The organism is Haloferax sp. KTX1 (genome assembly GCF_902410085.1).
Lineage (GTDB): Archaea > Halobacteriota > Halobacteria > Halobacteriales > Haloferacaceae > Haloferax > Haloferax massiliensis.
On sequence record NZ_CABPRH010000004.1, the window covers coordinates 215,935 to 271,052 of the forward strand.

The window sequence follows — 55,118 nt, forward strand, 5'->3', positions numbered from 1 at the left end:
CGCGCCAGACCTCGTCGTCCGGGTCGGTGCTGTTGCCGACGAAGATGCGACTGTAGACGGTGACGCCGGAACTATCGGCGTCCTGTTGGTTCGTTATCGTGCTGGTCACGTCGCGACACGTCTGGCCGCAGTTCTCGATGTTGTCGACGACGACACCGAACGGCGGCACCGATTCGCTCTCGGCCGCGTCGCCGCCGCTGTTGCTGTCGCTGCTGTCGCTGTCGCTGCTGTCGCTCCCGCCGCTGTCACCGCCGTCGTCGTCGGGCGGTGCGGTCGTCTTCGTGGGGAACGGTTCGTCTGACTCGGCGTCGTCGTCGGAGAACGGTCCGACTCCGGTCACGAACGCGGCCGAGACGCCGGCCGTGAGGAGGACCAGAACTGTCGCGGCGACGAGGAGTGTTCGTCTCATATGAGTTGGTAATTCGGGTTGAACGGGTGGCGTTCAGCGCAGTTGTCGGCTACCTTCCGGTTGCACTTAGTTACGCACCCGAAAAGTCGTCGGCGCGGTCGCTTAGCGAGTCCCCAAGCGAGCCGTCGAGCGCCCCGCTCAGGAAGTCGCTAACGATGCGGTGGACGTCCGAGACGAACTCCGGAACCGGGCCCGGGAGCTCGCCCGGCGGCCCCTGCTGGCCGGCCTCGGACGCGGGGGACGATTCGCGCGCGTTCTCGGACGGTGCGGCGGCGGCGACGCCAGCGGTCGCGACGAGGACCGCGAGCGCGACGCCGACGAGAGTGAGTCGGGTCATGGTGAATCGCTCCGGTCGCCACTCGCGGGGCGACGCTCATGAAAAGCGGACACCGTGGCGGGCGTTTTGCGTCGGTTTCGCCGAGTTTCGACGCGGTTCACACCGAATTGTCGCCGGTTCGGAGCCGTTACTGGTTCAACGCTTCGCGCATGGCGGCGAACCCGGCTTCGGGGTCCACGTCCGCGCCCTGCGCCTCCAGCGCCTCGCCGAGGGCGGTCAGGAGGAACGAGACGTTCTCCGGCCGCGCCGAGTGGCCCATACAGCCGACGCGGAAGATGTCGCCCGCGAGCGCGCCGAGGCCGCCGGCGATTTCGAGGTCGTAGTGTTCGAGGACGTAGTCGATTGCCGCGCCCGCGTCGACGCCGTCGGGGACGAGCACCGCGTTGAGGCTGGGGAGCCAGTAGTCGTCTTCGGGGTTGAGCCCGAGGCCCATCGCCTCGACGCCGGCTTTCAGCGCGCCCGCGACCCGGCGGTGGCGCGCCCACCGCGCTTCGATGCCCTCCTCGGCGACCAGCCGGAGCGCCTCGCGGATGGCGTAGACGTTGGTGATGGGGGCGGTGTGGTGATACGAGCGGTCGTCGCCCCAGTAGCCCTCCAACAGCGACAGGTCGAGGTACCACGAGCGGGTCGGCTCCTCGCGCGAGAGCACCTTGTCCATCGCGCGGTCGTTGAGCGTCAGCGGGCTCGCGCCCGGCGGGCACGACAGGCACTTCTGCGGGCCGGAGTAGGCCGCGTCGATGCCCCAGTCGTCGACTTCGAATTCGACCCCGCCGAGCGAGGTGACGGTGTCGGCGACGACGAGCGCGTCGTGGTCGTGGGCGATGCTCGTCAGCTCGGGGACGTCCGGCTGTTTCACGCCCGTCGAGGTCTCGGCGTGGACGAACCCGAACACGTCCGGCTGGTGCTCGTCGAAGGCGTCCTGCACGTCCGCGGGGTCGAGCGGCTCGCCCCACGGCGCGTCCACGTGGACGACCTCGCCGCCGGCGCGCTCGGCCATCGACTCCATGCGGCCGCCGAAGTAGCCGTTCGTCGGGACGAGCATCGTGTCACCCGGTTCGACGAGGTTGCCGATGGCCGCCTCCATCGACGCCGATCCGGTCCCCGAGACCGGAATCGTCCACTTGTTGTCGGTGCGGAACGTGTAACGCATGAGCTCCTGCACCTCGTTCATGATGTCGATAAACGACGGGTCGAGGTGACCGACGAGCGGCGTTGACATCGCGCGGAGCACGCGCGGGTGGACGTCGCTCGGGCCGGGGCCCATCAGCGTGCGATTCGGCGGGGTGAGTTCGCCGACATCGGGTGCATCGGACATGGTCTGACTGCAAGTGCCACGCAAACCGGCAAAAGGGATGTGATTGCGGAACGCTGTGAACTGGGCCGGAACCCGACCCGTGGGGGACCGATTCCTCGGTCGAGTGCTCCGAGTAGCCCGCTCAGCCCGACAGCGCCTGCGCGACCTTCTCTATCGGGTGCGGCGGTCGCCGCGCCGCCTCGTCCCTGTCTTCGAGTTGCGTCCGACACGACGCGCCGGGGGCGACCACCTCGTCGCCGGGGCTGTCGTCGACCTGTTCGAACAGGATGTCTCCCATAGCCTTCGAGAGGTCGTAGTGCTCGGCCTCGTAGCCGAAGCTCCCGGCCATGCCGCAACAGCTCGAATCGAGCGGGTCGACCTCGTAGCCGACCCGCCGGAGGACGCCCACCGCGTGGTGGTCCTTGTTCAGCGCCTTCTGGTTGCAGTGGCCGTGGTAGGTGAGCGAGCCGAATGAGCCGAGCGCGCCGCCGTCGGCGACCGCGGAGGCGACGGGTCCGGCCGCGTCGTCGCCGTCGGCCGACCCCCCGCGAACCGGGAGGTTCTCGTCCAGTCGGTGGGTGTCGAGGAACTCCATGACGCCGTAGGCGGCCGCGGCGACCGGGGCGACCGCGTCGTCCGGGAGGAGGTCGGCGTACTCGTCTTGGAACATCACCGCGTCCGAGGGCTCGACGAAGACGACGGACCAGCCGGTTTCGACCGACGGGCGGAGCGTCTCGACGTTGTGGCCCGCGCGCTTCCGCGCGAGGTCGAGGAAGCCGCCGGAGTAGGCGGCGCGGCCGCTCGGCTCGACGCCCTCCGCGAGTCGGACGTGGACGCCGGCGGCCTCCAGCACCCGCACCGCCGCCTTCCCGATTTCGGGCGTGACGTAGTTCGTGTAGGTGTCGGGAAACAGGAGGACGCGGTGGTCCGCCTCGCTCGCCGGCACGCGGGGCCGTCGCCCGTCCATCCACGATTCGAGCGTGTCGCGGGTGAACGAGGGGAGCGACCGGTCGGGGGCGACGCCCGCGAGTCGCTCCATCGCGGCCCGCGCGCCCGGGAGCTCGGCCGCCCAGTTCGAGACGGGCGCGAGGGCGCTCCCGACGCCGGCCAGCCGGTCGATGTTGGCGAACAGGCGCTCGCGGAGCGACGCGCCTTCCTCGGCGTGGTGGGCGTGTTTCACCTCGGCTTTGAGCTTCGCCAAATCGACGCCGGTCGGACAGTCGTTCTGACAGCCCTTACAGCCGACACAGAGCCCGAGGACCTCCTCTTGGAAGCGGTCGGAGTGAATCTCGTCCTCGGAGAGGTCGCCGCTGATGGCCGCGCGCAGCATGTTGGCCCGCCCGCGGGTCGTCTCGGCCTCGTCCTTCGAGGCGCGGTAGGTCGGACACATCGTCTCCGAGCCGGTCTGCCGGCAGGTGCCGCAGCCGTTACAGAGTTCGACGAGGTGCGAGAAGCCGCCCTCGTCGGCGAAATCGAGGGTCGTCGCGGGTTCGAGAGACTGGTAGGCCGCGCCGTACCGGAGGTTCTCGCGCATGTCGGCGCCGACGCCGCGGTCGCCGTCCGGGCCGCGGTCGTCGGCGTCGTCGCGGTAGACGACGTTGCCGGGGTTCATGCGCCAGTCGGGGTCGAACGCCGTCTTCAGCTCCTTGAACGCGCCCCAGAGTTCGGGGCCGTACATCTTCGGGTTCCACTCGGTTCGGGCCATGCCGTCGCCGTGCTCGCCCGAGAAGGCCCCGCGGTGGTCCAACACGAGGTCGGTCACGTCCTCGGTGATGGCGCGCATCGTCTCGATGCCCGCGCCGTCTTTCAGATTCAGAATCGGGCGGATGTGGAGCGTCCCCGCGCCGGCGTGGGCGAAGTACGCGGCCGACGTGCCGTGGGCTTCCAGCACGTCCTCGAACGACTGGACGTACTCCGCCAACTCCTCGGGGGGGACGCTCGCGTCCTCGATGAACGGGTAGGGCTTCGGGTCGCCCGGCAGCGACATGAGAAGCGGTATCGCCGCCTTGCGGAGCTTCCAGAGGTCCGCCTGCGCCGCGGGCGTGTACGCCTCGATGGCCTCGAACGCGCCGCCGCCGTCGCTGGCGTCACCCGCCGCCGACTCGGCGTCGCCGTCTCGCAGGAAGTGGTCGTTCGCCTCGCGAATCACCGCCTCGAAGTCGTCGTGCAGTTCGGAGTCGAACTCCAGCATCAGCGTCGCCGCCGTCCCGTCGGGAATCTCCTCGACGTACTGGGCGTACTCGCTGGACTCGGCGGCCATCCGCAACACCTCGTCGTCCATGAGTTCGACCGCGCTGGCGTCGAAGTCCAGCGCGTCGGGGACCGCCGCCATCGCCTCCACGAGGTCGTCGTAGGCGTAGAGGACGAGCGCCGTCTCCTCGGGGACCGTCACGAGCGACACGGTGGCCTCGACGACGACGCCGAGGGTGCCCTCCGCGCCGACGAACAGCTTCGAGAGGTTGACCATCGTCTCGCCGTCGGCGGTCTCGGAGACGACCTTGTGGAGGTTGTAGCCCGACACCGACCGCTTGAGGCTCGGATACCGCCGCTCGATTTCCTCCTCGTGGTCCTCGACGAGGCCGAGGACGGTCCGGTAGAGGGCGGCCTCGCCGTCGTCCTTCCCGACGATGCGGTCCCACTCGTCGCTCCCGACGACCACGTCGCGGGTGTGGACGACCGACCCGTCCGCGAGCACGACCCGCAGCTCCTCGGTGTAGGCGTCGGTGATGCCGTAGCGGACCGAGTGCGCGCCCGTGGAGTTGTTGCCGATGCCGCCGCCGACGGTCGCGCGGTTCGACGAGGCGGGGTCCGGCGCGAACTTCAGGCCGTGGTCGGCGAGGCGGTCGTCGAGGTCGTCCTGCACCACGCCGGGTTGGACCCGCGCCCGCCGCGCGTCGGGGTCCACGCAGACGATTTCGTCCATGTACTTCGAGCAGTCGATGACGATGCAGCCGGGGCCGACGGTCTGTCCCGCCAGCGACGACCCCGCCCCGCGCGGGAGCACGGGCACGTCGTGTTCGGCCGCCGTCCGCACCGCGGCGCGCACGTCGTCTTCGTCGCGGGGGACGACCACCCCCGCCGGGCGCGCCCGGTAAATCGACCCGTCGGTGGCGTACAGCACCTGCGCGTACTCGTCGAACCGCACCTCGCCGGAGACGACCGCCCGGAGGTCGGCGGCGAGGTCGGCGTGTTCGGCCACGTCGACCACGTCGTAGTCGCGCGACTCCTGGAACCGCCGGAAGTCGCCCCGTTTCTCGCCGTTCGTTTCCGCCGTGGTTCGTGTCACCCGCGGAGGGCCGTCGCCAGACATCATCACGTATAATCGTGCAAGATAGCAAAAACCTGTGTGTGGCTCGCCACGTTTGCCCGAAGCGGTAGCCACTCGCGGGCGGCCCGAACCGTTGCCCGCGGTCGAACGGGGGCAGACCCGGCTGAGAACCCGGCTACTGCGGCGGGTTCCGGGGGTAGTTCCCGACGCCGGTCCGCAGTTCGCCGTCGGCGGTAACCCAGCCCTGTCGGTCGGCCGGGAGGTCGTAGGCGGCGACGTGGTCGACGTACTCGTTGTAGTTCCAACCGCCGACCCACCACGAGTTCGCGCCGCGGAGTTCGACGCTCACCGAGACGTTCGTCGTCGCGGGGCCGTCGTACTGGACGAACAGCATCGACTCGTAGTCGTAACACCGGGTGTCGTCGCCCTCGCTCGGCCAGTCACAGGGGACGAGCCGGGCGTTTTCGCGGGGTTCGAACAGGGGTTCGGTCCCCTCGGGCGCGAGCGTGTCGATAGAGCGGTTCACACTCACGTCGGCGAACAGGTCCATCGCGTCGTGTTCGACGCGGAGCGTGTCGGAGTCGTTCCGACTGTACTCGCTCGCCGGAATCGGCTCCCAGCGGACCAGTCGGTCGTTCTCGACGACCGCCCTGTAGTAGGTCGGGTCGGCGGGAATCTCGTCGGCGCGGAGGCGGAGCATCGGCCCGTACTCCGTCTCGACCACGTCGTACCCCCAGCCCGCCGGAAGCAGGTACTCGCGGGACTCGACGGCGTCGCCGACGGCCGAGGAGCCGTCGCTGACGGGCAGCGGCACGAGGACCGTCACGTTCGAAATCGGCTCGTCGGCCGACACGCGAACGCTGTAGTCGTACTGGCTCCCGTAGGAGTCGAGAAACGAGAGCCGACCGAACGCCCAGAGCCCGCCGGCCGCGGCCGCGACCACGACGAGCGCGGCGACGACGACGATGCCGAGTGTGCGAAGCTTCATGGAGTCCTCCGAGCGGGTCGGTCCGCCCGCTCAGACCGCCGCCCCTCCCGCGGCGGTGCCCGCGGTCGAGTCCACGTACTCGGCGAAGTCGGCGGCGAACGACTCCACTTCGTCCCAGTCGGTGTACTCGTAGTCCCGCGAGGCGTCCGTGTCGCCGGTCGCGCCCTTGGCGATGCGCTTCATCACCATCCGGGTGAGAAAGCCGTACTCGGAGTACCGAAGCGCGCCCCCGAACGCGGCCATTCGCTCGGGGTTCCAGCCGCTTTCCTCGACGAACTCGTCGATGTACGTCGCGACCTCGGCGCGGGCGTCTTCGCCGTCGAGCGCCGATGACAGCGACACCTGAAAGAAGCCGTTGGGCCGCGCCTCGATGGCCTCGCGGTGCTCGCGGACGAACGCGTACACCGGCTTCGAGTGCGCGCCCATGTGAATCGACGACCCGACGAGCACCGCGTCGGCGTCGGCGAGCGCCTCGCCGGCGGCGTCGTCGGCGACCGACTCGGTCCGCACGTCGTGCCCCCGGGCCGCCAGCGCCGCCGCGATTCGGTCGGCTATCTTCTCGGTCTGTCCCTCTCTGCTCCCGTATGCGACGAGTATCGTCCCCATCCCACTCACCGCGTATCTGTTGGTTCGCCCACAGCATAACCGAACGCGACGCCTCTCAGCGTCCGAGAACTCGGCCCGAACGACCCGCGAGCGGGAACTATTTTGTCCACCGTGCCATCACCCTAGAATACAACTCATGAATACTCCGATGGGAACCTATCTTGTGACGCAGTCTGACCGCTCGGGCGCGCGGTCGACGCCGGACGTGGTGCGGGCCGCCGTCGACGGCGGCGTCGACGTCGTTCAGCTCCGCGAGAAGCACGCGAGCGCCCGCGAGCGCTACGAGATCGGCCACGAGGTTCGCTCCGTGACGGCCGACGCGGGCGTCCCGCTCGTCGTCAACGACCGGGTCGACATCGCGGCCGCCATCGACGCCGACGGCGTCCACCTCGGGGACGACGACGTGCCCGTCTCGGTCGCGCGCGAACAGCTCGGCGACGACGCCATCGTCGGCCGCTCGGTCTCGACCGTCGCGGGCGCGAGAGCCGCCGAGGCGGCCGGCGCGGACTACCTCGGCGTCGGCGCGGTGTTCGCCACCGACACGAAGGACACCGACCCCGAGCAGTCCGAAATCGGGACCGAGCGGGTGTCGGCCATCGCGGACGCCGTCTCGATTCCGTTCGTCGGCATCGGCGGCGTCACGCCCGACAACGCCGCCGACGTGGTCGCCGCCGGGGCCGACGGCGTCGCCGTCGTCTCGGCCATCACCGCCGCGGACGACCCCGCCGACGCGACCCGCCGCCTCGCCGCCTCGGTCGTCGCCGGGAGTGACCGCCGATGAGCGGACGAGACGGCCCGGACGGCGCGGGTGGACCGGGCGGTTCGGGCGGCGCGGACGGTTCGGACGACGCGCCCGGTACGGGCGGCGTGCCCGACGTGGCGCTGGACGAGGCGCTCGCCGCCGTCGCGGGCGAGCAACCGCTCATCAACTCGGTCACGAACGACGTGACCGTCAACGACGTGGCGAACGTCACGCTCTACTGGGGCGGTCTGCCGGTCATGTCCGACGACGAGCGCGAGGTGGGCGACATGGTCGAAATCGCCGACGGCTGTCTGCTCAACATGGGGACCGTCAGCGAGTCCGGCGAGGAGACGATGCTGACCGCCGGTCGCGCCGCCAACGAGCGCGGCGTGCCCCTCGTCGTCGACCCCGTCGGCGTCGGCGCGACCCCGACGAGAGACCGGGTCGCGGACCGCCTCGTCACCGACCTCGACGTGGACGTGCTCAACGGCAACTACGGGGAGATCTCCGCGCTCGTCGGCGACGACGCCGAAGTTCGCGGAGTCGAATCTGTCGGCGAGTACGCCGAAATCGCCGCCGCGGCCGTCGAGTGCGCCCGGAAGACCGGCGCGGTCGTCGTCGCCTCCGGCGAGACCGACATCGTCGCCACCGAGGAGGCCGCCTTCGAGGTCGACGCCGGCCACTCGATGATGGGCGCGGTCGTCGGCACCGGCTGTATGCTCGGCGTGACGCTCGCGGTGTTCGCGGCCGCCGTCGACGACCCGCTTTCCGCGGCGCTCTCCGGGACCGCGGCCTACGGACTCGCGGGCGAACTCGCCGCCGAGGGCGCGTTCGGCGACTACCGCGGCCCGGCCAGCTACAAAATCGCCTTCCTCGACGCGGTCGCCGGGCTCGCGGACGCCTCGACGCCGGACATCGCCGACCGAATCGACCGCATCGAGGTGCGGTAGATGCCGGAGACCGCGCCCGACCCGCAGACGCCGCCGTACGCCCTCACCATCGCCTCCAGCGACTCCGGCGGCGGTGCGGGCATCCAGGCCGACCTGAAGACGATGACCCGCCTCGGCGTCTACGGCGGGTCGGTCGTCGTGGCCGCGACGGCCCAGAACACCCGCGGCGTCGAGGGGTCGCACGTCCTCCCCGCCGAGTCGATTCGCGCCCAGTACGAGGCCGTCGCCGACGACTTCGACATCGCCGCCGTGAAACTCGGGATGCTGGCGACGGCCGAGGCCGTCGAGACGGTCGCCGACTGCCTCGCCGACTGCGACGCTCCGGTCGTCCTCGACCCCGTGATGGTCGCCACCTCCGGCGACCGACTGCTGGCCGAGGACGCCGTCGACGCCTACGACGCGCTGTTCGCGCGGGCGACGCTCGCCACGCCGAACGCCGACGAGGCCGAGGCGCTGACGGGCGTGTTCCCCGACTCCCCGACGGCCGTCTCCGAGGCCGCCGACTGGTTCTTCGACCGCGGCGCTGACGCCGTGCTCCTGAAGGGCGGCCACGTCGCGCCCGACGGCGACACCGTGGTCGACACGCTCGTCACGCCGACCGAGACGACGACGTTCGTCAACCCCCGCATCGACGCGACGGCGACCCACGGCTCGGGCTGTACGCTTTCGAGCGCCGTGGCCGCCCGCCTCGCCCGCGGCGACGACCTCGCCGACGCGGTCCACCACGGCATCGAGTTCACGCGCGCGACCCTCGCCGAACCCGCCGACGTGGGCGAGGGCGCGGGGAGCGTGAACCACCTCGTCGGCGTCGGCGACGGCTGGACGCCCGACGGGTCGTAAGCGACGACCGGCGACTCGCGGTCGGACTCTCCGACGACCGCCACGCCCCTTTTTCCAGACACGTGTCGTATGACGAACATGGTAGAGACACCAGCATCGAACGCGCTCCGCGCCCGAATCGAGGCCGGCGGCGTCGCGCTCGGCGTCCTCGACAACACCTACAGCCCGACGCTCGTGGAGTTCTACGGCGAACTCGGTCTCGACTTCGTCTGGCTCGACCTCGAACACGGCGGGCCCAGCCCGCTCGACTCGGGCGCGATGGAAGACCTCCTCCGCGCGGCGGAGCGAACCGGCATCGAGCCGCTGGTTCGACTCCCGACGACGGACACCGAGTTCGTCCGGAAGGCCCTCGACCTCGGCGTCAGGAACGTCTTCCTCCCGCGCGTGGAGTCGGCCGACGAGGTCCGCGAGGCGGTCCGGTCGGCCCGCTTTACCTACGGCGACGGCCCCGGCGACCGCGGCCTCGCGTCGCCGCGCGCCCGCCGGTGGGGACTCGCCGACGACTACGTCGAGAGCGAGGACCGCGAGACGCTCGTCGGCGTGACCATCGAGACCGCCGAGTCGCTCGCGGACCTCGACGCGATTCTCGACGTGCCCGAACTGGGCTTCGTCTTCATCGGGCCGTTCGACCTCTCGGTGGCGCTCGGCCACCCCGGCGAGATAGACCACCCGGACGTGCAGGAGGCCGCCGAGCGAATCCGCTCGGCCGCGGTCGAGGCCGACGTCGCGGTCGGTGGGCTCGGCTTCGGCATGGACGACGCGAATCAGAAGGCGGAAAACGGCTATCAGCTCATCAATCTCGGCAGTACCACCGGCGCGCTCAAGGGCGTCGTCGACGGCTGGCTCGACGACGCGGCGGTCGACCGCGAAACGTAGCGGCCGCGCCTATTCGACCGCGTCCGACCCCGAGTCGGACAACCGCATCGCCACGCTGTACATCTCGCCCGCGGACTCCGATTCGACCGCGGCGGCGACGCGGTCGGCCTCGACGGCGAGCCGCTTCCCCATCTCGCCGGGGACGTCCGCCGCCAGCGACCGCGCCACCGACGCGTGCGCCTCGACGTGGCTCGCGGACCACGGCACCGGGTCGAGCAGGGTTAGCTCGCGGTCGAAGCGCCAGCCGTATCCCGAAAACAGCGCCGTGAGCGCGTCGGCCGGGTAGAACGTCAGCGCGGGCCGTCCGCGGGCCAACTGGCTCGCGGCGTTTTCGAGCGCGAACAGCTCTCGAATCGCGGCGTCGTCGGGGACCGGTTCGTAGTCGTCGACGACGAGGTGACAGCCGGGCGCGGCGACCCGGGTTAGCTCGCCCGCGACGGCGGCGAGCGACTCGGGACCGATGAGGTTGAACAGCCCGTGGGCGGTGACGATATCGACCGAGTCGTCGGCGAGCGGGAGGCTCCGAACGTCGGCTTCCAGCACCGCGGTCCTCGCTCGGTCCGTCGGCGACGGGGCCACCCGGTCGCGGACGAGTTCCGCGTGTTCCGGGTCGTTCGTGACGGCGTAGACGCGCTTCGCGCCCGCGTCGAGGAGTCCCGCGGTCGCGTTGCCGGTTCCCGCGCCGGCCTCCAGACAGACCGCGTCGCGGACCGGGCGGTCGGCGAGGGCGGCCGTGACGGTCGTTGGAACGTCCATTGGCGGCGGGTGGAATCGAGGCGGGAGTCGTCTCGCCTCGCTAGTGGTGCAGTTGCTCCGGCACCGGGCTCTCGTCGTGTCGGAGGCGCTCGATGAGCGACCGCTGGGCCGTCTCGTCCATGCCGTTGTACCGCGTCGCGGCGTCGAGGACCATCGCCACGAGCTTCGGGTCGCCCGGCGTGACGACGCTCGTGAGACCCTGCGCGGCCGCGAAGTCGAAGCGCTCGGCGATTTCGTTCGGGGTGTCGACCGGTTCGTACCAGTTGGCGAACGGTCGGTCCGCTTCCGGGAGTTCGTCGGTGTCGGGCCAGCGACCGCGGGCGAACGCCTTGATGCCGAGCGTGCCGATACCCGCCTTCTCGGCCGCCTCGAAGACGCCCGCGTAGTCGTGTTCGTCGTCGCCCTTGCCGACGACGACGGGGTTCAGCGGGAACATCAGCGTTTCGAGGTCGTCGATGCGGTCGATGGCGTCGCGGATGAGCCCCGGGTTCCCGTGGCTCGTCAGCCCGATGTGGCCGATTTTCCCCTCGTCTTTCGCCTCGCGGAAGGCCGCGAGCGCGCCGTCGTCGGCCGTGATTTCGTCCAGTTCGGACTCGTATTCGAGGCCGTGGACCTGATAGAGGTCGATGTAGTCGACGCCGAGGCGGTCAAAGGAGCGGTCGAGCTTCCGTTTCGCGCCCTCGTAGCCCCGCTCTTGGGTCTTACAGCCGAGGAAGATGTCCTCGCGGTGCTGGCGGAGCTTCGGGCCCAGTTTGAGCTCCGCGTCGCCGTAGGTCGGAGCCACGTCGAAGTGGTTGACGCCCTTCGAGAGGACGTGTTCGACCATCTGGTTCGCGCCCTCCTGTTCGAGCCAGTTGAGCGCGATAGCGCCGAACGTCGCGATTGTACTCTCGTGGCCGGTGTCGCCGAGTGCGCGGGTTTGCATACGTCGAACGTCATCGCCGACGGACAAAAACGTGCGTCTCCCCCGGGCCGTTTTCCGTGACGCGCTCACCGGGAGGCCGACGGGGCGACGTTCTGATTCAGCCGGAACAGGTTCGTCGGGTCGTACTCGTCTTTCAGGGCGACGAGTCGCTCGTAAGCGGGGCCGAACGTGGTCCGCATCGTCTCGTCTCCGCCTTCGAGGAAGCCGGGGAAGTTCAGGTAGACGGTGCCGTCGGAGAACCGCCGCATGTCGTCGATGCAGTCGCGGACCCACGCGACGTTCTCCGCGTCGGCGTCGGGGTCCTCCCAGTTGCCCTCCACGCCGAGGAGGTACGGCGCGTTCCGACCGGCGAACGCGCTCTCGTCCGCGCCGACGTCGACGATTGCGCCGCCGAGGTGCCAGATATCGACCGTGGAGAGTGGCGACGGCGCGGCGGCCGTCCAGTGGTCGAGCCGTTCGAGAACCTCGTCGGAGAGGCCGTCGAGGTAGAGCGACTTCCAGTAGTAGCGCATGCCGTCGGGGTAGTCCTCGTCGAGGAGGCGCTGGAGTTCGACGTAGGGCGTCACGCCGCTGAAGTCGGCGATTGGGTCGGCGAACTCGCGGAGCGGTGCGAGCGCCTCGGTTCCCTCCTCGGGCGGGCCGGCGTAGCAGCCGAGGATGCCGAGTTTCGGCGTCGCCGCCGCGTCACCGAACAGTTCCTCGTCGGGGAGGACGCCCGAGAAGGTGAGCGCGCTCACCTCGTCGGGGGCGGACCGCGCGTACTCGCGGAAGTCCCGCAGGCGGTCCGGGATATCGGTCGCGGGGTAGAACACCAGACACATCGCCACCTCCGGGCCGACGGGGTGGAGTTCGAACTCGAAGCCGGTGACGACGCCGAAGTTTCCACCCCCGCCGCGGAGCCCCCAGAACAGGTCGGCGTTCTCGTCTCGGCTCGCGGTCACGACTTCGCCGGCGGCGGTGATGAGTTCCACCGACCGGAGGTTGTCGCAACTGAGGCCGTGCTTCCGGCGGAGGTGTCCGAGGCCGCCGCCGAGCGTGAGTCCGGCGACGCCCGTGTCGGAGACGACGCCGCCCGGCGCGGCAAGACCGAACAGTTGCGTCTCGTGGTCGACGTCGGCCCACCGAGCGCCCCCCTCGACCCACGCGGTTCGCTCGTCGGGGTCGACCCGGACGCCCGTCATCTCCGAGAGGTCGATGACGATGCCGTCGTCGCAGACGGCCGTTCCCGCGACGTTGTGGCCGCCGCCGCGAACCGCGACGACGAGGTCGTTCTCCCGCGCGTAGTTCACCGACCGGACCACGTCGGCGACGCCCGCACAGCGGACGATGAGCGACGGTCGCCTGTCTATCATCCCGTTCCACACCGCGCGGGCCTCGTCGTACTCGGCGTCTCCCGGGCGGAGGACTGTTCCGCGAAGGCTCGCGTCGAAGCTGTCGCGTTGCTGGTCGTTGGACATGCGTTGCCATTGGTTCGCACGGCCGTTAGCCTCAACTCCCGAGAGGTGTGTTCCGGCGTGAGTCGCGTTTCACTCCGTGAGACAAGTGGGTCCGATGACGCTATCGAGAGTTCTTATTTCAGACACTGTGTCGAGGTCGTGCTGAACACAGCGCGCGTATCGGTCGGCTCAACCCCCACGATTATGTCCGCTCTGTATTACCACTATCCTATGGAGCGATTTTACGTATTTTACACGTGCTTGGCGGTCTATGGTGCGGCCTTCGCAATCGGGCCAGTCCTCGCTCTCACCGAGGGGAGCGCGGGCCTACCCATCATCTCGGGTGGCATCGCTGGAGTGGGGCTGATACTCGCATCAGTATACGAGATGTCCACCGGGTCTCCATCCGACTTCGAGATCGGCGATTTAGGATTCTGGGCCGTAGTCTTGGGCGCTGTGGGAGTTCTCTCAGTTCAGGTGTCTACGTTACTCTGAGTGTGGATTCGTGACCTCTCTAGATCGATGACGAATACGCACGCTTTTTCAATCGGTTCGTTTGGCTCGCACAGTGTGAAACAGAGAGCGGCGGTTTGCCGAATACAACGCGCGAGTCGGTCACTGGCGCTGACGAAATATATTAGACGTCCGACCAGTACTCGTTCACAGATGCGTTGCAACCGACATCTGACCGCTATCGATGACTGACAGTGACGACGAGTTCGGTGGCGTGTGGTCCGGCGTGAGTACGGTGCTGGTCGCACTGCTCGCTATCGGCGTTCTCGTCTTCACGACAGACCCCATCGATACTGCTGGCGTTGTCGCCGGAATCGCTCTCGCGCTCACCGGTCTTGTACAGGTTCTCGCCCCCCGAATCTCGCCGTGGTTCGAGCGCCTCAGCCATCGCTGGACTGGCCTGTGTTGGATAGTCGTCGGTGGCGGGATAGCGACGCTTGGGCTCGTTGCCTCGTCGACAGCCGGAACGCTCGTTGGAGGGGTCGTCCTCGGGGCACTGTTCGTGTTCTATGGAAGCCTCGGTATGCTCGGTCGATAGTCTCACCGCAATACGTATCACGCCGCACCTGTCAGCAGCCGCGTTACAGCCGTGTCTCGTGACTATGGCTCATAACGTCTCCATGCCAACACCGTCAGGCCACAGACGAACCCGCCGAACGCGCCCCGACTCACCGCACTCACCCACTGTCCGCCGAAGAGCACCGATTCGAGGAGAACGTAGAGGAGAACCCACAGAACCACCGTTACGAGAACGAAGACCCACGGAGTTCCCAGACTAAATTGTCTGATAGTCTTCACATTTGACATTGAGAACCCGCCACGAAGTATGTGTTTTGTCTGCACCGCGCCCACTAATCTACCAAAGAGGGGTCCACCACGCCATTCCAACGAGACGCTGCAGTGAGCCGGTGGAACCCAACCGAGGGGAACCCCGTTGCCGAAGGGGTGCGCCGCCGACCACCGAGCGCCGGGGGATGAAGTTACTACTCGGGCCGACCAACTAGCTAGCGATTCACATGCACAGTTCCGACGGCGGTTCCGGCGGTAGCGACGGGTCGCCGCCGGAGCCGTCGGTTCTGGACGCGATTCTCGAAAACGCGCGGAACCGCCGACGTCTCGGGCGGCAGTTGTCGACCGCGGGTGAACGCATCAAGACGGACGACCTCGTGGACGTCGTCCGCCACGGGCCGCTACTGGAAGCGCTCCTCGACGAACCGCTGGACAGGCGGGGAATCGAGGACCGACTCGGGGTCTCGAAGGCGACGAGCCACCGCTTCACGCGCTGGCTGGACGAGCGGGGACTCGGCGAGCGAACCGACCGCCGGTTCCGGTTGACCGGCCTCGGAGAAGTCGTCGCAGAGGAAGTCCTGCGATTCGAGGCGAACGTCCGAACCGCCCGGCGGTTGACGCCGCTCCTCGACGCCATCTGCGACGACCACGACGAGTTCGTCGTCGAACCGTTCGCGGACGCGACGGTGACCGTCGCCGAGTCGGAAGACCCGTACCGCCCCGTCGAGCGGTTCGTCGAACTCGTCCGCGGGTCGGAGACGTTCCGCGGGTTCAACACCACGCACATGGCCCCGCTCGTCCTCGGCGAGTTCCACCGGCACGTCTTCGACGAGACGGAGACGGAGATTATCTACCGCCCCGAAATCGCGGAGAAACTGTTCGAGACCTATCCGGGGCGCGCACGGGAGGCCATCGAGCGCGGCCACCTCCGGCTTCGGACCCGCGGCGAACTCCCGTACGGACTCGCCATCTTCGACGACCGCGTCGGCATCGGCGGCTACGACGGAACGACGGGGCTGATGGAGGTGTTCGTCGACACCGACGCGCCGATTGCCCGCCAGTGGGCCGAGCGCGTCTACGCGTCGGTCAGGGAGGACTCCGTGTCGCTGGATGCGGAGGCGTGACCGGCGAGGAGGGACGGACGCTCGTCCTGCTGACGCCGCCGCGACCCGGTAACACTCGCGTCAGCGGATACTCAAGTCCTTCCGGCCCGTAGCACCGTCCATGGCAGAACCCACGCCGACACCCGGCATTCACCACGTCACCTGCATCGCGGGCGACCCCCAGCAGAACCTCGACTTCTGGGTCGAGACGCTCGGACTCCGCCTCGCAAAGCGCTCCATCAACCAGGACGACCCCAGCACGTACCACTTCTTCTTCACGGACGCGGAGGGGACGCCCGGTACGAGCATGACGTTCTTCCCGTGGGAGAACCTCTCGCGGGGGAAGGTCGGCACCGGGCAGGTCTCCCGCACCGCGTTCCGCGTGCCCGAGGGGAGCCTCGACTACTGGGAGGATCGATTCGACGAGTACGGCGTCGACTACGACGACCGAGTCGAGCGGTTCGGCGAGACCGTCCTCCCCTTCAGCGACCCCGACGGCCTCCCGGTCGAACTGGTCGAAGTCGAGGTTCCCGACGACGACCCGACCGTCCCGTGGACCGAGTTCGTCCCCGAAGACGTTGCGATTCGCGGCTTCCACTCCGTGACGCTCTGGCTGGCCGACCCTCAGCCCACCGAAGACCTCCTCGAAACGATGGGCTTCGAGCGCGTCGGCACCGAGGAAGCGCAGGGCGACACCCCCGGCGACGAGCGGACGCGGTTCGCCGCGACCGGGAGCGTCGGCAAGTACGTGGACGTGCTGCCGACCATCGAGAGCAGTCGGCAGGGACTCGGTACGGTCCACCACGTCGCCTTCCAGACGCCGACCGACGAGGACCAAGAGGCGATGCGTAAGGCCGTCCAGTCGAAGGGCCTGCGCCCGACCGCCCAGATCAACCGCCACTGGTTCCGGTCGGTCTACTTCCGCGAGTTCGGCGGCGTGCTGTTCGAACTCGCCACGAGCGAGCCGGGCTACACCGCCGACGAGCCCCTCGACGACCTCGGCGGTCGCCTCGTCCTCCCCGGCGAGTTCGAAGGTCGGCGCGAGCAGATAGAGGCCGGCCTGACCGACGTGACGGTCCCGCGGGCCGAGTCGGCCGAAGCCGACGACTGACCCCCGACCCCGAGTTTGTCCGGCACCGCACCCGCCCGTCGGACGCGCTTTTTGCCCCGTGTTAACATCCCGTGAGCGACTGCGACGAGTGTCGCAATCACAAGTACCATCATCGCCCGCGACGCAGTGGTCCGTACTTAGGTGGATGACGTGACGGAAAAACGCGAATACAAGGACGACTATCCGGACAAGACGCTGTACATCCCCGGTCCGACCGAGGTGCGCGAGGACGTCATCGCTGAGATGTGTCAGCCGATGTTCGGCCACCGCATGGACCGCATGACCGACCTCTATACGACCATCGTCGAGGACACGAAGGAGTTCCTCGGCACGGACAACGACGTGATGATTCTCACGGGGTCGGGCACCGAAATCTGGGAGTCCTCGACGCTCAACCTCGTCGACGAGAACATCCTCGTGCCGACCTGTGGGAGCTTCAGCGAGCGCCACGCGAACGTCGCGGAGCGCCTCGGCAAGAACGTCGACCGCATCGAGTACGAGTGGGGACAGGCCATCAAGCCCGAGGACATCCGCGAGGCGCTGGAGTCCAGCGACAAACAGTACGACGTGGTCGCCACCGTGATGAACGAGAGTTCGACCGGCGTCCGCAACCCCATCGAGGAGATCGGCGACGTGGTCGCCGAGTACCCCGACACCTACTTCGTCGTCGACGCGGTGTCCGCCCTCGGCGGCGACTACGTCGATATCGACGAGCACAACATCGACGTCATCTTCGCCTCGTCGCAGAAGGCGTTCGCCATGCCGCCGGGGCTCGCCATCTGCACCGTCAGCGAGGACGCCTACGAGCGCGAACTGTCGAAGGACTCCGCGTCGTGGTACGGCGGCTTCCAGCGCGCCCTCGACTACTACGACCGCAAGGGCCAGACCCACTCCACGCCCGCGATTCCCATCATGCTCGCGTACCGCAAGCAGATGAAGTACATGCTCGAAGAGGGCCACGAGGGCCGCGACAAGCGCCACCGCGAGATGGCCGAGTACACCCGCGAGTGGGCCTACGAGCACTTCGACATGTTCCCCGAGGAGGGCTACGAGTCCCAGACCGTCGCCTGCATCGAGAACACGCAGGGCATCGACGTCGCCGCCACCATCGAGGAGGTCAACGAGAAGTACGACATGGCGTTCTCGAACGGCTACGGCTCCGCGCTCGGCGAGAAGACGTTCCGCATCGGCCACATGGGCGAACACGACGTGGAGTCCATCAAGGCGCTGACCGACGCCATCGAAGACGTGGCGGACCTGTAGGGGAGCCCCCCCGCAGATGCCGCATCTCCAGTTCGACCTCGACTTCGAGGTCACGGCGCGCGAGGCGGACCGGTTCGCGACCGAGATGGCCGAGTTGTACGCCGAGCGGATGGACGCCGACACCGACTACGCCGCCGTCACCGTCCGCGAGGTCGAGGCGATTCACCTCGGTCGGGCGACCGGAGACAAGACCGTCGTGTTGCAGGCCGACATCCGGGCGGGTCGGTCGGCGGACCGGAAACGCGACCTCGCTCTCGCGGTCATCGAGGCCGTCGCCGAGCGGTTCGGCGTGCCGGAGTCGAACCAGAAGGTCGTCTTCACCGAACACGAGGGGAGCCAGATGATGGGCTACGACCGCGTCGGCGACGACTGGTCCGAGTCGGCCTGACCGGGGGCGGTCCGGAGTTCGACCGCGAAGACGGAACCGCAGGGGTCGTTGTCCTCGACCCACACGTCGCCGCCGTACTTCTCGACCAGCGACTGCACGAGGTACAACCCGAGGCCGGTTCCCCGACTCTGCAATCCCTTCTCGTCCTTCGCGAAAATCGACTCTTTCCGCTCGTCGGGCACGCCGCGCCCGTCGTCGGCGACGCGGACGACCACGCGGCCGTCGCCCTCGGTCTCGGAGACGGAGACCTCGATAGTCGGCTCGTCCCCGTCGGTGTGCTGGACGGCGTTCGTCAGGAGGTTCCGGAAGACGGACCCGAGCATGTCGTCGGCGAGCACCGCGACCGTCGGCAACTCGGCGTCGACCGTGACGCTCGCGTTTGGTGCCATCTCTCGCAGCGACGCGAGTTCGGCTCTCAGCACCGGGACCAGCGGGACCGGTTCGGTCTCGACGCCCCGACTGCGCATCATCTCGGCCATGTCCCGCGCCGTCTCCGTCAGTTCGACCGCGTGATTGGCGCGCTTCCGGACGATGTCGACGTACTCCCGCGCCTCGTCGTCGGCGACGCGCTCTCCGAGCAGTTCCGCGTAGGCGGTCACCAACTGCAGGTCGTTGCGCACGTCGTGACGGACGACCTGATTCAGCACCGATAGCTCGTCGCGTTGTGTTTCGAGGAGGCGGTTCTGCTCGCGCAGTTCCGCCTCGTAGCGCTTCCGCGTCGTGATGTCGCGGGCGACGCTCAGGACGACCGTCCGCCCGCGGTAGGTCACGAGGCTCGAACTGATTTCGACGGGAATCTCCCGGCCGTCTCTCGCCCGGTGGACCGTCTCGAACACCTGCGTGCCGTCCGACGGCATCTGCGTGATGAGCGCCGATGCCTCGTCGTCGCTGAGTCCCGCGTCGATGTCGTGGACCGTCATCGAGAGGAGTTCGTCCCGCGAGTAGCCGAGCAGTTCCACCGCGGTCTCGTTCACCGCGAGGATGTGGCTGTCGATATCGATGACCCAGACGGTGTCGTTCATGCTGTCGATGAGCTCTTGGTACTCCTCGCGGGCGCGCCTCAGTTTCCGCTCTCGCTCTCGTCGGTCGGTGATGTCCCTCGATACGGCGATGACGCCGACGACTTCACCGGCCACCCGAAACGGCGCGAAGCGGTAGCTCAGCGTCCGCGACTCGCCGTCCGGGGTGACGAGTTCGGTCTCGCCTTCGAGCGAGTCGACCGCCCCGTCCAAGAGCCGCTGATACGGGTCGTCCGGGCGTTCCTCGCGGACCGTCTCGACGAGCAGGCTCCGCTCGCCTTCGAGTTCGGCGGGCGTCAACCCGTAGAAGTCGGCCAGGTAGTCGCTCGCGAGGAGGAATCGCCCTTCGCGGTCGTACAGGCACGCGCCCTCCAGCATCTGTTCGAAGACGCGCTCGTAGACGAGCGACTGGGCGACCCGCCCCGGAGCGGGCGGTGTGACCACCCGCTCGACCCGGGCGGCCACCTCGTCGTACCCCTCGCGGTCCCGCACTCGGACGTAGTCGGTGACGCCGGCGTCGAGGGCGTCGCTCGCCGTCAGCCCGCGTCCCCCGTCGGCGACGACGAAAAACGGCAGGTCGAGAGCGCGTCTCCGAACCGCGGCGAGGAAGTCGAGCGTGTCCATCTCCCCCGCGTCGGTCGACGCGAGGACACAGTCGAAGTCAGAGTCCGAACCGGCGTCGGCGTCCCCGAGTCGTTCCAGCGCCGCGGTGGCGGTGCGAACCTCCTCGACGTCGACCCGCGCTCCTCGCCGTCGGGCGGCTTCGACGGTCGCCGCCGCGACGCTCGAATCGGCGACGACGAGGAGCCGGACCGTTCCACCACCATCATGCATTACCTAGGACACTCACGACCGTCTGATAAAAGGTCGCGCGCCGACTCCCGCGACGCGAGATATTCTCCGGTTGTACTACTCAGTAGCAACACTTTTGTGACGACCGCCGAGACCACGACGGCATGAACGGACCGAGACTCGACGTATCGGCGGTGATGAGCGGCGACTGGCGGGGATATCTCTCGGAGATGGGGCCGTCGTGGGTCGCGGGCGCGGTCGCGGCGGGACCGGCGACGATGGCGACCGTGCTCACGGCGGGGGCGACGTTCGGCTACGCGATGCTGTGGGTCGTGCTGCTCTCGGCGGTGCTCGGGGCGTCGGCGCAGTACCTCTCGATGCGGCTCGGCCTGCTCACGGAGGACGGCATCGTCTCCGTCGTGGAACGCGAGTTGGGCGACGGCTGGGCGTGGGTGCTCGTCGCCGACGGCGTGCTGGCGGCGGGGCTGGCCCAGTTGGTCATCATGCAGGGTCTCGCGAACGTGAGCGCGACGATAACCGGCGTCGACGCCCGCGTCTGGGGCGTCGTGTGGGCCGTCGTCCTCGCCGCCGGCCTCGCCGGGCGCGGCTACCGCTTCGTCGAACTCCTCGCGAAGGGACTCGTCGCGGCCGTCGTCGCCGCGTTCCTCGCGTCGCTGGTTTTGGTTCCCATCGACCCGGCGGCCGCGGCCGGCGGGCTCGTCCCGCGAATCCCCGCCGGCGTCGACGGCGCGCTCGTCGCGGCCGGCATCCTCGGCGGCGCGGTCCACATCACGCTCATCACGATGCACTCGTACACGATGCGCGCCCGCGGCTGGACGACCCGCGACTACGGGCTGGCGACGTTCGACGTGGGCGCGTCCATGCTCGTCGCCTTCGGCGTCTACAGCCTCGCCATCTTCCTCGTCGCCGCGAGCGTCCTCCACAGCCCCGAGGTGGCCGCGAGCGACCTCTCGGCGGTGGCGGCCGCGCAGGCGCTCGGCCCGATAGCGGGCGCGAACGCGAAGTGGCTGTTCCTGCTCGGCCTCCTCGGCGCGGCCGTCTCCACGCTCGGCGGCAACACCGTCGTCCCGCCGTTCCTCGTCGCCGACAAACTCGGCTGGGGAACGGACCTCTCGGACGGCCGATACCGCGCGCTCCTCGCCGGCGTGGCGCTGTTCTCCGGCGTCGGCGCGTTCCTCGGTGGGGCCTTTTTCCCGCTTCTCGTGTTGGTGCTGGCGTTCGGCCTCGTCGGCACGCCGTTCGCAATCGCCGTCGTGCTCGTCTTACTCAACGGCGACGCGGTCGCGGAGCCGAACTCGACGCTGGCGAACCTCGGCGGCGTCGTCCTGTTCGCGGTCACGACGGTCCTCGCCGCGAACTTCGTCCGCTCGCGGGCGCTTTCCGACCTCGGCGACCCGCTTTCGATCTTCGTCGTCGCCTTCGCGGTGGCGATGGGAGCCGCGACGCTCGGCCTGTTCGGTAAGTTCGTCCGCGAGGCGGTCGCGCGACCGGCCGCGGCCTGACGGGCGGTCGTCGCGGCCTACTCGCTGTAGCGGCCCGACGCCCGGTCGTACTTGGAGACCATCGCGACGACGGCGGTCCCGAGCCCGCCCGTCGCGGCCCAGAACTGCCACGGGAGCGACCCCGAGGACCCGCCGCTCGGGACGTAGGGGTACGACAGCGACCCCGCCTCGACGATGTCCGCCGACCCGGGCATGAGACCGGACCCCGGTTCGTTCGGAATCGCGCCCTCCTCGGCCGGGCCGCCGGGCTCGCCGCAGACGACCCGACCGACCATCCCGAGCTGTTTGTGCGGGCTACAGAAGTAGTCGTAGGTGCCCTCGACCTCGAAGGTGTACGAAAAGCTCGCACCAGATTCCTCAAGGAGGCCGCTGTCGAAACCGGACGCGTCCGCCGGGATGCGCCCCTCGGCCTGATTCGACTCGGCGTAGGCCGTCACGGAGTGGTCCCCGCTTTCGATGACCCACTCGACGGTGTCGCCGGGGTCGACGTGCAGTCCGACGGGGTCGAAATAGTACTCCCCGTCTTCTGTCACCATCCGAATAGTATGGGTGGCCGAGCCGCCGCCGCCCGAACCGCCGCCGGCGTCTGTACCCCCGTCGGAACCGGCGGTCGAATTCCCGCCCGACGCCCCGGTGACGCCCGTCGACGCCCCGAGAACGGCGATTCCACCCGCAATATTTTTCATGAACGTTCGTCTGTTCATAATGGATTTCAAGTTTGAATTACCGCTGATACGGCCGACTACGTGACCGTTCGTCTACTATCTTGTAGTTCTGTTGGTTCTCGAACATCCCGAAACAGAAAAACAGATAACCGCTCGTCTGAACGCTTACGTGGCATCGCCGCTCCCGCGAACCCGCGGTCGCCGCCGCGGCCGCGGGAGCGCTAATCCGGCATCAACGATTACGTAAAACTACTGGTACATTCATGAAATTCGTGGTGAACCCGACCCGACGTTCGGCGGTGAGAACCGATGCGACGTGAGACCGCAGTCATCCTGCTTCTCATCGCGGTCGTACTGCTCCCGATGTGGTACGTCGCGCTGACGAGCGGGACCGAAGGCGGCGGTATCGGCGTCGGCACCGGCGCGGAGCCGGTCGCCGTCAACACCTCGTCCGACCTCCAGCCCGCGAGCGGCTACCTCCCCGGGCCGGTCGAAGTCGGCGTCAATCAGGCCGGCGTCGTCGCGTGGGTCGCGCTCCTCGGGACGGTCGGCGTGATGGTCGGGACGAAGCGGTTCCTCGACCGCATCAGCCACCTCGGCGACTCCGTCGTCGCCGACGGCGGCCGCGCGACCGTCTCCGTCCCACCGTACATGGAGACGGAGTCCCGGCGCATCCTCGACTACGTCCCGGCCGTGTCGTCGCGGACCGGACTGCTCGTCGTGGCGCTCCTCTCGTGGGTGGACGTGTCGTTCGCCGCCCTCCTCACGCTGGAGGGGCTCGGCCCGGCGCGGACGCAGTTCCTCGGCACCTACGCCGGGATGCTGTTCCTCTCGCTCGCGCTGACCGTCCTCGCGTACACGGCGTACTTCGTCCCGAGCATCACCGTCGCAGAGACCAGAGACCACTGACCATCCGCACAGACCATGCGCAAACGCACCAACGACACCGACACAGACCGCTCGGACATCCCGCAGACAGACGACGAACTGACGCGGCGAAACATGGCGAAGCTCCTCGCCGGCATCGGCGGCGCGGCCGCCATCGGAAGCTTCGGTATCGGCTACGCCGCGGGCCTCCCCGGCAGTCTCGACACCGGGAGCGAGACGCTCTACGTCGAGGGCACGCGCCTCGTCGACAGGGACGGCAACCCCCTGACCGCCGCCGACGCGCTCTCGACCGATGAGTTCGACAAGATGGACGTCTTCCCGGAGAAGGAAGGCGGCGGGGCGCTCGTCACGAAGCGCGCGACCACGCTCCTGCTTCGGTTCCCCGAAGACGAGTACGAGTCGCCGACGAACATCGAGGGGACGGCCAAGGGCTACGTGGCCTACTCGAAGGTCTGCACCCACGAGGGCTGTCTCGTCGCGGGCGAACAGGACTCGGAGCTCCGGTGTCCCTGTCACGGAAGCCTCTACGACCCCACGAAGGGTGCGTCCGTGACCGGCGGCCCGGCCTCGCGGGCGCTCCCGCAGCTCCCCCTCGGCATCGCCGACGACGAGGACGGGACGCTCCTGCTCGCGACGGGACCGTTCGAGGGGCCGATCGGGACGGAGGAGTGAGATGACGGGGACAGCACCAGACGACGACTCCGGCGACGACCGGCGCGACGTTCGGTCGGACGGCGGCGAGGCGGGCGGCGACCTGCCGGGGACCGACCTGACCGTCCGGACCCACGAGGCGTACCCGAGAAACGCCCTGTTCGACTGGCTGGACCAGCGGCTCGAACTGGACCACACGCTCCTCGGCAAGGCGTTCCCGGAGGACAACTACGGCTCGTTCCTCCTCGGCGAAATCGCGCTTTTCACCTTCGTCATCCTCGGCCTGACGGGGACGTTCCTCGGCCTCCTGTACAACCCCGCGGTCAACGCCGTCACCTACGAGGGCAACGCGCTCCAGTACGCCGGCACGGAGGTTCCCGCGGCGTTCGCGAGCGTCCTGCACATCACCTACGACACGACCTTCGGGATGTTCGCGCGCATGATGCACCACTGGGCGGCGTACATCTTCATCGCCGCCATCGCCCTGCACATGTTCCGCGTCTTCTTCACGGGCGCGTACCGCAACCCCCACGAGCCGAACTGGTTCATCGGGAGCACGCTGCTGCTTTTCGCCCTCGTGGAGGGCTTTTTCGGCTACGCGCTCCCCTACGACAACTTCAGCAAGACCGCGACGACCATCGGCTTCCAGATGACCGGCACGATTCCGGTCGTCGGGTCGTTCCTGCAGTCGCTCGTCTTCGGCGGGGCGTTCCCGGCCGGGGCCGACCAGGTCATCCCGCGGATGTTCTTCCTCCACGTCTTTCTCATCCCGGCCGCGCTGGTCGGCGCTATCGCCCTCCACATGGCCGTGTTGATGCGGCAGAAACACACCGAACACGCGCCGAGCTCCCGCGGCGAGGGCCGCCCCGACGACGATGACGACAGCGTCGTCGTCGGAATGCCGCTTTTCCCCCAGCAGTTCCTCGTCTCGACCATCGTCTTCCTCCTGACGGCCGCGACCGTCGCCTTCCTCGCCGGCTTCTTCCCGGTCCAGCGCATCGCCGCCATCGGCCCGGCGACGCCCACGTCGACGCCCTCGCACGTCGGCCCGGACTGGTTCTTCATGTGGGTGTTCGGCTCGCTGAAGATGATGCCCTCGTGGCTCGGCGAGTGGGGCCGGTTCGCCGGCGGCGTCGTCGTCCCCTCGCTCATCATCGGCGTGATGATGATCTGGCCGCTCCTCGACAACCCCGAGCACCCGGTTCACTTCACCGCCGACCCGCTGGACCGACCGCTCCAGACGGCCCTCGGCGTCGCGGCCGTCATGCTCATCATCGTCCTCTCTATCGACGGGATGCGGGCCACCGTCGCCGCCGTGTTGGGCGTCTCCGACGCCGTCCTCTACCCGTGGCTCGTCGCGCTGACCGTGGGGATGCCGCTTTTCGACTTCGCCGTCGTCTACTGGCTCCTCAAACGCCGTAAACGCCGCAAGAGCCGGACCGGAACCGCCGGCTGACCGCACAGACCCCCGACCCACCGAACCCGACTTCGACTATGAACGTTCCACTCTCGCCCCGCGCGTTCCGCCTCGTCGACGGCGGCTCGAAACTCGTCGGCCTCGTGGCGATAGCCGCCGCGCTCAACGGGGCCGCGGCCCCGCACTCGCTCATCGTCGGCGTCGCTGGCTTCGTCGTCGGCGTCGGGACCGCGTTCCTCTCGCCCCGCGAGGTGACGTCACGTGACGACCGCGGCGACGACTCCACCCCGGCGACCGACCCCGCCGACGGCCGTCCCCGACGGCCGCTCACGAGCCTCGCAACGCGCCTGTGGCGGAGTCGGCTGGCCCGACTGGGCGGCGCGCTCTGGCTCTCGGCGTTCGCCGTCGCGGCCGCCGGCGTCGCCCTCCGAGCCGCCGGCTCGTACCGCCTCGCGGCGACGCTGTTCGGACTCTCCGGCCCCCTCGGGCTGGTCGGCATCCTCGGCATCGTCACCGGCGGTGGCCGGCTCGCGCTCGCCTCGCGTCGGGAGTGACCGCGCCGCCGAGTCCGACGCTCGCTGGCGAATCACGCGACTTATTTTCGACCCCGACAAGCGACAGAGACGCGACCGTGTCCTCCGATACACCCGACGGCGACGGTCCCGACGACCGCACACCCGCACCCAGACCCGACAGCGACACTCTCGACAGCGACATCCCCGACGACGAACGCGAGGCGCTGTTGACCATCGGTCACGGCGCGGTCGTCGCCTCCGGCGGGCAGTCGCTCCAGCGGGCGCTGACGACGGCGACCGAGTACGTCCTCGCACGGGGGTTCGGTCCCGTCGTCTACGGCGTCTACGCGTTCGCGTGGCGAATCACCCAGTTGCTGTTCCGCCTCGTCAACTTCGGGTCGGTCGGGACGCTCCAGCGGTACCTCTCGGCGTACGACGACGATCCCGCCCGGCAGGGCCGGGTCGTGGGGCTGGCGTATCTGACGACGCTCGCCGTCGGCCTCGGACTCGCAGGGGGATTGGTGCTCACGAGCGACCGGCTCAACGACGCGACGGTGTCGCACCCCGAGTTCCCGCCGACGATACACCTGTTCGCGGCGCTCGTCGTCCTCGTCGGACTGGTGCGGATTCACGCCGGCGTCCTCAGGGCGGTGCAGTCGGCCCGCGGCGAGGCGCTTTTCAATCGCGTCCTCCGGCCGGCGGTCAAGCTAGTGGGTGCCGTCGGCGCGATGGCGCTCGGGTACTCGCTGGTCGGCGTCGCCGCCGCGTTCGTCGCCGGCATGGCCGGACTCGTGGTGCTGGGCGCGCCGTTGGTCGTCTCGGCGAGCGGTATCCGCCCCTCCGTCGGCGGCCTCCGTTCCGAGGTCCGTCGGTTCTACAACCACTCGGCCCCCATCGCGCTGAGCAGCCTCGGCAAGGTGTTTCAGAACCGCGTGGACGTGATGCTCGTGGGGTTTCTCCTGACCGCGAAGGCGGCGGGCGTCTACAACGTCGTGCTCGTGTTGGTGACGCTGGCGTGGATTCCGCTCCTCTCGTTCAATATGCTCCTGCCGCCGGTCGCGTCGGGGCTCTACGCCGACGACGAGATGGAGACGCTCAACGCGGTGTACACGGCCGTGACGCGGCTTATCGTCACCTGCGTCGTTCCGATTCTCGCCGTGCTCGCGGTGTACGGGCGGTCGATTCTCTCCGCGTTCGGCCCGAACTTCGCGGCGGGGTACGTCCCGCTCGTGGTCTACCTCGGCGGCGTCTTGGTCGGCAGCGCCGTCGGCGCGACGGGGTGGCTGCTCATGATGACCGACCACCAGTACGCCCGGATGGCGCTCGACTGGCTCTTGGCCATCCTGAACACGCTCCTCACGTTCGCGTTCGTCCGGGCGTTCGGCCTCGCCGGCGCGGCGCTCGGGACGGCCGTCGCCATCGCCGTCCAGAACTCGGTTCAGGTCGTCCTCCTGCGGCGCTTCGAGGGGCTGTGGCCCTTCGACGCGACGTTTCTCAAACCCCTCGGCGCGGGCGTCGCCGCGGCCGGCGTCATGCTCCTCGTCCGCGAGACGCTGGCCGGGGGCGGCGTCCTCGTCGTCGTCGCCGGTGCGACGCTGGGTGCGGTGACGTACGTGGGCGCGCTCGTCGCACTCGGCGTCAACGACCGCGACAGACTCGTGGTGACGGCGCTGGCCGCCCGGTACCGCCGGGCGACACTCGCGGCCCTCGGCGAGCGGCGTCCCGGAACGCCCGGGGACCGATAGCGGTCGCTCTCGGGAGTTCGGAGTCGCCACGCTCGCGAGTGAGAGAGATACGACCCCCGAAGAAGCCTCTCGCCGAGAGTGTGTGTCGCCCAGAACACTATGAATCGACAAACTACTAGTAGAGACTTCACTAAGTACAGCAGTACACTGATTACATCAGCACACTAACCTCACAGTATGCCGGTAAGTATCGACGAGTTCGAGTCCGGGGATCTCCCACAAGGACCGAGCGTTCCGGAACAGGTGGTCGTCTATCTACACACCCACCGTGACCAAGCGTTCACTCGCTCGGAGATTGCGAGTGCGATTGGAGAGAGTCCGAATACTGTCGGGACCGCCCTTTCACGATTGAAGCGGCGTGAGCTGGTTCGGCACAAGGGGGAGTACTGGGCGATAACGAACGACAGAGATAGAGTCGAGTCTGCATACGACCTACACATCGTTAGTGAGCGACTCGACGGTGACGACGGTGGCATCGATGCGAACGAGTGGGATACGGCTGCACCGGACACACCGCATCCGAGTGAGCGGAACGCGGGCGAGGACGAGACGTAGATGCAACCGGAGCGTGCCGACGTGGTTCGAAGTTCAGATCCGTTCAAACTGGGTGACGACCGGCAGCGACCATGGCTCATCGTGAGCAACGACTCCCACCCGTTCGACGGCGAACAGTACATTTCTGTTGCCATCTCGACGAAAGAGTACGACGATTCGATTCCACTCACAGAGGACATCTGGGAAGTCGGTGGCGTTCCTCGGCAGTCGTTTGTCTCTCCGTGGGCGGTTCATTCACCACGAAGCGAGGACTTCGTCGCGTGGCAAGGATGCGTGACGAATGCATTCGTCGACAGCGTAGTCGAAGTAGTGGAGACGTATCTCAGAGAAGTCTGAGTTGTCGCCCAGAACACTAACGGCCGGTCTCATCCCGAGGCGGCGTGCCGCGTCGACCGGGAAACCCTCGTGCCGGGCGGTCCGTCTTTCGGGCGCGGACGTTCCGAAGTACGCCGGCGTCAGCCGGCCAGTAGCTGTTGCGCACCCGGGTTCGCCGTGCTGTCATCGCTCCCGAAGCGGGAACACTCGGCCGGGGACTTGAGGTACGCACCCGACCTTAGCGCGCCGGGGGTAAAACGAGTTCCGACCGGCGGGCGTCGTCGCCGGCGAAGAAGACGGCTCGAAGTCGGACGACCTGCCCGTCGACGCGGACGTAGTAGCGGCGGTCTTCCGACTTGTCGACCGACGGGAGCGCGTCGAGGTCCTCGCGGAGGGCGTCGTAGTCGCTCAGGCAGTCCGAGATGCTCGACTCGCGCGGGTGGCCCTCGGCGGCCGCTTCGACCACCTTCAGCACCCACGGGCTGTTTGCGACTCGCGGGTCGTCCACGTCGACGACGGTCGCCCCGTCGGGGGCCGACCCGACCAGTTCCGCCCGGAGCATGATTTCGGCCGACGAACAGCCTCGAAGCGACGAACAGCCCGCGACCCCGCCGGTCAGCCCGACGCCGACGGCCGCGGCTCCGCGCCGGAGCAGTTGACGGCGAGAGGGTCGACCGGCCATCGACTGACAGAGATTCGGAGGAACTGATAAGTCTTCCGTCGGCTACAGCGCGTACTCGTCTTCGCGCAGTTGGACGTACTTGCCCTTGCGGTACTTCACTTTCGTCCGCTGGTACTGCGTGGCGAGTTTGGCGGCGCTGAACCCGGCGCTGAGCTTCGAGGCGCCGAACGCCTTGTAGCCCTCGTCCTTTTCGAGGAGCTTCCGGGCCGCCTTGAACGTCTTGTCCCACTGGCCGGGGCCGTAGTCGTGGACGATTTCGGCCATGGCGACGTTGCGGAGAATCTCGTCGCCGATGGCGTCCTTCCAGCGGTCGTTGTAGTCGCTCAGGTCGCCCTCGGCGGCGAGTTCGCCGGCGATGGCTCCCGTCCGGACGGCGACGTGGTCGCCGCCCTCGTGGAAGGCCGAGGTCGCGCCCATCGCGCCGCCGGTGACGGCGATGCCGGCCGACGCGGGCGAGTCGATGGGGCGCGTCGAGGAGATGGCGTACGTCTCCGTTCCCTTCGTCTTCCCGCGGTCCTCGACGAGCGGGAAGTCCTCGTCGACGTCGTACTCGTCGCCGTACTCCTGTTCGAGGAGGCGGCGGACGTACTCGCGGCCCTGCGGGATGCGCTCGTCGCCCTCGCGGAGGAGCTTGTACGCATCGCGGTCGTCGACCTCGTCGATGTCGAGGCCGATGGGCATCGTGAGGCCGACCCGGCAGACGTTGTTGTCGTTCGGGAACACCCACGGGTACGCCGTGTGGCCGGGCATGTAGCCCCACCAGAACTTGATCGCGCCGTCGACCTCGTCGAACAGTTCCGGCGGGAATTCGCGGTGTTCCTGGTAGGCGATGTGGTTCGCCTCGGTGGACGACAGGCGGTCCGTGACGGGGAACGGAAGCAGGTCGTCGAGCACCTTGTTCGTGACCGTCCGTTGGGGGCCGTCGGCGAGCACGACGAAGTCAGCGCCCACGTCCTCGCCGTTGGCGAGGCGGACGACGTGCCGGGGGTCGTCCCCGGCGGCGTCGAGGTCGGTCTCCACGTCGCGGACGGAGGCTTTCACGCGGTACTCCGCGCCGGCGTCTTCGGCGCGGCCGCGGAGCCAGTCGTCGAACTTCGCGCGGTGGAAGGTGTAGCCGAACTCGTCGTACGAGGAGTCGATGCCGGTGCTCCGAAGCGTCAGCGATTCGTTCGGCCCGATGAACTCCGCGCGGTCGAGGATGTCGAGCACGACGTCGTCGGGGAACTCGTCGGGGTGGATGCCCATGATGTCCACCCAGTAGTCGAGGATACCGGCCGCGTCCGTCGAATCGGGGCCGAGACCCGGTCTGTCTGCTCGGGGGACGCCCTTTTCGAGGACCAGGGCGGAGGCCCCGGCCGAGGCCGCGGCGTGTGCCGCCGACGTGCCGGCCGGACCGCCGCCGATGATGGCGACATCTACGCGTTCCATACCGCTACAGCACTTCGCTCGGCTATTAAACCCCCTGAAGCGCCGCGGCGTCCGACGGTTTCGAGGCCGCGCGTCTCAACTCCGCTCGGTGCGTTTTCCAGCGGGTGACGCGACTGTGACATCGACGCGCCGCCGTTCGCATCCTCCACGGAGCCGACGTTCCCGCGGATGAACTGATGCGGGACTCCTCGCTCAATTTCGAGATTCGATAATTTTCTTTTCGTTAGAGACCGATTACGGCGCTCTATTTTCCTCGATAACACCAACTGAATACAGTAGTTGATAACCAGAGACGGGGGTTTATAGCGGAGACCGCGGTAGCTCCGAGTCAATGACCGCAGACGAGTTGGACGAACCGAGAGAGCCCGTCGTGTTCCGCGACGAGACGGGCGACCTGGTCTTCGTCGACGGCGGCCCCGCCCCACAGGGGTACGCACCCGTAGCGTGGAAACTCGGCGAAGACGGCTCCCGGTTCGTCATCGACCCGACGGTCGACGCGGTCGCGGTCACCCGGACGATTTCGAAACGTCGCCCGCGCCGGCGCGACCCCATCGAGTGAGCGGTCCTCCCCCGCCCGAATCGGACAGATTCATCACCGCCTTCGAGAATCATCGGGCATGTCCGACCCAGACATCGCGGTGCTTCGGCAGAAGATTCACGGCCTGTCTGCCGAGGCGTACGCCGAAACGCTCCGCGAGCGCCTCCCCGACCGCGAGGTCGCCCTCGCGACGACGCCCGAAGCGGAGCGAGACCTCCTCTCCCGCGCCCGCGTCGCGACCGGCTTCGACGTGGACGAAGCGGACCTCGACGCCGCCGAGAACCTCGACCTGTTCGCCTGCGTGTTCGCCGGCACGGGCCACCTCCCCACCGAGGCGTTCGAGGCGCGCGACGTGGCCGTCACCAACGCCTCGGGCGTCCACGGCCCGAACATCGCCGAGCAGGTCCTCGGGAGCCTCCTCTACTTCGCCCGCCGCTTCCACGTCGCGGAACGCCAGCAAGACGCCGCCGTCTGGCAGTCGTACCAGACGGTCGAACTGCAGGGCTCGACGGTCGCCGTCGTCGGCCTCGGCGCGCTCGGCGAGGCAATCGTGGACCGACTCGACCCGTTCGGCGTCGAGACCGTCGGCGTGCGCTACTCGCCGGCAAAGGGCGGCCCGACCGACGAGGTCGTCGGCCTCGACGACGAACAGGGCCTCCACGACGCCTTCGCCCGCGCCGACTACGTCGTCATCGCGTGTCCGCTGACGGACGCCACCCGCGGCCTCGTCGACGCCGACGCGTTCGCGTCGATGGCACCCGATACCGTGCTCGTCAACGTCGGCCGCGGCCCGGTCGTCGACACCGACGCGCTCGTCTCCCAACTCCGGAGCAACGGCATCCGCGGGGCGGCCCTCGACGTGACCGACCCCGAACCGCTCCCGTCGGACCACCCGCTGTGGGACTTCGAGAACGTCCTCATCACGCCCCACAACGCCGGTCACACCCCGAAGTACTGGGAGCGCATGGCCGACATCATCGCCGAGAACCTCGACAGACTGGACGCCGGCGACGGCGACCTGCGGAACCGCGTGGTCTAAGCGCTCTAATCCGCGCGCTCTCCGCCGGCGTGTTTCCACTCGCTCGGCGGCGTTTCGTACCCGTTCGATTCGGCGGAGTCCGACTCGAACCGGCGCTCCATCGTTCGGAAGTAGTCGTCTCCGGTGAGATGATAGAGCACGCCTATCTGGTGGGTGTGGACCGCGTGATAGGTCTCGTTGCCGCGGTAGCCCGCCTCCTTGTCGAGGCCGTACCAACTGACTTCGCCGGGCACTCGGTACTCGCTGAGGTGGTCGTACACCGTCGTTATCGCGGCGTTCAGGAGCCGCTCGACCCAGTCCGGTTCGTCGAAGACGAGCCAGTATTCGTAGAGGCCCCACAGTCCGACGAGAAAGCCGTTGAGGACGTGCGTCGGCGGGTCTGCGGGGTACTCCTCGATCCAGTAGTAGCCGTCGTCGACCATCACGGTCCACGGACCGTCGGTCGCTCGGGGGATGCGCCCGAAGCTCTCGGCGACGGCGTCCGCAATCCACTTGTGCCGGACGTCGCCGGTGTGTTCGTACAGGCGGACGTACGCCGAGAGCGCCGTCCCCTGCGCCATCCCCGAGTACCACGGCGGCTCCATCTCGGCGCTCGACCCGCCTTTCGGCATCGTGTACGGGAAGTACGGCACGCCCTCGACCCGCGTCGCGTTGTCCAACGCGGCCTCGCCGATGGACATCGCCTTCGACAGAAACGGGTCGGCCCCGCGTTCACGGTAGCAGTGTGTCAGCCGCATCATCGCGCGGAAGGTGCGAATCGGCATCTGTCCGGTCTCGCCGTCGATGGTCGCGGTCTGTACCTCCTCGATTCCCGAGACGTCGCCGGGGTCGTAGAGACAGCGCGGCGCTTCGCGGCGACCGAGGATGAACTGCGGGCGGTGTTCGAACGACGTTCGGCGCAGGTCGAACGAGCGCCGCGTCGCTTCGACGTCGAACCGAGCGCCGTCACGCTGGGCTCTCGATACTTCGGTCCCCAGTGGGTCGCCCCGGCCGACGCACCCCGAACTGCCGGCGACGAGGGCCGCGACGAACGACCGTCGAGTGGGCGCGTCCATCTACGGGTGAACTCGCGTGTGGTCGTCGGCGACGGTTCGACCGTCGTCGGTACGGGTGTGGACGCGTGCGCTGGGGCGGTGCCGCTTCGCGGGGCGGGGCGACGTCACGGACGCCCCGCGGAGAGGTAACTCGGGGACGCGATTCATGTGAACCCGATTGCATCACGGGCGGTAATGAGTGTTGTCACATCGAACGAGCGGTGGACCCCGGGCGAAGGGAAGGCCCCTTATTCGTCGCGCGTGAGCGCCGGGTTCGTCACCGCGCCGTTCGCGGCGGAGCCGAAGTCGCGGGCGTACTTCGCCAGCACGCCGGAGGTGTACGCCGGCGGCTTGGGTTCCCAGTCCTCTTTCCGCGCTTCGAGTTCCTCGTCTGTGAGGTCCACGGAGAGTTCGCGGTTCGGGATGTCGACGGTCACCTCGTCGCCGTCTTCGAGGAGGCCGATGGGGCCGCCCTCGGCCGCCTCGGGGGCGACGTGGCCGACCATCGGGCCGCGCGTCGCGCCGGAGAACCGACCGTCGGTGAGAAGCGCCACGTCGTCCTCGTGGCCCTGGCCGACGACGGCGGCGGTGACGCCGAGCATCTCGCGCATCCCGGGGCCGCCGCGGGGGCCCTCGTTGCGGATGGCGAGCACGTCGCCCTCCTCGATGTGGCCCTCCTGCACGTAGCGCATCGCGTCCTCCTCGTTCTCGAAGACGCGGGCGGGGCCGGTGTGGTGGAAGGCGTCGTCGCCGGTCACCTTCAGGACCGCGCCGTCGGGCGCGAGGTTGCCGGTGAGAATCTTGATTGCGCCCTCGTCCTGATACGGCTCGTCGACCGCGTAGAGGAAGTCCGCTTCGAGGTCGTCGTCGTCCGGGAGGTCGAGGTGGTCGAGCTCCTCGGCGATGGTGCGACCGGTGACGGTCATCGCGTCGCCGTGGAACAGGCCGGCCTCGACGAGGCGGCGGATGACGACCGGGATGCCGCCGATTTCGTGGAGGTCGTTCATGACGCGCGTGCCGCCGGGCTGGAGGTTGGCGATTTTCGGCGTGCGCCGGGAGATCTCGTTGAACTCCTCGATATCGAGGTCGACGCCGGCCTCGGCGGCCAGCGCGAGCAGGTGGAGCACGGCGTTTGTCGAGCCGCCGGTGGCGACCTGCAGGGTGATGGCGTTCTCGAAGGACTTCTTCGTGAGGATGTCGGAGGGGCGGCGGTCGTTTTCGACGCAGTCGAGGACGACCTCGCCGGCGCGGCGGGCGTTCTCGTAGCGCTCGTCGGACTCGGCGGGCGCGGAGGCGGAGCCGAGGGGGGCCATCCCGAGCGCCTCGGAGATGGAGGCCATCGTGTTGGCGGTGAACATCCCGCCGCAGGAGCCCGCGCCGGGGCAGGCGTGGCGTTCGAGGTCGTCGAGTTCGTCTGCGCTCATGTCGCCTTCGGCGTAGGTGCCGACGCCCTCGAAGACGTTCTGGACGGTCACCTCGCGGCCCTCGTGCTGGCCGGGCATGATGGAGCCGCCGTAGAGGAACACCGACGGGAGGTCGGTTCGGATTGCGGCCATCATCATCCCGGGGAGGTTCTTGTCGCAGCCGGCGACGGTGACGAGCGCGTCCATGCGCTCGCCGAAGGAGACGAGTTCGACGGAGTCGGCGATGACCTCGCGGGAGATGAGGGAGGCCTTCATGCCCTCCGTCCCCATGGAGATGGCGTCGGAGATGGTGACGGTCCCGAACTCGATGGGCATCCCGCCCGCGGCGTCGATGCCCTCGATGGCGGCGTCGGCGACGTCGTCGAGGTGGACGTTACACGGGGTGATGTCGGCGGCGGGGTTCGGCACGCCGACCATCGGCGACGAGAAGTCCTCGTCGTCGAAGCCCATGGCGCGGAACATCGCACGGTGCGGGGCCTTGTCTGGACCCTCAGTGACCTCCGTGCTGCGGAGGCTCGGGTCCTTGCCGCTGGAGAACACGTCGTCCGGGTCCTCCTCGCGGGGGGACTGCTGGCTCATACCTCATCGGAGCGCGTGCGCGAACTTAAATGGCCGCGACTGGGCAGACGTTGCAGTCGGATTCGCCCGCCGACCCTCGGTTTTGGGGGCGTTTTCCTACTCCGCGTCGCGCCGCGCCAGTCCGGTGAGATGCGGCGCTTCCGGGACGATTATCTCCGCGGTCCCGAGTCGGGCGGCGTTCTCGCTCCCCGGCAGACAGAACGTCGGCATCCCGTCGACGATACCCGCGGTCGCGCGGGTGCCGACGACCTTGGTCCCGATCTCGTCGTACGAGAGCCGCCGGAACAGCTCGCCGAACCCCGGAAGCGTCTTTCCGAACAGCTGCGCCGTCGCCTCGACGGTGCGGTCGTCGGGCGTGACGCCCGTCCCGCCGGTCGTGACCGTCACGTCGACGTCGCCGCGGTCGGCCATCCGCGAGACCGCGGTCTGAATCTCGTCGTAGTCGTCGTCGACGACCCGGCGGACCGACACCGAGTGGCCCGCCTCGTGGAGCAGTTCGGCTATCGCGTCGCCCGCGGGGTCGTCGTCGACGTCGCGGGTCGACGAAATCGTCAGCACCGCCGCTTCGAGGTCGGCGACGTCGTGGTGGTGGTGGTCGTGGTGATGGTCGTCGCCCCCGTGGTCGTGGTCGTCGTGGCCGTGGTGGTGACCGCCGTCGCCGTCGTCGCGTCGATGGCCGTCGTCTCCGGCTCCGTGTCGCTCACCGTGGTCGTGGTCGCTCACGGCCGCGGCTTCGTCGGCGTGCGATAAAGTTCCCGCGTCGTCTCGGCGCTCGCGGCGGCCGGACGACTCGCCGGCGACCGGTGGGGTTCACTCGCCCTCCGGAGCCCCGTCGAGTGAGTCGAGCGTCAGGCGTTCGGCGCGTTCGCGGAGCGTTTCGAACTGCTCTGTGGCCCACTCGACGGCGGCTTCGGTGTCGTTGCGCGCGACCCCGCCGACGCCGGTGTCGGTGTAGACGACGACGCCCGCCTCCGCTTCGGTCGCCCAGAGGCCGAATCGGAACGGGACTTCGCCCCGGTAGAGCGTCACCGACTCGTGTCGGAGCTGTTCGATGATGACCTCGCGCGAGTCCGGGGCGGCGGCGAGTCGGTCGAACAGCTCGTCGGCGATAAGCATCTCGACGACCGTCCCGCCGTCGGTGGCGGTCTCGTAGAAGGGCCGAAGCTGACCGACGAGCGCGACCGGGGCGATCCCGTAGACCCGTTCCGCGTTCTCGACGCTCGAAAACAGCTCCCGAATCGCGCTGTCCGGGATGTCCGGGGCCGAGGTGTGAACCGTCGCGCCCGTCAGGAACGCCGGGTCGAGCGGCGCGTCGTTCGGGAGCATCGAAAGGAGGTCCCGAGCCGACTGGATGCCGCCGAGCGAGTCGAGACACTCGTCGTACGCGCCGAGCGCACACCGGCCGACGCAGGTCAGCCGATACCGGCCCTCGGCGCGCTCGGCGAGGCCGGCGTCGAGCAGTTCGCGGACGACGCGGTCGACCGTCGAACGCGAGGTGCCGAGGTCGTCGGCCAGCCCGCGCTTGTCTCGCGGTCGCTCCGCGAGCGCCCGGACGAACGACGACCGCCTCACGAGGAGGCGCGAAAGCTGTGCTGATGTTTCGTCTCCGTTCACGTGCCTGATATTCCTTCGAACGGAGCCGAACGCCCGTCGACTCCGCCTGTTGGGCCGCCGATAGCTATCGGCGAGCGCGACTGCCGAACTTCACTGTGTTGGGAACGGTGTGCCCCATATATCTTCGCACCGATAGGATTTGAATCCATAGGGGTACGTCGAGTGTCGAACAAGAGGAAAGACAATTGGCGTAAACCCACACTTTAGTTCCTGCCCATCCTCGGTCGGGTCGAGATGAAAGCGGTCCAATTCACGGAACACGGCGACCGAGACGTCCTCGAATACGGCGACTTCCCGGACCCGGAAGTCGGTCCCGACGAGGTCCTCGTCGACGTGAAGGCGGCCTCGCTCAACCACCTCGACATCTGGACGCGGCGGGGGCTTCCGGGCGTCGAGTTGGAGATGCCGCACATCCCCGGCAGCGACATGGCCGGCGTCGTCACCGAGGTCGGCGAGCGCGTGAGCCGGTTCGAGGCGGGCGACCGCGTCGCGCTCATCGCGGGCGTCGCCGGCGGCGGCGACGAGTTCTCCCGGAAGGGCGACCCGACGCTCGCGCCGGACTTCCACATCATCGGCGAGCACGTCCGCGGCGTCCACGCCGAGTTCGCGGCGATTCCCGAGGAGAACCTCGTGCCCGTCCCCGAGGGCGTGCCGTGGGAGGTCGCCGGCTCCGCGTCGCTCGTCTTCCAGACCGCGTGGCGGATGCTCGTCGACCGCGGCGAACTCCGCCCCGGCGAGAAGGCGCTCGTCCTCGGCGCGTCCGGCGGCGTCGGCCACGCGGCCGTCCAAATCGCCGACTACGCGGGCGCGGAAGTGTACGCGACCGCCTCCACCGACGAGAAACTGGAGTACGCGAAAGAGTGCGGCGCGGACCACGTCATCAACTACGAGGAAGACGACTTCTCGAAGGAGATTAACGCGCTCACCGACGGCCGCGGCGTCGACATGGTCGTCGACCACATCGGCGAGGCGACCTACAAGCAGTCGCTCAAGAGCCTCGTCAAGGGCGGCCGCGTCGTCACCTGCGGGGCGACCACCGGCCCCGACCCGGGCGCGGGCCTCAACTACATCTTCTGGAACCAGCTCTCGGTCATCGGCTCGACGATGGCGACGCCCGGCGAGGCCGACGAGGTGCTCGACCTCGTCTGGGACGGCACCTTCGAACCCCGCATCCGCGAGACGCTCCCGATGAGCGAAATCGACCGCGCGCACGAACTCATCGAGGAGCGACAGGGCTTTGGCAAGGTGGTCGTAATCCCCGATAGTGAGCTCTGACACCACGGCTCGGGACGACGCGACCGCCGAGTCCGACACCTACGTCCACCGGCCGGACGGCGTCCCGGTCGGCGGCGGTAGCTCGGAGCCGGAAGCGACCGGCTTCGGGAGCCGCGGCTGGGTGCTCGTCGGCGTCGTCGCGCTCTGTTTCCTCGTCATCCCCGGCGCGGTGTACCTCGTGCCGTCGCTGCCGGCGATGGCCGGGCTGCCGTATCTCGCGGCCATGCTGGCCCTGCCGATGCTCCCGGCGCTCGCGCTCGGCCTCGTCGCCGTCTGGTCGATGACCGCGGCGACCCGCGGCGACGACTAAAGCGCCCGTAACCGTCCACTGCGACCAGTCGAAACCGCTCCCTCGAAGCGAGCGAGACGCGCGCCCGTTTTCACGACCGATTCTCCCCCGCCCGAGCCGCGCTCTCGGCTGCCGGTGCCGCACCCGGCCGCCGGCTCTCAGCGGTGGAATTGCGTGCCGATATAAATGGTTCCGACAAGGCTTATCCCGTTTCATGGTTGACATTCACACGCACAGATGTTCGAACGGTTCTCCAGCAGTTACTTCCTCGGCCGCTTGTACGTCGAGCCGTACGACGGGACCGAGGCGGCGATTCACCGAACGGAACACGAGCGACTCAACGAGTGCGTCTACACGGACGGCCGCGGCGTCGAGCGAGTCGACTACCCGCTCGTGATGAAACTCGACACGGCCCACTTCCCGGTCGTCGGCGACGACGGCGTGCCCTCGGGAACGCTCGCGCTTCCCCGAGGCGCCGTGGACGCCGACGCGCTTCCGGACGACAGACCGGTGCTTCTCGCCGACGCCCCGCGGGCCGCCGAGTTGCTCCGGTACGCCGGCTACGACCCCGACGACTTCGTACCCGGCGGACCCGACGGCTCCGGTCCCGACCGACCCGACGACAGGCTGGCCTGAGGCCCGACCGCCGTCGCGGCGAGCGGGTTCCCGCGCCGTCCGCCTCGCGTCCGAACGCTCAAGTGGTCGGCCCGCACGCGTCCGTGTATGCTGGACGAGTTGTTGGGCCGAGCCGAACTCAAAGAACGCATCGCCGAGTTGGAAGACGAACGCGACGCGTTAGCCGGGCGTCTGGAGGGCGAGTCCGAGCGCCGGAAGGAGGCGGCCCGCGCGCGGCAGGAGGCCGAGAAGGAGGTCAATCGCCTCGAAGACCGCATCACCGAGCTCGAAGACCGCGTGGAACGCCTCTCGGGCGACGACGACTCCCTCGACTTCCGCGGGACCGAGGACCTTCGGGGCGACCGCCTCCGCGAGGTACTGTCCCGCCTCGATTCGTTTTCGACCGACGCGGAGGGCGCGCTCACCGCGGCCGTCTCCGACGACCGCTCGCTCCCCGCGGCCGCCGAGTCAGCCTTCGGCGACCGCGCCCCGCTCGTCCGCCGGGCCGCGCCCTGCGTCGCGCTCACCGACGACGCCGGACTGGTGAGCGTCGCGCTCTCGCCGCCCCGCCAGCCCGACGGCTTCGACACGTGGAGCGACGGCTTCGACCTCGACCCGGCGTGGTTCCACCCGACCGAGACCACCGCCGTCGCGCTCGTCCGCGGCGACCTGTTCGCGCTCGGTCGCTACGAGGACGGCGACCTCGAATTCGTCGAGGGCTTCGAGAGCGACGTGAAGTCCGCCCACTCGAAAGGCGGGTTCTCGCAGGCGCGCTTCGAGCGCATCCGCGAGGGCCAAATCGACGACCACCTCGACCGCTGTCGCGAGGCGCTCGACGAGTTCCTCGGCGGCGGTTCCGGCGCGGGCGCGGAAGCCGCCGGCGACGACGCAGACCTCGTCGTCCTCGGCGAGCGAACCGTCCTCGGCGAGTTCCGCGACCGGGCCGCGCTGACCGCGACCGTCGACGCCAGCGGCGACCCCGAAGCGGCGCTCGCCGAGGCCTCCAGAGAGTTCTGGACGACGCGGCTGTACCGACTCTGAGCCGGCGGCGACGCCGCGGATGTGCTCCCGAGACGCACCGGAGATTCGCAGACGACTCGGCGGCGCGACCCGGCAGTCGCCGCCGAATCGTCCCACCTTTTAGGGCGGCACGTAGTGACACTCTGTATGAGCGACCCACACCGAGTCGTCGTCCTCGCACACGAGAAGTTCCCCGACCGCGCGAAGACCGCCACGGGCGTCCTGAAGTACGCCGACTACGACGTGGTGGCCGTCCTCGACCGCGACAACCCCGGCACCTCCGCCGCCGACCACCGCCGCGACCTCCCCGACGTGCCCGTCGTCGCCTCGATGGCCGACGCGCCCGACGCCGACGCCCTCCTCGTCGGCATCTCGCCCATCGGCGGCGCGTTCGACGAGACGTGGCGCGACGACGTTCGCACCGCCCTCGAACGCGGCTGCGACCTCATCTCCGGCCTCCACTACTTCCTCACCGAAGACGAGGAGTTCGCCCGCCTCGCCGACGAACACGGCTGCGACATCAACGACGTCCGCAAGCCCCGCGACGACCTCGGCGTCGCGCAGGGGAAGTCCGCCGACGTCGACGCCGAAGTCGTCCTCACCGTCGGCACCGACTGCTCGGTCGGCAAGATGACCGCGACGCTCGAACTCGTCGAGGCCGCCCGCGAGCGCGGCATCGACGCGGGCTTCATCCCGACCGGCCAGACCGGCATCATGATCGCCGGCTGGGGCAACCCCATAGACCGCGTCGTCAGCGACTTCACCGCCGGCGCGGTCGAGGAGATGATTCTGGAGAAGGGCGACGAGCACGACGTGCTGTTCGTCGAGGGCCAGGGTAGCATCGTCCACCCGGCGTACTCCGCGGTCACCTGCGGCATCCTCCACGGGTCGATGGCGGACAAACTCGTCCTCTGTCACGAGGCCACCCGCGAGGCGATTCATGGCTACGAGGAGTTCGCCCTCCCCGAGCTCTCCGAGTACGTCTCGCTGTACGAGAACCTCGCCGACCCGGTCCACGAGGCCGACGTGGTCGCCGGGATGCTCAACACCTCCCACGTCGACGACGACGTGGAGGCCGCTGAGGCCGTCGACGCCTTCGCCGACGAACTCGGCGTCCCCGCGGTCGACCCCGTCCGCTTCGGCGCGGCCGACCTCGTCGACGAGGTGTTCTAGATGCTCGCGACCGAGTTCGAGCGCGTCTCGATGTCGCTCGCCGAGCCGTTCGGCATCGCCCGCGGCGTCCAGACCGACGCCGAGAACGTCGTCGTCCGCGTCGAGGACGAAGGCGGCATGACGGGCGTCGGCGCGGCCGCCCCGTCGTCGCACTACGGCGAGACCGCCGACACCGTCGAGGCCGTCCTTCCGGACCTGCTGTCCGTGGTCGAGGAGGTCGGCGACGCCCACGCCATCGACCGCATCGAGCGCGAGCTGGCCGAGACGGTCCGCCGCAACCCGGCCGCCCGAACCGCCGTGAGCATCGCGCTGCACGACCTCGCGGCCAAGCGCCTCGGCGTCCCGCTGTACCGCCTCTGGGGGCTCGACCCCTCGCGGACGCCCACCTCGTCGTACACCGTCGGTCTCGACGACCTCGACACGATGCGCGAGAAAACCAGAGAGGCCTATGAGGCCGGTTACGACGTGCTCAAGGTCAAACTCGGCACCGACCGCGACCGCGCCATCATCGAGGCCGTCCGCGACGAGGCCCCCGGCGCGACCGTCCGGGTCGACGCAAACGAGGCGTGGACCCCCCGCGAGGCCGTCGAGATGACCGAGTTCCTCGCCGACCACGGCGTCGAGTTCGTCGAACAGCCGGTCCCCGCCGAGGACCGCGAGGGCCTGAAGTTCGTCTACGACCGCGGCGCGCTCCCCATCGCGGCCGACGAGTCCTGCGTCACGGCCGACGACGTCCCGCACATCGCCGACCGGGTCGATATCGCGAACCTCAAGCTGATGAAGTGCGGCGGCCTCACCGAGGCGAAACGCGCCATCCACGTCGCCCGCGCCCACGGGCTGGAGGTTATGCTCGGCTGTATGATAGAGACGAACGCCGCCATCGCGGCGGGCTGTCACCTCGCGCCGCTCCTCGACTACGCCGACCTCGACGGCTCGCTCCTCCTCGCCGACGACCCCTACGAGGGCGTTCCGATGCCGAACGGCGGCATCGACCTCGACGCGCTCGACCGGCCCGGAACCGGCGCGGTCGAACGCTGAGGCGACCGACCGAGCGCGAAGGCGGTCCGACCGCGGCGTTCCACCGTGCGATTCACTCCCAGTCTAAGTCGTCTTCTCGCGTCTCGGAGCGCAGGACGAACGGGCCGATAGAGAGCGTCCGCTTGGCCACCGTGGCGATTCGGAGGACGTACGACCCGAGGACCGCGAAGGGCGTCAACGAGACGACGGTGATGAGCGCCACGACCCACAGGAGGTTGGCGACGCCGAGGGAGACACCGGGGACGCTCCCCGGGTTGTCGAGAAAGAGGACGGCGCAGAGGCTCGCCACGAGCGCCGGGATGGCGGTGTAGAACATCGCCCGCGAGAGGTCGACGAGCTCCCACCGGAAGTACAGCGTCTTGATGTGCTCGCGGGCGGGGCCGAATCGCTCCAGCGAGTCGACGAGGTCGGCGAGAGCGCGTTGCGTCTCGTCGGAGAGTTCGTCGCCCCCGGACTCCATGAGGCGTCGGGCCTGGTAAATCTTCCACGAGTAGTTGAGGTCGAGCGCCGCCGACAGCACCTCGAACGTCCCGAACTGCCGGCCGTCGAGCCTCTCGGCGACGCCGTCGGCGTTCTGTGCGACCTCGTCCGCGAACTCGCTGACGCGCGTCTGTGCGTCGTCGTTCGACACGTCGGCCTCCTCGGCCGAGTTCCCGTCGGTGGACGCGTCCACGGCGTCGGAGACGGCTCTGGCGCGGTTGCCGATACCGGAGGCGAGCGCCCGGAGGAACGCCGACGGCTCGGGCGGGGCCACCGGCGCGTCGAGCAGTTCTGCCACGTCGTCTCGGAACTCCAGTGCGCCCTCCATCCGGTCGCGCTGGTCGCCGAGCGGCCCGAGTTCGCGCGAGAGGACGAGTTGGTTGATGGTGACGACGAGCGTGACGCCCGTGACGATGGCCGTGAGGAGCCCCTGTCCGAGCGTCTCGACGGGGTCTTTGGAGGAGACGGACTCGGCGAGGGGGTTGGGGTCGAGAACGCCGAATCCGACGATACTGACGAACAGGAGGGCGAGCGGGATGGTGGCGACGAGTCGTCGGTCCGCACGCAGATAGAGGTAGAGTTTCAGGCGGCTCGCCCGCCCGCGTTCCCTCATCGTGTCGCTCGGCTCACCCGACGACCCACCGCTCTCGTTCCGCATGCGACTCGGTTCGGCGTCGACGCGGAAGGATGTGGCGGCCGGCGACGGTGGCGGCCTACGACGACGACGAAGACGACTCCTCTTCGTTCTTCAGCTCTTCGAGTTCGGCTTCGACCTCCTCGTCGGCCACGTCGGTCTCGACGTCCACGTCGGCGTCGGCCGCGCTCTCGCTTTCGGCGTCCGACGACCCGGACGACTTGCCCATCTCGGCTTTGAGCGTCTCCAGTTCGGTGTCGACCTCGGCGCTCGTGCGACCGGCTTCGAGCTCGCGCTCGATGGAGTCCTTGTCCGACAGCGCGTCGTCGAGCGCACCGGAGTCCACGAGTTCGTCCATCGCGGCCGAGCGGGCCTCCATCTCGTCGGTCTGCTCCTCGGCGCGTTCGAGCGCGCGCCCCACGTCGGCCATCTCGTCGCCGACGCCGGTCATCGCCTCGGAGACGCGGCTCGACGCCTCGGCGGCCTCGTAGCGGGCCTTCATCGTCTCCTTTTTCGTGCGGAACTCCTCGATGCGGCTCTGGAGTTCGTCCTTCTTGTTGACGAGTTGGTCCTGCGTCTCCTGCAGGCTGGCGATCTGCGTCTCCAACTCCTCGATTTGGCTCATCTTGGCCTGCTTCTTTTCGAGCGCCTTGCGCGCGAGGTCCTCGCGGTCCTGCTGGACCGCCTCGCGGGCCTGGTCGTTGTGCTTTTCGATGTTCTCTTCGAGGCGGCGCTTCTGTATCTCCAGTCGCTTCTTCTGGGTGGTCAGGTCGGCGATGCCCTGTTTGACCTGCTGTAGCTCGTCGCGCATCTTCTCGTAGGAGTAGTCGAGCGTCTCCGTCGGGTCCTCCGCACGGTTGAGGAGGGCGTTTATCTTCGACCGGATGACGTACGACGTGCGAGAGAGAATTCCCATACCCAATTACTACGCGACGTTCGGCTTAAAACCTCACCAGCGCAACCTGTCTCTATGACCGAGACGATTCTCGTCCCCGGGGGGCGCGACGTGCGGGCGACCCTCGACCGCGCCCGCGGGGACGCCAGCGACGACGCGGACGACACCGACGACCCGGCGGGCCAAGGCGATGCGGTCGTCGTCGCCTGTCCGCCCCATCCGCAACACCAAGGCCACCGCGGCGACGCCCGTCTCGTCGCCGTCAGCGACGCGCTCGCCGCCCGCGGCGTCGACTGTCTCCGCTTCGATTACGGCCCGTGGGACGACGGCTACGGCGAGCGCGCCGACACCCTCCGGGCGGTCGAGTGGGCCGCGGAACGCTACGACCGCGTGGGCCTGTTCGGCTTCTCGTTCGGCGGCGCGATGGCGCTTCTCGCGGCCGCCGAGGGCGCGGCCGTCGACGCCGTCTCCGCGCTCGGCCCCGCCGCGCGACTCGCCGCCGGCCTCGACGCGGCCGACGCCTTCGACCGCATCCCCGTCCCCGTGCAGGTCGTCTACGGCACCCGCGACGACGTCGCCGACTGGGAACCCGTCGTCGAGCGCGCCCGCGAGTACCACCAACCCGTCGTCGAGTTCGCGGCCGACCACTTCTTCATCGGCCAAGAGGAGAAGGTCGCGGCCGCCGTCGCCGACTTCCTCCTCGCGAACCTCGGCGTCGAGTGAGAGCGGAGACGAGCGACGGGGTCGCCGCCGACGCTACCGGCCCGCGCCGAAAGGACGCGAGACGCACCGACCGCAACCGTTCGACCGAACGACATTTTTGACTCGGCTCCGAAACCGGGCGTATGGTCCCCCGAAAGCGACTCGCCGCCGTCGTCGCCCTCCTCCTCGTCGGCGTCGCGTTGAGCCAGTCGTTCGCCGTCGCAACCTCCACTTCGTCGCTCGAATCGACGTACGAAGCCGACCCGGTGACCGCCGACTCGCCCCCCGGCCTCGTCGCCCACTACGACCCCGACGTGGTCAACCTCGACGAGACGGTGAACCGGACGCCGCAACTCCGCGAACCGGTCGCCACCGCCGCCCGCACCGGCCGGTACGACGGCGACATCGAACCCGAGGCGTACATGACCCTCTCGGACGTGAGCGAAGACGCCGAGTTCGCCGCTTACGACGGCCGGTACTATCGGTTCTCGCTGAACGTCTCGGGCGACCCGGTCCGCGCGACCATCGAACTCGACCCGACCGACTGGGAGACCGTTTCCGCCGCGGTTTCGACGCCCGCCGCGAACGCCAGCGCCGACGTCCGCGAGGCCATCGACGGCGGCACCGTCACCAACAGTACGTTCGTCATGCCGGGGCTCTACGAGCGCGACGACGCGCACTACCTCGTCCACCCGGCGAACGAGGGCGAGATTCTGGGGAGCTTCCTCGCCATCATCGGCGGGTTCCTGTTCAACCCCATCGGCTGGGCGTACACCGTCGTCGGCCTCGGCCTCCTCGGCGCGCTCCGGAGTCGCCGCCGCGCCCGCCCGCTGGACCGCAGAACCGCCCTACTGGTCGTCCCCGGCACGCTCGTCGCCATGTGGCTGGCGACGACGCTCACCAACACGGGGTCGCTCGGCATGCGCTACGTCCTCGTTCCCGGCATCGGCGTCGTGGCCGCCTTCGGCCTGTTCGCCGGCTTCTGCATCCGCCGCGGGTCGTGGAAGTCGCTCGTCGGCTGGAGCGTCGCGCTCGTCGCGGTCGTCGTCGCGGCCGACGCCGCCGCAATCGGCCTCGTCGGCACGATTTTCGGCGCGCTCGGCCTCGTCGTCGGCTGGTTCGGGAGCCTGTTGTTGGTTCCCTACGGCTACGCGCTCGCGAGCGATTCGGAGGACGAGCGTGAGGACGGTCCGGGGGCGGTGACGGCCGCGGAGTTGGGTGAGGGGTGATTCGGCTCTCGGGACTTGGTGCGTGAGCGTAGAGAAAGAAGAGCAGTCAGTCTCTCAGTTGTACTCCCGCCACCGATACCCGCATTCCTGACATTTAAAGAACCGCGTCGGCGGTTCGTCGGCAGAGCCGGTCTGCTTGATGGTGTACCACGCTTTCGTGTGGCCGCAGTCGTCGCAGTGAACGTCCTTCGCGGTGGGCTTGCCCTCGAACTCCGCGCCCTCTTCGGTCTCGATGAGTTCGTCGCCCGACTGCGCCTCGGTGGAGACGAACTCCGCCGCGAGCTCCTCGTCGCGCTCGGCGGTCCCCCCGCAGTCGTCGTTCGTGCAGGTCATCGCGCCGTTCTGGCTCACCATCATCGAACCGCACTCGTCGCAGAACTGCATACCCGCCGGTAGCGGACCGAGGGCAAAGAAGCTGTCACTCCGCGGCGTCAGTCGTCTCGCTCGACCATCGGGCAGTTCCGCACCCGGAAGCGGTCGCTGTCTTCGAGTTCGACGATGGTCGTTCCCTCGTGGTGGCACGCGAGTTCCGGGGGCTCGCCGAAGTGCTCGCAGCGCTGGCAGAACTCGGTTTTGGGGACGACGTGGTCCGAAACGCTCTCGGTGGCGTCGACCGGGGTGGCCTCAGCACCGACGCCGACGCCCTCAGCTTCCACGTCGTCGCCGCCTTCGACGAGCGAGGTCCACACGTCGTCGCGGTCGAGTTCGCCGACCTCGACCGACTCGAAGAGTTCGGTCACATCGTCGCGCTGGTCGGTGACGCGCGAGCGGTTGCGGCGCTCGGCCACGCGCCCCGCGAGGTCCGAAAGCGGGGCCGAATCGGCGTCGCCGTTGCGTCCGCCGCGGTCCGCTTCCGGGGTGTTCTCGGCGTCGGACGCGCCGTCCGTCGAGTCGTCGCGCTCGGGTCGGTCACCGCGGTCACCGAAGGTATACGGGCTGTCTCTCGCCGCGTCGTCCGTGGGGTCGTTGTCGTCGGGCATCGTCTTCGTGGGCTCTCAGTCGTCGCCGTGTTCGCTCCCCGCCGCGGCACCGGCACCCCGCTGGGTCGACTCCTCCTCCCGGGCGGCGGGGGGCTGGTCGCGCTCGTCGGGGATGGCCTCGTCGAGCAGGTCTTCGATCTCGTCGGTCGCGCCGGACGAGTCGGCCGCCTCCAGCGCGGGGAGCCGGCCGGTGTGGAGCGTCGCCGACCCGAAGAACCCGGGCGACGACGACAGGTCACGGAAGGGAGTCCGACACGACGGACAGCGAGGCTCGGCGAGCAGGTCGAGGTGGACGGTCGCGTCGCACTCCTCGCATCGCGCTTTCTTCTCGCCGGCCGCGTTCGCCGAACGGAGGAGTTCGGCGAGCGCCGTCCGTTCGAGGTCGGCGGCTTCGAGGTCCGCCGCCCGCCCGCGGAGGTCGAGGAGCGTCCGCGCGACCGTCCGGAGGTTCTCGTCGAGCGTCGTCGTCGTCTCGTCGAGGTAGCTGAGAATCTCCTCGAAGTTCTCGAAGCCGGCGTCGAGTCGGTCGTCGAGGTCGGCCACGCGGTTTCGAACCGCGTGCACGTCGTCGGCCAGCCGGTCGAGTTCGCCGTCCAACTCGGGGTGCGCGTGGTCGCGCGGCGCTTTCTCGTCGGCCTCGCGTTTGACCTGGACGACGCGCGTCCGCACGTCGGCTAGCTTCTCGTCCAGTTCGCCTTCGAGTTCCACGACGCGTTCTTCGACGCCGTCGAGCCGGCCCGGGACCGCGTCCGCGTCGTCGAGCGATTCGCCCGCGTCGCTCACGGCGAGCCTGTAGGTCCCGAGCGCCCGCGCGAGCACCGTCTCCGGGTCGACGCCCTCCTCGTCGGCGCGCGCCTCGACCCACGTGCGGAGGTCGTCTGGGAGCGACGCCCCGTCTTCCCCTTGCATCTTCGTGCCAGTTTGTCCGCGTGGCCTTAAGAACTATCCCCGAGTCCGACGCGCCGTCGCACGACTGCCGAGTCGGTTCGCTCAGCGAATCTTCCGCACGTCGCTCACGTCGAGGCCGCTCTCGTTGATCTCGGTCTCGAACTGCACGATGTTCTCGCTCTCCAGTCGGGCGAGTACGCCGCGGAACTCCTGGACGACCATCGTCCGCGCGCGCTTCGACCCGCCGGACTCCCACTCGAAAAGCAGCGTCCCGCCGGTCGCGCCCTTGAGGACGCCGAGCTCGGTCTTCGAGAGCGCCTCGGTGCTCGCGAGCACGAGGATGAGCCCGCCCCACTGGTAGGAGGCCTTCTCCAGCCCCTTGATGACCATCGCGATGTCCGACCACGTCACCTCGTCGGACTGGCTGGCCACGAGGTCGGTCAGGGAGTCGATGAGGACGAGGTTGCCGGCGGCGTGTTCGCTCAGGGTGCTTCCCAGCGCGCCCAACACGGAGTCGCGGTTGTGTCGGTGTCCGAGGTCCTCTAACTTCGTCGGCTGGCCGAGGTACCACTCGCGCGGAATCGGGCTGAGCTGGAAGTACTCCGGCGAGAGGTCGTGGAACTCGATGTGTTCGACCGCGGACTCGACGACCTCGTCGTCCATCGTGTAGCCCATCTCGCGGCGCAGGTACTCCTCGCCGGCGGTAAAGGAGACGTAGTGGATTTCCGGCGGCGGCGTCGCGGTGTCCGCGAGCGAGCCGTAGTGGAGGTCGAACAGCTCTTCGTCGGTGTGCGAGAGGGCGTTCATCGTCGCGCTCGTGTAGAGGAACTCCCGAGCGCCCGCGCCGGACTCCCCCGCGAGGAGCACGACGTTCCCCGGGGGTGCGCCGCCGCCGATGATGCTGTCGAGGCGGGGGACGCCGAAGGGGATTTGAGACATACCGCATCCGACTCGGCCGCGTCGGTTAGGCGTTTCGGGGAGCGCGACCCGAATGCCGCCGCCCGACGACCGCCTGTCGCATCGCGCCCGACTCACTCGACGCGCGCGCCGCGGTTCCGCCCGCGGGCGACGGAGACGGTGCCGTCGATATCGGCGTCGGCAAGCGCCGCCCGGCCCGCTTCGACCGCTTCGTCGACGTGGTCGGCGTCGGTCACGCCGTAGACGCACGGCCCCCACGACGACTGGCCCGCGCCGTAGACGACGGGCGACTCCGACAGCGACGAGACGAGCGCGCCGACCGGCGGCCGGTAGACGCCGCCCTGCTCGTCGGCGTACCACGTCCCGTTGAGCCGGCCGACGGACTCGACGGCCTCGCCGAAGCGCTCGGCGGACCCCTCGGCGAGCGCCGGGAGGAGCCGGCGCGTGACGATACCGGCGATTCGGTCGCCGGTCTGCGCGTCCGCGCGCTCGACGACGGAGCGCATGCTCGACTCCTCGGCCGCGCCGTTGCGACCGGGGTCCGCGTCGGGGACGACGAGCAGGAACCGCCAGCGGTCGGGTATCTCGTGTCGGGCGGCGACCGCCGGCACCGACCACGAGCCGTCCTCCGGGCGGTCGGTGGTGAAGCGCGCGGTCGGGTGGCCCGCGTCGAGGACGGCCCCGCCGGCTTCGAACGTGGCGACCCCGACGCCGGAGCGGCCGCCGCGACCCATCTCGGGGGCGAGGCGGCGCACGTCGGCCTCGCGGTCGGTGGCGGCCGCGACCGCCCGCAACACCGCGAGCGCGAGCTGCGTCCCGCTCCCGAGGCCGGCGTGTCGCGGCAGGGAGCGCTCGACCGACACGTCGACGCCCTCGACGCCGAGGAGTTCGACCGCGCGCTCGGCGTACTCGCGGGCTGCGGGATGCCGACACCGAACGTCGGCCCCGGGCTCGGCGGCGACGACCACCCGCGGCTCGTCGAGCGCGACGCCGACGCCGCCGTAGAGCCGGTCGCGGGCGAGGCTCAGATTGAGGAAGCCGAAGTGGATGCGCGCGCCGGTCGAGACCCGAACCATGTCACCGGCTATCGGCGGGGACGCCAAAAGGGGGTTTCGACCATGGCAACGCGGGCCGGAGTCACCCGTCGCCGTCGGTCGGGTTTGGTTCTCTCGGCGGGTGGTCTCGACTCAGTTCACGCGACAGACATCCGCGTTGGTCGGCGGGTCGCGGGCGGGCGAGACGGCGTCGACGACGGGGAGGACGCTGAAGCCGGGCGACCCGCCGGTGGCAAAGCCGATTGCGAACACCGAGAGGGTCCGGCCGCCGGCGATGGCCGTTCCGGGGAGGTCGAGCACGACCGTCCCGTCCGACGAGAGGACGACCTGCAGGTCGTACGTCCCGGCGGTGACCGTCTCGTAGTCCGAGACGTCGCCGAACGCCAGCCCCGAAAACAGCGTCGGGCCCTCTTTGACGACGATGTCTACTTCGGGCGCGTCGGGCGAGAAGTGCGCAACGCGGACGCTGGCTTTCCCGTACGGGGCCGGGCGGTTCGTGTCCGTGAGTACGACGGCCGCAATGTCGTCGAGCACGTTCGTCGCCGCGACGGTGTAATCGCGGTTGCGACGGAGCGTGACCTCGGTGTCGATGACGACCCTCGAGGCGTCGCCCGCGGGCGTGACCTCGACCTGATACGTCCCCGCCGGGACGGTGAAGTAGTCGGAGAGGACGCCGAACGGGACGCCCTGCAGGCCGGGGAACGGGTCGCCGTTCACGTACACGTCTACGGGGGGCGCGTCGGGCGAGAAGTGGCCGACTCGGAACCGCGCGTCACCCGCGGCGACGCCGCCGGGGCGTGCCGCCGCGGTGGTCGCGCCGCCTGCGAGCAGGAGACCGGTCGCGCCGAGGCTCTTCAGCATCGTTCGTCGGGAGAAGGACGACATCTGCGACCGTCATGAAGGACCGTGGTGGTATCAATATTTGCACAACTAAAATATTGAAAGAATATCTGCGTATCGAGACGGTCGGGGTTTCCTGACCGTCTCAGACGAGCTCTTCGGCGACCACGTCGACCGCGAGCAGGTTCGGGTCGATTGCGAGGTCTGCCTGTCCCTTGGCGAACTCCGGAAGGGTGTCGTAGGCGTAGGTCACGACGCGCACGTCTGGGTTCAGCTCTTTCGCCACCGCGATGGCCGTCGCGTCGTCCATGTCGGTGAGCACGAGCAGGTCGGCGTCCTCGATGCCGGCCTCGCCGAGCGAGTCGGCGGAGGCGATACCGGTGACGCGGACGACCGTCGCGCCCTCGTCTTCTAACGCTTCTCCGAGTCCGTCGGGGTCCGCCCCCGCGACGACTGCCGTCGTCATTCGTACTCGATGGTCGCCGGCGGTTTGTGGGTCACGTCGTAGACGACGCGGGCGACGTTCTCGTTCGTCCCGGTGATGCGCGACTGGATGCGCTGGAGGGTGTCCCACGGCAGTTCCTGCGCGCGGGCGGTCATGCCGTCGCGCGACTCCACGGAGCGCACGGAGACGATCCAGCCGTGGACGCGGTTGTCACCCTTGACGCCGGTGCCCTTGCCGATGACGGCGGCGAACGCCTGCCACGGGTCGTGCTTTTCGGTCTCGTCTTCGACGACGTGACACGCGTCGCGGGCGACCTGCACCTTCTCGGGCGTGACTTCGCCGAGGACGCGGACCGCGAGGCCCGGCCCCGGGAACGGCATCCGCTCGGCGATGATGGATTCGAGGCCGAGCGCGCGGGCGACCTCGCGGACCTCGTCCTTGTAGAGGTCGCGGACGGGTTCGACGATGCCCTCGAAGTCCACCACGTCCGGCAGTCCGCCGACGTTGTGGTGGGACTTGATGTTGCCCTCGGACTCGATGCGGTCGGGGTAGATGGTCCCCTGCACGAGGTACTGGGCGTCGGTCTCCTTGGCCTCGCGCTCGAACTCGCGGATGAACTGCTCGCCGATGACCTTGCGCTTTTCCTCGGGGTCGACGACGCCTTCGAGGGCGTCGAAGAATCGGTCGCGGGCGTCGACGACGCGGAGGCTCTCCATGAAGGAGAAGGTGTCCGCAATCTGCTCGGTTTCGCCTTTGCGCATCAGGCCGGTGTCGACGTAGACCGGGGTGAGTTGCTCGCCGACGGCCTCGTAGGCGAGCGTCGCGGCGACGGAGGAGTCTACCCCGCCCGAGAGGGCGATGATGGCGTGTTCGTCGCCGATTTGGTCGCGAATCGATGCGGTCGCGTCTTCGATGAATTCGTCTACGTGTACCATTATGCTGTCACCTCTTCGTTGCCGAGTTCGCGCGCGTCGAGCTCGCCGAGGACCGCGCGGAGGAAGCCGAGGAACGGCGGGCTCGCGCGGTCGGGTCGGGAGCGGAACTCGGGGTGGAACTGCGTCCCGAAGAAGAACGGGTGGTCGGTCAGTTCGAGAATCTCCATGCGGTTTTCGGCGCGGCCGGAGAAGCGGAGCCCCTCGGATTCGAGTTCGTCGATGAGTTCGGGGTTCACCTCGTAGCGGTGGCGGTGGCGCTCCGTGCAGGTGGTGTCGCCGTACACCGCCTCCGCGAGCGTGCCGGCGTCGATGTCGGTGTCGTGCGCGCCGAGGCGCATCGTGCCGCCCATCTCGTCGACCTCGTACTGCTCGGGCAGGAGGTCGATGACCGGGTAGGGCGTGTCGGGGTCCAGTTCGGCCGAGTGGGCCTCGTCGTGGCCGAGGACGTTCCGGGCCTGCTCGACGACGGCCATCTGGAAGCCCAGACAGAGACCGAGGAAGGGGACGTCGTTCTCTCGGGCGTAGCGGATGGCCTCGATTTTGCCCCCGGTTCCGCGGGAGCCGAAGCCGCCGGGGACGACGACGCCGTCGGCGTCCTTCAGGCGCTCTTCGTGCTTGTCGAGCATCTCGTCGGAGTCGACCCAGAGGATGTTCACGTCGACGCCGCACTCGATGCCCGCGTGCTTGAGCGCCTCGTGGATGGACATGTAGGCGTCTTCGAGGGCGTACTTGCCGACGAGCGCGATGTCGACCGAGCCGGTTCGGTCGGCCGTGACGAGCTCGCGCCAGCGGTTGTCGCGTTCCACTTTGGGAAGCGCCTCGTCGGCGATGCCGAGGCGCTCCATGACGTACTCGTCGAGGCCCTCCTCTTCGACCATCAGCGGGACGTGGTAGATGTCCGGCACGTCGGGGTTGGAGAACACGGCGGCGTCCGGCACGTCGCAGAACTGCGCGATTTTGGTCTTCGTCGCCGGTTCGAGCTTGTCGTCGGCACGGCCGACGAGGATGTCGGGCTGGAGGCCGATGCTCCGAAGCTCCTTGACGGAGTGCTGGGTGGGCTTCGTCTTCTGCTCGCCGTTCTTCGAGTAGGGGACGAGCGTGACGTGGGTAAAGAGCACGTCGCCTTCCTCCTCCTCGGAGGCGAACTGGCGGAGCGATTCGAGGAACGGCATCGACTCGATGTCGCCGACGGTGCCGCCGACCTCGACGAGACACACGTCGGTGCCCTCGGCCGCCTCGCGGATGCGCCGTTTGATGTCCTCGGTGACGTGCGGGATGATCTGGACCGTCTTCCCGAGGTAGTCGCCGTCGCGCTCCTTCTGGATGACGTGCTGGTAGGTCTTGCCCGTCGTGATGTTGTGGTCGGCGGTCATGTCGACGCCGAGGAACCGCTCGTAGTTCCCGAGGTCGAGGTCGACTTCCGCGCCGTCTTTCAGGACGTACACCTCCCCGTGCTCGTAGGGGTTCATGGTCCCGGCGTCGACGTTCAGGTACGGGTCTATCTTGACCGCGGTGACGTCGAACCCGGCGTTCTTCAGGAGTCGGCCGGTGCTCGCGGCCGTGATACCCTTCCCGAGGCCGGACATGACACCCCCGGTTACGAAAATGAACTTGCGCCCCATCTCTGGGTCGTATTCGTCCGTCGGCATACTGACCGTGTGCGAGCGTACTTCAAAACCATTTCGGAGGGAACATCGTGTGCCAGAGCACCGCACGCTCCCGAATCCGCGAGAATCGCGCGACGGCGACGCGGCGACGACGCCGACTTGACGGGCCGTCCCCGGTCAGTCCAGCCTTTTAATGACTCGCGCCGGATTGCCGCCGACGACCACAGAGTCGGGCACGTCTTTCGTGACGACCGCGCCCGATGCGACCACCGCGTCGTCGCCGATGGTGACGCCGGGGTTGACGACCGCCCGGCCGCCGAGCCACGCGTTGTCGCCGATTGTCACCGGCTCGCCCGACTCGGGGCCCTTGATTCGCTCCGCGGCGTCGAGCGGGTGGGTCGCGGTGTAGACGTGGACGCCCGGCCCGAGCTGGGCGTTGTCGCCGATGGTGATGGGACAGACGTCGAGGAAGACGCAGTCGAAGTTGGCGAAGAAGTTCTCGCCGACGCGGACGTTGTAGCCGTAGTCACAGCGAAACGTGGGCTCGATTTCGAACGACTCGCCGACCTCGCCGAACAGTTCCCGAACCAGCTCCTCGCGGCGTTCGGTCTGGGTCTCGTCGGTGTCGTTGAACAGGCGCGTGAGCCGTCGCGCGCGCTTTCGCTCCGCGACGAGTTCCGGGTCGCCCGCGTCGTACGACTCGCCGGCGAGCATCTTCTCCTTCTCGGAGGGCATACCACCACCCACTGGCGGGCCGGTGGTAAGTGTACGCACGGCTTCCGCGACCGCAGGATTTGACTCGTCCGGTCGCAACCGTCCGTGTATGACAGAGTTCCCGCGACTCGGCTTCGGGACGTACAAGCTCGAAGACCGCGACGAGTGCGTCGAGGCCGTGAAGACCGCCCTCGACGCCGGCTACCGCCACGTCGACACGGCCCAGATGTACCACAACGAGGAGTTCGTCGGCGAGGGGCTCGCCGAGTCCGACGTGGACGTCGACGACGTGTTCGTGGCGACGAAGCTCGACACCGACAACCTCGGCTACGACGACGTGCTGGAGACGGCCCGCGAGTCCGCCGACAA

At 68.7% G+C, this 55,118-nt stretch carries 58 protein-coding genes (2 of these 58 only partly in view); 29 read left to right on the forward strand and 29 right to left on the reverse strand.

What is annotated here, in order from left to right; genetic code table 11:
- The 6 genes from FY251_RS09185 to FY251_RS09210 all read right to left on the reverse strand — a co-directional run.
- On the reverse strand, positions 1-409 hold the 5' portion of the coding sequence (locus FY251_RS09185; RefSeq protein WP_148414429.1) for a hypothetical protein. 179 nt of this gene lie to the left of the window's left edge; only the first 409 of its 588 coding nucleotides appear in the window; the start codon lies at positions 407-409; its stop codon lies off the left edge, out of view.
- A gap of 70 nt (positions 410-479) precedes the next feature.
- Complete coding sequence (locus FY251_RS09190; protein ID WP_148414430.1) at positions 480-746, reverse strand: hypothetical protein; 267 nt, start codon at positions 744-746, stop codon at positions 480-482.
- Between the two features lie 127 nt (positions 747-873).
- The gene (locus tag FY251_RS09195) at positions 874-2,010 is read right to left on the reverse strand and encodes an alanine--glyoxylate aminotransferase family protein (RefSeq protein WP_187367378.1); all 1,137 of its coding nucleotides are present in this window, start codon (positions 2,008-2,010) and stop codon (positions 874-876) included.
- A gap of 172 nt (positions 2,011-2,182) precedes the next feature.
- Positions 2,183-5,350, reverse strand: a complete 3,168-nt coding sequence (locus FY251_RS09200) for an FAD-binding and (Fe-S)-binding domain-containing protein (protein WP_148414432.1) — start codon at positions 5,348-5,350, stop codon at positions 2,183-2,185.
- A 133-nt stretch (positions 5,351-5,483) separates the two neighbouring features.
- Complete coding sequence (locus tag FY251_RS09205) at positions 5,484-6,296, reverse strand: hypothetical protein (protein ID WP_148414433.1); 813 nt, start codon at positions 6,294-6,296, stop codon at positions 5,484-5,486.
- 30 nt (positions 6,297-6,326) lie between these two features.
- Positions 6,327-6,902, reverse strand: a complete 576-nt coding sequence (locus FY251_RS09210) for a flavodoxin domain-containing protein (RefSeq protein ID WP_148414434.1) — start codon at positions 6,900-6,902, stop codon at positions 6,327-6,329.
- Between the two features lie 148 nt (positions 6,903-7,050).
- Between FY251_RS09210 and thiE the strand changes: the two genes are divergently transcribed.
- The 4 genes from thiE to FY251_RS09230 all read left to right on the forward strand — a co-directional run bounded on the left by thiE (position 7,051) and on the right by FY251_RS09230 (position 10,310).
- Entirely contained in the window at positions 7,051-7,683 is a 633-nt protein-coding gene (gene thiE / locus FY251_RS09215) for a thiamine phosphate synthase (protein ID WP_187367373.1), read from the forward strand.
- The gene (gene thiM / locus FY251_RS09220) at positions 7,680-8,594 is read left to right on the forward strand and encodes a hydroxyethylthiazole kinase (RefSeq protein ID WP_187367374.1); all 915 of its coding nucleotides are present in this window, start codon (positions 7,680-7,682) and stop codon (positions 8,592-8,594) included. Before thiE ends, thiM begins: the two co-directional genes overlap by 4 nt.
- Positions 8,595-9,434: a bifunctional hydroxymethylpyrimidine kinase/phosphomethylpyrimidine kinase gene (gene thiD / locus FY251_RS09225; RefSeq protein WP_148414436.1), complete on the forward strand. Its 840-nt coding sequence runs from the start codon at positions 8,595-8,597 to the stop codon at positions 9,432-9,434.
- 78 nt (positions 9,435-9,512) lie between these two features.
- The gene (locus FY251_RS09230) at positions 9,513-10,310 is read left to right on the forward strand and encodes an HpcH/HpaI aldolase/citrate lyase family protein (RefSeq protein WP_148414437.1); all 798 of its coding nucleotides are present in this window, start codon (positions 9,513-9,515) and stop codon (positions 10,308-10,310) included.
- Positions 10,311-10,319: 9 nt separating this feature from the next.
- Here FY251_RS09230 and FY251_RS09235 read toward each other — a convergent pair whose 3' ends face one another.
- The 3 genes from FY251_RS09235 to FY251_RS09245 form a co-directional block, all read right to left on the reverse strand.
- Positions 10,320-11,066 carry a class I SAM-dependent methyltransferase gene (locus FY251_RS09235; protein WP_148414438.1) on the reverse strand — a complete coding sequence of 249 codons (747 nt, stop codon included), beginning with the start codon at positions 11,064-11,066 and terminating at the stop codon, positions 10,320-10,322.
- A gap of 40 nt (positions 11,067-11,106) precedes the next feature.
- Positions 11,107-11,991, reverse strand: a complete 885-nt coding sequence (locus tag FY251_RS09240) for an aldo/keto reductase (RefSeq protein ID WP_148414439.1) — start codon at positions 11,989-11,991, stop codon at positions 11,107-11,109.
- 65 nt (positions 11,992-12,056) lie between these two features.
- Positions 12,057-13,448 (reverse strand): FAD-binding oxidoreductase, encoded by a 1,392-nt coding sequence (locus tag FY251_RS09245; RefSeq protein ID WP_148414440.1) that lies wholly within the window; start codon positions 13,446-13,448, stop codon positions 12,057-12,059.
- Between the two features lie 210 nt (positions 13,449-13,658).
- On the opposite strand from FY251_RS09245, the gene FY251_RS09250 reads away from it, so the two are divergent.
- The 6 genes from FY251_RS09250 to FY251_RS09280 all read left to right on the forward strand — a co-directional run bounded on the left by FY251_RS09250 (position 13,659) and on the right by FY251_RS09280 (position 18,594).
- Positions 13,659-13,922 carry a hypothetical protein gene (locus FY251_RS09250; protein WP_148414441.1) on the forward strand — a complete coding sequence of 88 codons (264 nt, stop codon included), beginning with the start codon at positions 13,659-13,661 and terminating at the stop codon, positions 13,920-13,922.
- Between the two features lie 202 nt (positions 13,923-14,124).
- Positions 14,125-14,478 carry a hypothetical protein gene (locus FY251_RS09255; protein ID WP_148414442.1) on the forward strand — a complete coding sequence of 118 codons (354 nt, stop codon included), beginning with the start codon at positions 14,125-14,127 and terminating at the stop codon, positions 14,476-14,478.
- 478 nt (positions 14,479-14,956) lie between these two features.
- Entirely contained in the window at positions 14,957-15,853 is an 897-nt protein-coding gene (locus FY251_RS09265) for a winged helix-turn-helix domain-containing protein (RefSeq protein ID WP_148414443.1), read from the forward strand.
- Between the two features lie 100 nt (positions 15,854-15,953).
- Positions 15,954-16,943 (forward strand): VOC family protein, encoded by a 990-nt coding sequence (locus FY251_RS09270; protein WP_148414444.1) that lies wholly within the window; start codon positions 15,954-15,956, stop codon positions 16,941-16,943.
- Positions 16,944-17,093: 150 nt separating this feature from the next.
- Positions 17,094-18,206 (forward strand): alanine--glyoxylate aminotransferase family protein, encoded by a 1,113-nt coding sequence (locus FY251_RS09275; RefSeq protein ID WP_148414445.1) that lies wholly within the window; start codon positions 17,094-17,096, stop codon positions 18,204-18,206.
- 16 nt (positions 18,207-18,222) lie between these two features.
- Positions 18,223-18,594: a tautomerase family protein gene (locus FY251_RS09280; RefSeq protein WP_148414446.1), complete on the forward strand. Its 372-nt coding sequence runs from the start codon at positions 18,223-18,225 to the stop codon at positions 18,592-18,594.
- Here FY251_RS09280 and FY251_RS09285 read toward each other — a convergent pair.
- A complete protein-coding gene (locus tag FY251_RS09285) occupies positions 18,555-20,447 on the reverse strand; it encodes a PAS domain S-box protein (protein WP_148414447.1) in 1,893 nt (630 codons plus the stop codon). The genes FY251_RS09280 and FY251_RS09285 overlap by 40 nt on opposite strands.
- Positions 20,448-20,569: 122 nt before the next feature.
- Between FY251_RS09285 and FY251_RS09290 the strand changes: the two genes are divergently transcribed.
- The gene (locus FY251_RS09290) at positions 20,570-21,928 is read left to right on the forward strand and encodes an NRAMP family divalent metal transporter (RefSeq protein ID WP_148414448.1); all 1,359 of its coding nucleotides are present in this window, start codon (positions 20,570-20,572) and stop codon (positions 21,926-21,928) included.
- 17 nt (positions 21,929-21,945) lie between these two features.
- Here FY251_RS09290 and FY251_RS09295 read toward each other — a convergent pair whose 3' ends face one another.
- Positions 21,946-22,632 carry a plastocyanin/azurin family copper-binding protein gene (locus FY251_RS09295; protein WP_148414449.1) on the reverse strand — a complete coding sequence of 229 codons (687 nt, stop codon included), beginning with the start codon at positions 22,630-22,632 and terminating at the stop codon, positions 21,946-21,948.
- A gap of 270 nt (positions 22,633-22,902) precedes the next feature.
- On the opposite strand from FY251_RS09295, the gene FY251_RS09300 reads away from it, so the two are divergent.
- The 7 genes from FY251_RS09300 to FY251_RS09330 all read left to right on the forward strand — a co-directional run bounded on the left by FY251_RS09300 (position 22,903) and on the right by FY251_RS09330 (position 28,700).
- The gene (locus FY251_RS09300; protein ID WP_148414450.1) at positions 22,903-23,502 is read left to right on the forward strand and encodes a hypothetical protein; all 600 of its coding nucleotides are present in this window, start codon (positions 22,903-22,905) and stop codon (positions 23,500-23,502) included.
- A 15-nt stretch (positions 23,503-23,517) separates the two neighbouring features.
- On the forward strand, positions 23,518-24,153 hold the full coding sequence (locus tag FY251_RS09305) for a ubiquinol-cytochrome c reductase iron-sulfur subunit (protein ID WP_089777377.1): 636 nt from the start codon (positions 23,518-23,520) through the stop codon (positions 24,151-24,153).
- Between the two features lies 1 nt (position 24,154).
- On the forward strand, positions 24,155-25,588 hold the full coding sequence (locus FY251_RS09310) for a cytochrome bc complex cytochrome b subunit (protein WP_148414451.1): 1,434 nt from the start codon (positions 24,155-24,157) through the stop codon (positions 25,586-25,588).
- Between the two features lie 38 nt (positions 25,589-25,626).
- Positions 25,627-26,103 (forward strand): hypothetical protein, encoded by a 477-nt coding sequence (locus FY251_RS09315; RefSeq protein WP_148414452.1) that lies wholly within the window; start codon positions 25,627-25,629, stop codon positions 26,101-26,103.
- Positions 26,104-26,180: 77 nt separating this feature from the next.
- Complete coding sequence (locus FY251_RS09320) at positions 26,181-27,809, forward strand: lipopolysaccharide biosynthesis protein (RefSeq protein ID WP_148414453.1); 1,629 nt, start codon at positions 26,181-26,183, stop codon at positions 27,807-27,809.
- A 177-nt stretch (positions 27,810-27,986) separates the two neighbouring features.
- Positions 27,987-28,364: a winged helix-turn-helix domain-containing protein gene (locus FY251_RS09325; protein WP_148414454.1), complete on the forward strand. Its 378-nt coding sequence runs from the start codon at positions 27,987-27,989 to the stop codon at positions 28,362-28,364.
- Entirely contained in the window at positions 28,365-28,700 is a 336-nt protein-coding gene (locus tag FY251_RS09330) for a hypothetical protein (protein WP_148414455.1), read from the forward strand.
- Positions 28,701-28,917: 217 nt separating this feature from the next.
- On the opposite strand, the gene FY251_RS09335 is transcribed toward FY251_RS09330, so the two are convergent.
- A complete protein-coding gene (locus tag FY251_RS09335; RefSeq protein WP_089777372.1) occupies positions 28,918-29,361 on the reverse strand; it encodes a Tat pathway signal protein in 444 nt (147 codons plus the stop codon).
- 42 nt (positions 29,362-29,403) lie between these two features.
- Complete coding sequence (locus FY251_RS09340; protein ID WP_148414456.1) at positions 29,404-30,789, reverse strand: NAD(P)/FAD-dependent oxidoreductase; 1,386 nt, start codon at positions 30,787-30,789, stop codon at positions 29,404-29,406.
- A gap of 331 nt (positions 30,790-31,120) precedes the next feature.
- On the opposite strand from FY251_RS09340, the gene FY251_RS09345 reads away from it, so the two are divergent.
- Positions 31,121-31,348: a hypothetical protein gene (locus tag FY251_RS09345; RefSeq protein ID WP_148414457.1), complete on the forward strand. Its 228-nt coding sequence runs from the start codon at positions 31,121-31,123 to the stop codon at positions 31,346-31,348.
- A gap of 58 nt (positions 31,349-31,406) precedes the next feature.
- Positions 31,407-32,366 (forward strand): D-2-hydroxyacid dehydrogenase, encoded by a 960-nt coding sequence (locus FY251_RS09350; RefSeq protein WP_148414458.1) that lies wholly within the window; start codon positions 31,407-31,409, stop codon positions 32,364-32,366.
- Between the two features lie 5 nt (positions 32,367-32,371).
- Here the strand turns inward: FY251_RS09350 and FY251_RS09355 are convergent, their stop codons facing one another.
- The 4 genes from FY251_RS09355 to FY251_RS09370 all read right to left on the reverse strand — a co-directional run bounded on the left by FY251_RS09355 (position 32,372) and on the right by FY251_RS09370 (position 37,017).
- Positions 32,372-33,421, reverse strand: coding sequence for a D-glucuronyl C5-epimerase family protein (locus FY251_RS09355; RefSeq protein WP_148414459.1), 1,050 nt, complete (start codon positions 33,419-33,421; stop codon positions 32,372-32,374).
- 227 nt (positions 33,422-33,648) lie between these two features.
- The gene (ilvD, locus tag FY251_RS09360) at positions 33,649-35,403 is read right to left on the reverse strand and encodes a dihydroxy-acid dehydratase (protein ID WP_148414460.1); all 1,755 of its coding nucleotides are present in this window, start codon (positions 35,401-35,403) and stop codon (positions 33,649-33,651) included.
- A gap of 96 nt (positions 35,404-35,499) precedes the next feature.
- Positions 35,500-36,126, reverse strand: coding sequence for a molybdenum cofactor biosynthesis protein B (locus FY251_RS09365; RefSeq protein ID WP_148414461.1), 627 nt, complete (start codon positions 36,124-36,126; stop codon positions 35,500-35,502).
- An 87-nt stretch (positions 36,127-36,213) separates the two neighbouring features.
- Positions 36,214-37,017, reverse strand: coding sequence for a winged helix-turn-helix domain-containing protein (locus FY251_RS09370; protein WP_148414462.1), 804 nt, complete (start codon positions 37,015-37,017; stop codon positions 36,214-36,216).
- 234 nt (positions 37,018-37,251) lie between these two features.
- Between FY251_RS09370 and FY251_RS09375 the strand changes: the two genes are divergently transcribed.
- From FY251_RS09375 to FY251_RS09400, 6 genes are all read left to right on the forward strand, one after another.
- Complete coding sequence (locus tag FY251_RS09375) at positions 37,252-38,292, forward strand: zinc-binding dehydrogenase (RefSeq protein WP_148414463.1); 1,041 nt, start codon at positions 37,252-37,254, stop codon at positions 38,290-38,292.
- Complete coding sequence (locus FY251_RS09380) at positions 38,282-38,602, forward strand: hypothetical protein (protein WP_148414464.1); 321 nt, start codon at positions 38,282-38,284, stop codon at positions 38,600-38,602. Before FY251_RS09375 ends, FY251_RS09380 begins: the two co-directional genes overlap by 11 nt.
- A gap of 216 nt (positions 38,603-38,818) precedes the next feature.
- Positions 38,819-39,217, forward strand: a complete 399-nt coding sequence (locus FY251_RS09385) for a DUF5802 family protein (protein ID WP_148414465.1) — start codon at positions 38,819-38,821, stop codon at positions 39,215-39,217.
- A gap of 87 nt (positions 39,218-39,304) precedes the next feature.
- On the forward strand, positions 39,305-40,237 hold the full coding sequence (locus FY251_RS09390) for a Vms1/Ankzf1 family peptidyl-tRNA hydrolase (RefSeq protein ID WP_148414466.1): 933 nt from the start codon (positions 39,305-39,307) through the stop codon (positions 40,235-40,237).
- Positions 40,238-40,363: 126 nt separating this feature from the next.
- Positions 40,364-41,389 (forward strand): DUF1611 domain-containing protein, encoded by a 1,026-nt coding sequence (locus FY251_RS09395; protein ID WP_148414467.1) that lies wholly within the window; start codon positions 40,364-40,366, stop codon positions 41,387-41,389.
- Positions 41,390-42,427 carry a dipeptide epimerase gene (locus FY251_RS09400; protein ID WP_148414468.1) on the forward strand — a complete coding sequence of 346 codons (1,038 nt, stop codon included), beginning with the start codon at positions 41,390-41,392 and terminating at the stop codon, positions 42,425-42,427.
- A gap of 52 nt (positions 42,428-42,479) precedes the next feature.
- Here FY251_RS09400 and FY251_RS09405 read toward each other — a convergent pair whose 3' ends face one another.
- Positions 42,480-43,565, reverse strand: coding sequence for a hypothetical protein (locus FY251_RS09405; RefSeq protein ID WP_148414469.1), 1,086 nt, complete (start codon positions 43,563-43,565; stop codon positions 42,480-42,482).
- A gap of 55 nt (positions 43,566-43,620) precedes the next feature.
- Entirely contained in the window at positions 43,621-44,457 is an 837-nt protein-coding gene (locus tag FY251_RS09410) for a PspA/IM30 family protein (RefSeq protein ID WP_148414470.1), read from the reverse strand.
- 54 nt (positions 44,458-44,511) lie between these two features.
- Between FY251_RS09410 and FY251_RS09415 the strand changes: the two genes are divergently transcribed.
- Together FY251_RS09415 and FY251_RS09420 are read left to right on the forward strand one after the other, a co-directional pair.
- A complete protein-coding gene (locus FY251_RS09415) occupies positions 44,512-45,159 on the forward strand; it encodes a dienelactone hydrolase family protein (protein ID WP_148414471.1) in 648 nt (215 codons plus the stop codon).
- A gap of 122 nt (positions 45,160-45,281) precedes the next feature.
- Complete coding sequence (locus FY251_RS09420; RefSeq protein WP_148414472.1) at positions 45,282-46,367, forward strand: hypothetical protein; 1,086 nt, start codon at positions 45,282-45,284, stop codon at positions 46,365-46,367.
- 54 nt (positions 46,368-46,421) lie between these two features.
- Here FY251_RS09420 and FY251_RS09425 read toward each other — a convergent pair whose 3' ends face one another.
- From FY251_RS09425 to FY251_RS09470, 10 genes are all read right to left on the reverse strand, one after another.
- Complete coding sequence (locus FY251_RS09425) at positions 46,422-46,751, reverse strand: transcription factor S (RefSeq protein ID WP_004042747.1); 330 nt, start codon at positions 46,749-46,751, stop codon at positions 46,422-46,424.
- Positions 46,752-46,798: 47 nt separating this feature from the next.
- The gene (locus tag FY251_RS09430) at positions 46,799-47,347 is read right to left on the reverse strand and encodes a hypothetical protein (RefSeq protein WP_148414473.1); all 549 of its coding nucleotides are present in this window, start codon (positions 47,345-47,347) and stop codon (positions 46,799-46,801) included.
- Positions 47,348-47,362: 15 nt separating this feature from the next.
- Positions 47,363-48,256: a hypothetical protein gene (locus FY251_RS09435; protein WP_148414474.1), complete on the reverse strand. Its 894-nt coding sequence runs from the start codon at positions 48,254-48,256 to the stop codon at positions 47,363-47,365.
- Between the two features lie 81 nt (positions 48,257-48,337).
- Entirely contained in the window at positions 48,338-49,174 is an 837-nt protein-coding gene (locus FY251_RS09440) for an HTR-like protein (protein WP_148414475.1), read from the reverse strand.
- Positions 49,175-49,266: 92 nt separating this feature from the next.
- Complete coding sequence (locus FY251_RS09445; RefSeq protein WP_148414476.1) at positions 49,267-50,229, reverse strand: beta-ribofuranosylaminobenzene 5'-phosphate synthase family protein; 963 nt, start codon at positions 50,227-50,229, stop codon at positions 49,267-49,269.
- A gap of 111 nt (positions 50,230-50,340) precedes the next feature.
- Positions 50,341-51,069: a DUF4397 domain-containing protein gene (locus FY251_RS09450; RefSeq protein WP_148414524.1), complete on the reverse strand. Its 729-nt coding sequence runs from the start codon at positions 51,067-51,069 to the stop codon at positions 50,341-50,343.
- A gap of 124 nt (positions 51,070-51,193) precedes the next feature.
- Positions 51,194-51,514: an NAD-binding protein gene (locus tag FY251_RS09455; protein ID WP_004969520.1), complete on the reverse strand. Its 321-nt coding sequence runs from the start codon at positions 51,512-51,514 to the stop codon at positions 51,194-51,196.
- Complete coding sequence (guaA, locus tag FY251_RS09460; protein ID WP_148414477.1) at positions 51,511-52,428, reverse strand: glutamine-hydrolyzing GMP synthase; 918 nt, start codon at positions 52,426-52,428, stop codon at positions 51,511-51,513. The genes FY251_RS09455 and guaA overlap by 4 nt, the downstream gene beginning before the upstream one ends.
- Positions 52,428-54,077, reverse strand: a complete 1,650-nt coding sequence (gene pyrG, locus FY251_RS09465; protein ID WP_148414478.1) for a glutamine hydrolyzing CTP synthase — start codon at positions 54,075-54,077, stop codon at positions 52,428-52,430. Before pyrG ends, guaA begins: the two co-directional genes overlap by 1 nt.
- Positions 54,078-54,212: 135 nt before the next feature.
- Positions 54,213-54,770 carry a sugar O-acetyltransferase gene (locus FY251_RS09470; RefSeq protein ID WP_148414479.1) on the reverse strand — a complete coding sequence of 186 codons (558 nt, stop codon included), beginning with the start codon at positions 54,768-54,770 and terminating at the stop codon, positions 54,213-54,215.
- A gap of 88 nt (positions 54,771-54,858) precedes the next feature.
- Here FY251_RS09470 and FY251_RS09475 point away from each other — a divergent pair, with 88 nt between their 5' ends.
- A protein-coding gene (locus tag FY251_RS09475) for an aldo/keto reductase (RefSeq protein WP_148414480.1) crosses the window boundary here: on the forward strand, positions 54,859-55,118 show its start. The gene runs 541 nt beyond the window's last position; the window shows 260 of its 801 coding nt (coding positions 1-260); its start codon is at positions 54,859-54,861; its stop codon lies beyond the right edge, outside the window.

What these genes read in the sequence shown, in the direction of transcription:
- FY251_RS09190 (WP_148414430.1), bottom strand. Translation starts at nt 746, where the DNA reads ATGACCCGACTCACTCTCGTCGGCGTCGCGCTCGCGGTCCTCGTCGCG.
- FY251_RS09195 (WP_187367378.1), bottom strand. Translation starts at nt 2,010, where the DNA reads ATGGGCCCCGGCCCGAGCGACGTCCACCCGCGCGTGCTCCGCGCGATG.
- FY251_RS09200 (WP_148414432.1), bottom strand. Translation starts at nt 5,350, where the DNA reads ATGTCTGGCGACGGCCCTCCGCGGGTGACACGAACCACGGCGGAAACG.
- FY251_RS09205 (WP_148414433.1), bottom strand. Translation starts at nt 6,296, where the DNA reads ATGAAGCTTCGCACACTCGGCATCGTCGTCGTCGCCGCGCTCGTCGTG.
- FY251_RS09210 (WP_148414434.1), bottom strand. Translation starts at nt 6,902, where the DNA reads ATGGGGACGATACTCGTCGCATACGGGAGCAGAGAGGGACAGACCGAG.
- thiE (WP_187367373.1), top strand. Translation starts at nt 7,051, where the DNA reads ATGGGAACCTATCTTGTGACGCAGTCTGACCGCTCGGGCGCGCGGTCG.
- thiM (WP_187367374.1), top strand. Translation starts at nt 7,680, where the DNA reads ATGAGCGGACGAGACGGCCCGGACGGCGCGGGTGGACCGGGCGGTTCG.
- thiD (WP_148414436.1), top strand. Translation starts at nt 8,595, where the DNA reads ATGCCGGAGACCGCGCCCGACCCGCAGACGCCGCCGTACGCCCTCACC.
- FY251_RS09230 (WP_148414437.1), top strand. Translation starts at nt 9,513, where the DNA reads ATGGTAGAGACACCAGCATCGAACGCGCTCCGCGCCCGAATCGAGGCC.
- FY251_RS09235 (WP_148414438.1), bottom strand. Translation starts at nt 11,066, where the DNA reads ATGGACGTTCCAACGACCGTCACGGCCGCCCTCGCCGACCGCCCGGTC.
- FY251_RS09240 (WP_148414439.1), bottom strand. Translation starts at nt 11,991, where the DNA reads ATGCAAACCCGCGCACTCGGCGACACCGGCCACGAGAGTACAATCGCG.
- FY251_RS09245 (WP_148414440.1), bottom strand. Translation starts at nt 13,448, where the DNA reads ATGTCCAACGACCAGCAACGCGACAGCTTCGACGCGAGCCTTCGCGGA.
- FY251_RS09250 (WP_148414441.1), top strand. Translation starts at nt 13,659, where the DNA reads ATGGAGCGATTTTACGTATTTTACACGTGCTTGGCGGTCTATGGTGCG.
- FY251_RS09255 (WP_148414442.1), top strand. Translation starts at nt 14,125, where the DNA reads ATGACTGACAGTGACGACGAGTTCGGTGGCGTGTGGTCCGGCGTGAGT.
- FY251_RS09265 (WP_148414443.1), top strand. Translation starts at nt 14,957, where the DNA reads ATGCACAGTTCCGACGGCGGTTCCGGCGGTAGCGACGGGTCGCCGCCG.
- FY251_RS09270 (WP_148414444.1), top strand. Translation starts at nt 15,954, where the DNA reads ATGGCAGAACCCACGCCGACACCCGGCATTCACCACGTCACCTGCATC.
- FY251_RS09280 (WP_148414446.1), top strand. Translation starts at nt 18,223, where the DNA reads ATGCCGCATCTCCAGTTCGACCTCGACTTCGAGGTCACGGCGCGCGAG.
- FY251_RS09285 (WP_148414447.1), bottom strand. Translation starts at nt 20,447, where the DNA reads ATGCATGATGGTGGTGGAACGGTCCGGCTCCTCGTCGTCGCCGATTCG.
- FY251_RS09290 (WP_148414448.1), top strand. Translation starts at nt 20,570, where the DNA reads ATGAACGGACCGAGACTCGACGTATCGGCGGTGATGAGCGGCGACTGG.
- FY251_RS09295 (WP_148414449.1), bottom strand. Translation starts at nt 22,632, where the DNA reads ATGAACAGACGAACGTTCATGAAAAATATTGCGGGTGGAATCGCCGTT.
- FY251_RS09300 (WP_148414450.1), top strand. Translation starts at nt 22,903, where the DNA reads ATGCGACGTGAGACCGCAGTCATCCTGCTTCTCATCGCGGTCGTACTG.
- FY251_RS09305 (WP_089777377.1), top strand. Translation starts at nt 23,518, where the DNA reads ATGCGCAAACGCACCAACGACACCGACACAGACCGCTCGGACATCCCG.
- FY251_RS09310 (WP_148414451.1), top strand. Translation starts at nt 24,155, where the DNA reads ATGACGGGGACAGCACCAGACGACGACTCCGGCGACGACCGGCGCGAC.
- FY251_RS09315 (WP_148414452.1), top strand. Translation starts at nt 25,627, where the DNA reads ATGAACGTTCCACTCTCGCCCCGCGCGTTCCGCCTCGTCGACGGCGGC.
- FY251_RS09325 (WP_148414454.1), top strand. Translation starts at nt 27,987, where the DNA reads ATGCCGGTAAGTATCGACGAGTTCGAGTCCGGGGATCTCCCACAAGGA.
- FY251_RS09330 (WP_148414455.1), top strand. Translation starts at nt 28,365, where the DNA reads ATGCAACCGGAGCGTGCCGACGTGGTTCGAAGTTCAGATCCGTTCAAA.
- FY251_RS09335 (WP_089777372.1), bottom strand. Translation starts at nt 29,361, where the DNA reads ATGGCCGGTCGACCCTCTCGCCGTCAACTGCTCCGGCGCGGAGCCGCG.
- FY251_RS09340 (WP_148414456.1), bottom strand. Translation starts at nt 30,789, where the DNA reads ATGGAACGCGTAGATGTCGCCATCATCGGCGGCGGTCCGGCCGGCACG.
- FY251_RS09345 (WP_148414457.1), top strand. Translation starts at nt 31,121, where the DNA reads ATGACCGCAGACGAGTTGGACGAACCGAGAGAGCCCGTCGTGTTCCGC.
- FY251_RS09350 (WP_148414458.1), top strand. Translation starts at nt 31,407, where the DNA reads ATGTCCGACCCAGACATCGCGGTGCTTCGGCAGAAGATTCACGGCCTG.
- FY251_RS09355 (WP_148414459.1), bottom strand. Translation starts at nt 33,421, where the DNA reads ATGGACGCGCCCACTCGACGGTCGTTCGTCGCGGCCCTCGTCGCCGGC.
- ilvD (WP_148414460.1), bottom strand. Translation starts at nt 35,403, where the DNA reads ATGAGCCAGCAGTCCCCCCGCGAGGAGGACCCGGACGACGTGTTCTCC.
- FY251_RS09375 (WP_148414463.1), top strand. Translation starts at nt 37,252, where the DNA reads ATGAAAGCGGTCCAATTCACGGAACACGGCGACCGAGACGTCCTCGAA.
- FY251_RS09385 (WP_148414465.1), top strand. Translation starts at nt 38,819, where the DNA reads ATGTTCGAACGGTTCTCCAGCAGTTACTTCCTCGGCCGCTTGTACGTC.
- FY251_RS09390 (WP_148414466.1), top strand. Translation starts at nt 39,305, where the DNA reads ATGCTGGACGAGTTGTTGGGCCGAGCCGAACTCAAAGAACGCATCGCC.
- FY251_RS09395 (WP_148414467.1), top strand. Translation starts at nt 40,364, where the DNA reads ATGAGCGACCCACACCGAGTCGTCGTCCTCGCACACGAGAAGTTCCCC.
- FY251_RS09400 (WP_148414468.1), top strand. Translation starts at nt 41,390, where the DNA reads ATGCTCGCGACCGAGTTCGAGCGCGTCTCGATGTCGCTCGCCGAGCCG.
- FY251_RS09405 (WP_148414469.1), bottom strand. Translation starts at nt 43,565, where the DNA reads ATGCGGAACGAGAGCGGTGGGTCGTCGGGTGAGCCGAGCGACACGATG.
- FY251_RS09410 (WP_148414470.1), bottom strand. Translation starts at nt 44,457, where the DNA reads ATGGGAATTCTCTCTCGCACGTCGTACGTCATCCGGTCGAAGATAAAC.
- FY251_RS09415 (WP_148414471.1), top strand. Translation starts at nt 44,512, where the DNA reads ATGACCGAGACGATTCTCGTCCCCGGGGGGCGCGACGTGCGGGCGACC.
- FY251_RS09420 (WP_148414472.1), top strand. Translation starts at nt 45,282, where the DNA reads ATGGTCCCCCGAAAGCGACTCGCCGCCGTCGTCGCCCTCCTCCTCGTC.
- FY251_RS09425 (WP_004042747.1), bottom strand. Translation starts at nt 46,751, where the DNA reads ATGCAGTTCTGCGACGAGTGCGGTTCGATGATGGTGAGCCAGAACGGC.
- FY251_RS09430 (WP_148414473.1), bottom strand. Translation starts at nt 47,347, where the DNA reads ATGCCCGACGACAACGACCCCACGGACGACGCGGCGAGAGACAGCCCG.
- FY251_RS09435 (WP_148414474.1), bottom strand. Translation starts at nt 48,256, where the DNA reads ATGCAAGGGGAAGACGGGGCGTCGCTCCCAGACGACCTCCGCACGTGG.
- FY251_RS09440 (WP_148414475.1), bottom strand. Translation starts at nt 49,174, where the DNA reads ATGTCTCAAATCCCCTTCGGCGTCCCCCGCCTCGACAGCATCATCGGC.
- FY251_RS09445 (WP_148414476.1), bottom strand. Translation starts at nt 50,229, where the DNA reads ATGGTTCGGGTCTCGACCGGCGCGCGCATCCACTTCGGCTTCCTCAAT.
- FY251_RS09450 (WP_148414524.1), bottom strand. Translation starts at nt 51,069, where the DNA reads ATGCTGAAGAGCCTCGGCGCGACCGGTCTCCTGCTCGCAGGCGGCGCG.
- FY251_RS09455 (WP_004969520.1), bottom strand. Translation starts at nt 51,514, where the DNA reads ATGACGACGGCAGTCGTCGCGGGGGCGGACCCCGACGGACTCGGAGAA.
- guaA (WP_148414477.1), bottom strand. Translation starts at nt 52,428, where the DNA reads ATGGTACACGTAGACGAATTCATCGAAGACGCGACCGCATCGATTCGC.
- pyrG (WP_148414478.1), bottom strand. Translation starts at nt 54,077, where the DNA reads ATGCCGACGGACGAATACGACCCAGAGATGGGGCGCAAGTTCATTTTC.
- FY251_RS09470 (WP_148414479.1), bottom strand. Translation starts at nt 54,770, where the DNA reads ATGCCCTCCGAGAAGGAGAAGATGCTCGCCGGCGAGTCGTACGACGCG.